Here is a 56947-nt window from a genome sequence, read left to right as displayed (position 1 = left end):
CGGCATGGCCGACGGCCCGTTCGCCGCCGCGGCCAACACGCCAGTGCCGCACGAGGCGTTCGACCTGCTGGTCGGTGCGGGCCGCCGGGCGCCTCGCTCATCGCTGGGCACGTTCCCACTGCGTTTTCCGGACGAGGTCGAACCCGACGACGCGGGCCGGCACATCGAGGGCGGCCATCAGCCGGCCGGGCACCGACCGGGCCGTGCACGAACGTCCCCCGTTTCCTGGCCCAGCCGCCAATGTGTCCGGCCGCTCCCTGCGAACTGGAGCGGCCGGACGGGGACTACTCGGCGGTGGAGTTCGCGATCCGCCTGGGCCTGGCCTGGAGGGCTGAGCCCGAGGCAGATCGCATACGGTATTCCGCGCGCTGTCTACAGCGGCGGGTAGGCGTTCTGCATCAGCTGCTGGAACTGCGCGGAGAACCAGTGGCCGGACAGCGGCGCGTTCGCCAGGGCGCCCGACATGTTGTTCCCGTTGCGGGGGTTGCCCGTGTACGTCGGGTCGCACATCCGGTCGAAGCCCTTGCCCTCGTCGTTCGCGATGGCGGAGCTGGACCCGTCGGACTCGCCCGGCGGCTTCATCCAGACGTAGGCGTCGATACCGGTCGCCGGAGCGGCCTGCGGTCGTTCGCCGAGGCCGGCGCCGGACTGGTTGCACCAGTTGCCGATGTGGATCCGGCGGTCGTAGCGGCCGCCGTCGACATAGGTGTCCACGCTGGTCGTGGCGCCCGGGCCGGTGGGCCGGGCGGTGCCGCCCCAGCCGTTGCGGGAGGTGTCGATCAGCATGCCGATGGTCGACCGGAAACCGGCGGAGATCAGCTGTGTGCGGAAGGCCTGTGCGTACGACAGTTCGTCCACGTACCGGTTCCAGTCCACCCACTTCGACTGGCGTACGGAGGTGCCGCCCACGCTGTCGTTGATGGTGAAGTTGTTCTCCTTCAGGGCGCTGTAGTTGGCCGTGTTGGTGATGAAGCCGTGTACATCGTCTACAGTCGCCCCTTCCGCGGTGGCGGCCTGGTAGAAGAGCTGGGCGGAGGGGGCGAAGTTGTCGTCCCAGCCGAGCCAGCCGTGGTGACCGGCGTCGATGTAGTTGTAGACGTTGGGGATCGCGCCGAGCTTGTCCAGCGCGTAGCCGACGCCCTTCACGTAGTTGCCGTTGGCCTTCATGGTGTCGCAGGCCGCGGTGGCGGTGGGCCGGCTGCCGGTGTTGGTGACCAGGTTGGGCAGCGAGTCGATCTCGATCGTGGTGACGATCCGCAGCGAGGCGTACTTGCTGTCGGCGAGGATCGCCGCGATCGGGTCGATGAACTGCGTCTTGTACTTGTCGATCTCCGTCGGGCCGAGCTCGCCGTTGGAGGCGAGGGCCGCGCAGTCGCGCCCCGGCAGGTCGTAGACGACCAGCTGGACCACTTCCTCGCCGCTGCCCTTCTGGGCGAGGGCGGCGTCGAGGTGGGCGCGCAGGCCCATGCCGCCGTTCACGCCGTTGATGGCGGCGATGCGGTCGAGCCAGACGCCGGTGGGCTGGTTGGAGATGCGGGAGCCGCCCGTTTCGGCTGCGGCCTTCGCCGACCACTCCGGGTTCACGTACACCTTGGCGCCGGCGTAGGGGTTGTCGACCTTGGTGGAGGGGGTGCCTGGGTCGGTGGGTCCGCCGGTGCCGCTGTCGACGTTGCAGGTGACGCCGTCCAGCGTGAACGTGGCCGGGATCGCGTTGCTGCCGCTGTAGGAGCCCTGGAACCCGAAGCTGACCGAACCGCCGGTCGGCAGCGTCCCGTTGTAGGTCTCGTTGTTCGCGGTGACGGCCGTACCGGACTGGGTGATCTTCGCGTTCCAGCCGCTGGTGACCTTCTGGTTTCCGGCGTACGCCCACTTCACCGACCAACTCGACTTGGCGGCCGAGTTGTTGGTCACGGAGACGTTGGCGGTGAAGCCGGTGTCCCACTGGTTCTGCACCGTGTAGGCGACGGTGCACGGGATGGCGGCGATGCCCGGGTCCCCGGGAACCACCGCGAGTGCCGTCCCGGAGGCGCCGGCGACCAGCGCCAGCGCGGCGAGTATCGCTGTTCTGCTACGGCTCATGTTGCGGGTTTCCTTGTCCGTTGCGGGTGTTGTCCGTTCCCTTGGTGCGTCTGACCGGTGGTCCCTTGGTGCGTTTTCTGCGGTGGCGCCTATCCGTCGAGGGCGCGCAGGTGGTCGCGCAGCCCGGTGCCGTACGCGGTGGGGGTGCCGTCGTAGTCCGAGATCAGGGATGGGCCGGAGGAGCAGTCCCACGTGTTCCAGGTCCAGCCCAGGTACGACAGACCTCGTTCGTCGAACCACTGCATGACCTGGTCGACGAACGAGTGCGAGCAGGTGTTCTCCCCGATCTCGCCCGCCACGAGCGGCACCTGGGCGGCGACCGGGGCGAGGGTGGAGTTCCAGCAGCTCGTGTTCGCACAGGAGTTGAAGTTGTAGACGTGCCAGGCGGCGGCGAGATTGCCGGTGGGGTCGGTGGGCTTGTACGTCAGCCACTGGGCGAGGTCGTTGGAGTACGCGATACCGCCGGCGAGGATGACATTGCGGGCACCGGTCGACCGTATGGAGTCGACGAGATCCTGCATACCGGCGACCTCGTACCCGATGCCGGGGCAGGTGCCGCCGTCCCGCCAGCACTGCCAGGCCTGGGTGGTCGTGGAGGTCGCGCGGTCCGGGTAGGGCTCGTTGAACAGGTCGAACACCACGGCGGCGTCGTTCTTGAAGGTGTTGGCGACGGACGTCCAGAAGGATGGTGTGTACTGCATGTCGGGCATCGGCTTCTGGCAACTGGCGTGCACGTCGGAGCAGCCGGCCGAGTTGCCCGCGTACTGGCCGTAGGTCCAGTGCAGTTCGACGACCGGTGTCATGCCGTGCGCCTCGACGCGGGCCACCAGGTCCTTCACGGCGTTGACGTAGTTGGCGCCGCCGTACGCGGCCTGGATGTTGGAAAGCCCCAGCCAGCACTCCTCGTTGAGCGGGATTCGGACGGTGTTCGCACTCCAGTCGGCGATGGCGGCGACGGCCGCGTCGTCGACCGGGCCGTCCCAGATGCCGCGTCCCTGCACGCACATGAACTCGCCGCCGGAACGGTTCACGCCGAGCAGTCGGCGGGTGGCTCCGTCGGCGTCCACGAGCCTGTTCCCGGAGACGTGCAGCGCGGGCGGCGTGTCACCGGGGCCCGGAGGGGTGGTGGGCGTGGGTGTCGGGGTCGGTGTGGGTTCCGTGTCGACGTTGCAGGTCGTGCCGTTGAGCCTGAACGTCGTCGGTACGGCGTTCGTCCCGGACTTCGAGGCGATGAAGCCCGCGCTGACACTCGCGCCGGTGCCGAGGGTGCCGTTCCAGGTCTCGTTCGCCGCGGTGACGGTCGTGGCGGACTGGGACCACTTGGCGTTCCAGCCCTGGGTGACCTTCTGGCCGTTCGCGAAGTCGAAGATCAGGCTCCAACTGCTCATGGCAGAGGCGTTGTTGGTGACTTTCACAGCGCCCTGGAAGCCGGCGTCCCACTGGCTGGTGACCGAGTACTCCACCGTGCACGCGGGCGTGGCTCCGTGCGCCGTCATGACCGGCAGGACCGCGCCTGTCCCGAGGGCGGCCGTGCCGGCAACGGCTAAAACCACTGAACGAAGGGGGCGTCGCATGAGCGACTCCTTGCAGATCAGCGCGTCGTGACGGACGCGTCGACTGATGGAATCGCTCCCACTGGTGTCCAGAAGGTAGCGCCAAGTGCTGGCAAAGAACAGGGGCGTCGCTGACTTTCCCTCAACATCCGGCGTCGAATCTTTTCGACTCTTCAAGCACCTTGACCGCCCCCACCCCCGTCCTCACTATGGGAGCGCTCCCACTGGTTCAAGGCTTGTTGCTCCTCCCCCCACTTCGCTGTTTCGAGCCGCAAGGAGGAACCAGCACCATGGATCCCCTACGCAGACGCGGGCGCCGTAAGGCGCGGCGCCTGTGGACCGCCGTCGCGGCGGCCCTCGCGCTTCCGCTCGCCATGCTGAGCACGACCACGACTTCCGCCCAGGCGGCGGCACTTCAGTGCAGTGTCGACTACAAGACCAACGACTGGGGCTCCGGCTTCACCGCGGACCTGACCCTGACCAACCGAGGTACGGACCCCATCACGGGCTGGACCCTGACGTACGCGTACGCGGGCAACCAGAAGCTGACGAACGGCTGGAACGGGACCTGGGCGCAGTCCGGTCAGCAGATCACGGTGAACAACGCCACCTACAACGGGACGATCGCGGCGGGCGCGGCGGTGAGCACGGGCGCGCAGTTCACCTACAGCGGCAGCAACGCGGCTCCCACGGGTTTCGCCGTCAACGGCACCACCTGTGTCGGCGCGCACCAGCCGCCGGTCGCCGTGCTGACCAGCCCGGCCGCGGGCGCCGTCTACACGCAGGGAGACGCGGTGCCACTCGCGGCGACCGCGGCTGCCGCCGACGGCGCTACCGTCACCAGGGTCGAGTTCTACGACGACACGACCCTGCTCGGCACCGACACCAGCTCGCCGTACTCGCTGTCGGCCTCCGGCCTCGTCGCGGGCAGCCATTCGCTGGTCGCGAAGGCCTACGACAGCCTGGGCGCGTCGGCGTCGTCGGCACCGGTCGGCATCACGGTCGCGTCGGGGCCTGCGGTGGTCGCCTCCACCAATCAACTCGCGGTGCAGCAGGGCAAGTCGGGCAGCTACGAGCTGAAGCTGTCGACGCAGCCCTCGGCCAATGTGACCGTCACGACCGCCCGCACGGCCGGCAACACGGGCCTGACGGTGACCGGCGGCGCGTCCCTGACCTTCACGTCGTCGAACTGGAGCACCGCGCAGAAGGTGACGATCACCGCCAACGCCTCCGGCACGGGCGCGGCCACCTTCGAGTCGACGGCCACCGGGCATGCGAAGGCATCGGTCACGGTCACCGAGATCGCCGGCGCCAAGGTGTACGACGCCCGGTTCCTGGACCTCTACGGGAAGATCACCAACCCGGCGAACGGTTACTTCTCCCCCGAGGGCATCCCGTACCACTCGATCGAGACGCTGATCGTCGAGGCGCCGGACCAGGGCCACGAGACGACGTCGGAGGCCTACAGCTACCTTCTCTGGCTACAGGCCATGTACGGCAAGGTCACGGGCGACTGGACCAAGTTCAACGGCGCGTGGGACATCATGGAGAAGTACATGATCCCGACGCATGCCGACCAGCCGACGAACTCGTACTACAACGCGTCGAAGCCGGCGACCTACGCGCCGGAGCTGGACACTCCGAACGAGTATCCGGCGCGGCTGGACACGGGTGTGTCCGTGGGATCGGATCCGATCGCCGGTGAACTGAAGACCGCATACGGTACGGACGATGTCTACGGTATGCACTGGCTGCAGGACGTCGACAACACCTACGGCTACGGCAACGAGCCCGGCAAGTGCGAGGCGGGCCCGACCGCGACCGGACCGTCGTACATCAACACCTTCCAGCGCGGTGCGCAGGAGTCGGTGTGGGAGACGGTGCCGCAGCCGACCTGCGACGCCTTCAAGTACGGCGGCACCAACGGTTACCTGGACCTGTTCACCGGCGACTCCTCCTACGCCAAGCAGTGGAAGTACACCAATGCCCCGGACGCCGACGCGCGCGCCGTGCAGGCGGCGTACTGGGCGGACATCTGGGCGAAGGCGCAGGGCAAGGGCAGTGACGTTTCCGCAACCGTCGGCAAGGCCGCGAAGATGGGCGACTATCTGCGGTATGCGATGTACGACAAGTACTTCAAGAAGATCGGCAACTGTGTGGGGCCGACCGCCTGCGCGGCCGGTACCGGCAAGGACGCCTCGCACTATCTGCTGTCCTGGTACTACGCCTGGGGCGGTGCCACCGACACCAGCGCCGGCTGGGCCTGGCGCATCGGCTCCAGCCACGCCCACGGCGGCTACCAGAACCCTCTGGCCGCCTACGCGCTGAGCAGTTACGCCGATCTGAAGCCCAAGTCGGCGACCGGGCAGGCGGACTGGGCCAAGTCCCTCGGCCGGCAGGTGGAGTTCTACCGCTGGCTGCAGTCCAGCGAGGGCGCCATCGCGGGCGGGGCGACCAACAGCTGGGCGGGCCGCTACGCGACTCCCCCGGCCGGCACGTCCACCTTCTACGGCATGTACTACGACCAGCAGCCCGTCTACCACGACCCGCCGTCCAACCAGTGGTTCGGGTTCCAGGCCTGGTCGATGGAGCGGGTCGCCGAGTACTACCAGCAGACGGGGAACGCGCAGGCCAAGACGGTCCTCGACAAGTGGGTGGACTGGGCGCTGTCGAAGACCACGATCAACCCCGACGGCACCTATCTGATCCCCTCCACGCTCCAGTGGTCGGGCCAGCCCGACACCTGGAACGCGTCAAGTCCGGGCGCCAACAACGGACTTCACGTGACCGTCGCCGACTACACCAACGACGTCGGGGTGGCAGCCGCGTACGCCAGGACGTTGACGTACTACGCCGCCAAGTCCGGTGACACGGAGGCGAAGACGACCGCCAAGGCGCTCCTGGACGGCATGTGGACCAACTACCAGGACGCCCTCGGTATCGCGGTCCCCGAGACCCGCGCCGACTACAACCGCTTCGACGACGGCGTGTACGTCCCGAGTGGCTGGAGCGGGAAGATGCCGAACGGCGACACGATCAACTCCTCCTCGACCTTTGCCTCGTTGCGTTCCTTCTACAAGAGCGACCCGGCCTGGTCGAAGATCGAGAGCTATCTCGCGGGCGGTGCCGCGCCCGTGTTCACGTACCACCGCTTCTGGGCCCAGGCGGACATCGCCCTGGCCATGGGCTCGTACGCGGAGCTTCTCGAATAAGTCCCCGCTAAGGCTTCGCGTACCGCGCCGGGCGGCCCCTTCCCGCATGGGGGCCGCCCGGTAGTCGCACGTCTCGCACTCCCCCCACCCGCACACATGGCTCCGCGAGGAAGGACCCCACCGTGCGAAGAACCCGCATCCTCACGGTCGTACTGGCGCTGGCCGCCGGTCTGGTCGCGGGCAGCCCGCCCGCGCTGGCCGCGGACGGCAGCGCCCCGAAGGCAACCCTGGCCGCCGAGTCGTACACCTGGAAGAACGCCCGGATCGACGGCGGCGGCTTCGTGCCGGGCATCGTCTTCAACCGCAAGGAGAAGAACCTCGCCTACGCGCGCACGGACATCGGCGGGGCGTACCGCTGGCAGGAGTCGAGCAGGACGTGGACTCCGCTGCTGGACTCGGTCGGCTGGGCCGACTGGGGGCACACGGGCGTGGTGAGCCTGGCCTCCGACTCCGTCGACCCGAACAAGGTGTACACGGCGGTCGGCACGTACACCAACAGCTGGGATCCCGGGAACGGGGCCGTCCTCAGGTCCGGTGACCGGGGCGCGAGCTGGCAGAAGACGGATCTGCCGTTCAAACTGGGCGGCAACATGCCCGGCCGGGGCATGGGCGAGCGGCTCGCGGTCGACCCGAACCGCAACAGCGTGCTGTATCTGGGCGCGCCGAGCGGGAAGGGTCTGTGGCGGTCGACGGACTCGGGGGTCACCTGGTCGCAGGTGACGAACTTCCCGAATGTCGGCAACTACGTACAGGATCCCAGCGACACCAGCGGGTATGCGAGCGACAACCAGGGGATCGTCTGGGTCACCTTCGACGAGTCGACCGGCACGTCCGGCACGGCGACGAGGACGATCTACGTCGGGGTCGCGGACAAGGACAACGCCGTGTACCGGTCGACGGACGCGGGCGCGACCTGGTCGCGGCTGGCGGGACAGCCAACGGGATATCTGGCGCACAAGGGTGTACTGGATACGGTCAACGGCTATCTGTACATCGCATACAGCGACAAGGGTGGTCCGTACGACGGCGGCAAGGGCCGGCTGTGGCGGTACGCGACAGCGAACGGCACCTGGACGGACATCAGCCCGGTGGCGGAGGCCGACACCTACTACGGCTTCAGCGGGCTGACGGTCGACCGACAGAAGCCGGGCACCGTCATGGCCACGGCATACAGTTCCTGGTGGCCCGACACCCAGATCTTCCGTTCGACGGACAGCGGCGGCACCTGGACGAAGGCATGGGACTACACGTCGTATCCCAACCGTTCGAACCGGTTCACCATGGATGTGTCGTCGTCCCCGTGGCTGACCTGGGGTGCCAATCCGTCGCCACCCGAGCAGACGCCCAAACTCGGCTGGATGACCGAGGCGTTGGAGATCGACCCGTTCAACTCCAGCCGGATGATGTACGGAACGGGCGCGACGATCTACGGCACGGAGAACCTGGCCAACTGGGACAGCGGCGGCCAGTTCACCGTCAGGCCGATGGTGCAGGGGCTGGAGGAGACGGCGGTCAACGACCTCGCCTCGCCCCCGACCGGCGCACCGCTGCTCAGCGCGCTCGGTGACATCGGCGGCTTCCGGCACACGGACCTGACGAAGGTTCCGCCGATGATGTTCGCCTCGCCGAACTTCACGACGACCACGAGCCTGGACTACGCCGAGACCAACCCGAACACGGTGGTGCGGGTCGGCAATCTGGACTCGGGCCCGCATGTCGCGTTCTCGACGGACAACGGCGCCAACTGGTTCGCGGGGACGGACCCTTCGGGGGTGAGCGGTGGCGGGACGGTCGCCGCGGCGGCGGACGGCAGCCGGTTCGTGTGGAGCCCGGCGGGGACGGGCGTGCAGTACACGACCGGGTTCGGCACGTCGTGGCAGGCGTCGAGCGGAATACCGTCCGGGGCCGCAGTGGAGTCGGACCGGGTCGACCCGAAGACCTTCTACGGCTTCAAGTCCGGCAAATTCTACGTGAGTTCGGACGGCGGGGCGACCTTCACGGCGAGTGCCGCCGGCGGTCTGCCTGCCGGGGACAGCGTGCGCTTCAAGGCACTGCCCGGCACGAAGGGCGATGTGTGGCTGGCCGGCGGGGCGAGCGATGGGGCGTACGGGCTGTGGCACTCCACCGACTCCGGCGCGACCTTCACCAAGTTGTCGACGGTCGAGCAGGCCGACACGATCGGCTTCGGGAAGGCGGCGACGGGGGCCTCGTACCAGACGCTGTACACCAGCGCGAAGATCGCCGGGGTGCGTGGCATCTTCCGCTCCACCGACAAGGGCGCGACCTGGACGCGTGTCAACGACGACGCCCATCAGTGGGGTTGGACGGGCGCGGCGATCACGGGTGATCCGCGGGTCTACGGGCGGGTGTACGTGTCGACGAACGGCCGGGGTGTGATCTACGGCGACACCTCCGACCCGAGCGGCGGCGGCACGGATCCAACGGACCCCACGGATCCCACCGACCCCACTCCGACCGGGGCCTGCGCGGTGACGTACACCATCACCAACCAGTGGTCGGGGGGCTTCCAGGCGGACGTGAGACTCGCCAACACGGGAACGAGCGGGTGGGCCGGCTGGAGCCTCGGCTGGGCCTTCCCCAACGGTCAGGCGATCTCCCAGTTGTGGAACGCCGAGTACACCCAGTCGGGTTCGGCGGTCACGGCGAGGAACGTCGGCTGGAACGCCAACGTCGCGGCGGGTTCGTCCGTGAGCTTCGGCTTCACGGGAAGCTGGTCGGGGTCGAACACGAAACCGACGGCGTTCAGGCTGGGTGAGCAGAGCTGCACGGTGAGCTGACGACCGTGGGTGCGCGCCCCGGGGACCGGGACGCGCACCCACGCCGGCTCAGGGTGTGTAGACCGTCGGCCGTGGTGCCGTCTGCATACCGTTGCCGATGAAGAAGCTCGGGTGCGGCGGTTGATTGTATGCAGTATTTTGCCAGGCGAGTCCGGTCCGGTACATCGTGTCGTGGAGCAGGGTCGTGATCTTCGTGGTCGTCTCGTACGGCGTCGAGTAGATCCTGAGCGCCGTGTTGTCGCTGGTGGGCCAGACGACCTCCTCGCGCCAGTCTCCGAGGATGTCGCCGGACAGGGACGGGGTCGCCTTGGTGCTGTTGTTGGAGTGGACGTTCGAGCCGGTCAGCAGGCGGGTGTCGGAAGACGTGCCGTACTTGTCGATGTGGGTGCCGTCCAGGAGTTCGCGGACGGTGTCGCCGTCCCACCAGGACAGGAAGTTGACGGAGGACGGTTCGCGGCCCTTGGTCGCCCCGGCCTCGTCGCGGATGGCGGAGTCGGAGGCGGACCAGACCTCGGCGCCGTCGTTGCCCGCCCAGATGTCGCCGGCGACCCCGCGGCCGTTGTCGCAGCAGGCGGCCAGGGACCAGTTGACCGTGCCGTTGGCCGGGTTGATGTACAGCTCCGCCGGTTGTGAGGTGGACTCGGAGACCTTGAAGTACTCCAGGCCCGCGTGTGAGGGGTCGAGGTCGCCGAGGTGCTGGGCGTCGCCGTGGCCGGTCTTCGTCGTCCACAGGCCGGAGCCGTTGTCGTCGACCGCCATCGCACCGTAGACGATCTCGTCCTTGCCGTCGCCGTCGACGTCCCCGACGGAGAGGCTGTGCGAGCCCTGGCCGTCGTAGCCCTTGCCGCTGTTGGTGGAGGAGTTGGTGTCGAAGGTCCAGCGGCGGGTGAAGGTGCCGCCGCGCCAGTCCCAGGCCGCGATCACGGTGCGCGTGTAGTAGCCGCGCGCCATGATCAGGGAGGGGCGGGCGCCGTCGAGGTAGGCGGTTGCGGCGAGGAAGCGGTCGACACGGTTGCCGTAGGAGTCGCCCCAGGAGGAGACGGTGCCGCGGGCCGGGACGTAGTCGACGCTCTGCATCGCCCGGCCGGTCTGGCCGTTGAACATGGTCAGGTACTCGGGGCCGGACAGGACGTAGCCGCTGGAGTTGCGGTAGTCGGCGGAGGAGTTGCCGATCACCGTGCCCGCTCCGTCGACCGTGCTGTCGGCCGTCTTCGCGGCGACCTCGGCCTTGCCGTCGCCGTCGTAGTCGTACACCTGGAACTGGGTGTAGTGCGCGCCCGAGCGGATGTTGCGGCCGAGGTCGATGCGCCACAGACGGGTGCCGTCCAGCCGTATACCGTCGACGATCGTGTTTCCGGTGTAGCCGGACTGGGAGTTGTCCTTGGCGTTGGTCGGCTGCCACTTGAGGACGAGGTCCAGGGCGCCGTCGCCGTCGAGGTCGCCGACGGAGGCGTCGTTGGCCTCGTAGGTGTAGGCGACGCCGTCGGGGGTGGTGCCGCCGGCGGGTGGGCTGAGGGGAACGTCCTTGTATCCGGTGCGCAGTTGGACTGCGTGGACGGAGTCGGCCTGTTCGACGCCGTTGACGATCGCGCGGACGGTGTAGTCGGCCTGGGAGGGGGCGCCGGAGTGGAAGTAGTTGGTGGAGCCGGTGACCGGAGTGGAGTTGACCTTGGTGCCGGCCCGGTAGACGTTGAAGGAGACGTCGTTCGGGTCGGTGCCGAGCCAGCGCCAGCTGACCAGGTTGCCGCTGTCGGTGTGGACGCTGACCACGCCCCGGTCGAGGGCCTCGGCCTGGCGGGCCGTGGCGGCCTGGGCCGTGCCGGTGCCGAGCGCGGTCAGGCCGGCGGCGACGAGAGCGGTCGCCGCGGTGAGCGCCGAGAGGAGGGCTCGGCGTCGGCGGTGCTTGTGCGGGTGCTGCACGGGACGAACCTCCAGAGAGGACGGACGGGTTCCGCACCGTCAGTCGCCGCCGAGATCCGCCGAGTTGCCGTATCTTTCGGCCAGTTCGGCCGCCGTTCGGGCGATCCGGCGGCGTAGTTCGACGGGCTCCAGTACCTCGATGTCCGTGCCGAGGCGCAGGAACTCGCCGTGGGCGTGGTCGAGGGACTCGATGGGGACTGTCGCCTGTATCCAGCCGTCGGTATCCGGTGGACCGTCGACCGTCACCGGCCGGCCGAGCGTCACACCGGGCGCCAGCCGCACCACCGCCACCGCCCGGTACAGCCGTTCGTGGAAGCCGCGCTGGTGGGCGGTCCAGTAGGCGGCCAGGTCGAAATCGTCGGGGCGGGTGAACTCCTCTTCGGAAGCGGTGAGTCCGAGGATCTGGTCGACGCGGTAGGTGCGCGGGCCGGGGCCGGCTACGGCATACCAGCGGCCCGCCTTCAGGACCAGGCCGTACGGCTCCAGCCGGCGTCGGACGTCGGTGGGCTCACGCCAGCGACGGTATGCGATATGCAGGACGCGGTTGTTCCATACGGCGTCGGCGACCGCGTGCAGACACGGCACCTCGTCGGCGTCCGCGTACCAGCCGGGGGCGTCCAGGTGGAAGCGGCCGCTGATCCGGTCGGCGTGGGCCCGTAGTTCCGTCGGCAGCGCGGCACGCACCTTGAGCTGGGCGGCGGCCAGGACCGGCCCCAGGCCGAGGGCGGCGGCGGGTCCGGGCACTCCGGCGAGGAAGAGGGCCTCCGCCTCGCCCGCGGTGAGTCCGGTCAGCCGGGTGCGGTAGCCGTCGAGCAGCCGGTAGCCGCCGGCATGGCCCGCGTCGCCGTAGAGCGGGACGCCCGCCGCGCCGAGCGCCTCGACGTCCCGGTAGACGGTGCGCACCGAGACCTCCAGTTCCTCCGCGAGCTGGGCGGCCGTCATCCGGCCCCGGGTCTGGAGCAGGAGGAGGATCGAGACGAGTCGGCTGGACTTCACTGACACAGGATGGCAGTGGAGCGGGCCTAGCGTCCCTTCCATGGCCTTCACGGAGAAACTGCTGACCGTGCCGCCGCCGATCGAGGTGGCCGGGCGGCAGGTCAAGCGCTACCACGTCACCGCTGACCCCGGGGGCATCGCGCCCGAGGTGCAGCGGGCGGCGTACGCGGTCCTGCCGGAACTGCTGCCGGAGCCGGACGGGACCCCGCCGGCGACGTTCGTCGTCCTGCACCGGGGCGGGGACACCGGTGCGTATCTCAACGCGTACAGCTGGGTGTGGGACAACGTGCTGCACTTCCGGTGCGCGGCGGCGGGCCAGCCGGTACTGGGCTGCCCGGACCGCGACCCCACCCGCTTCATCGTCCCGGAACTGCCGTGGATCGGCTGTGTCTGGGAGCTGCCGCCGATCCTGCACGAACGGGACGCCTGGGTACGCCACTTGCTCGCGCCCCAAGTCCCCGATCTGGACGCCTACCTGACCGACAGCCTGCACGAGGGAACCACCGGAGACCGCATATGAGCAGTCCGCACGACTTCGACTTCTTCCACGGCGAGTGGCACGTCCGCAACCGCCGCCGCACCGACTTCCTGGACCCGGACAGCAGTTGGGAGGAGTTCCCCGCCACGAGCGTCTGTCGACCGCTGTTCGACGGCGCCGCCAATATCGACGAGATCGACATGCCGCACCTGGGCTACAAGGGGCTGACACTGCGGCTGTTCGACCCGGCGAGCGGCCGGTGGTCGCTGAACTGGTCCGCCAGCGGCACGGGTCGGCTGTTCCCGCCGGTCGTCGGCCGATTCGTGGGCGGGCGCGGCGAGTTCCACGGCGTCGACACGCACGACGGCAAGGACGTGCGGGTCCGTTTCGTGTGGTCCGGGGTCTCCCCGGAGGCGGCCCGCTGGGAGCAGGCGTTCTCGGTGGACGTCGGGCGGAGCTGGGTGACCAACTGGATCATGGAGTTCGGTCGAACGCCGGTTCAAGCGGTGGCTTCCGGAACGCCCGCAGGGTGAACTGCGGTTCCGGGCGCGGTCGTTCCTGGTCGGGCAGGGCCGCGAGGCGGGCGGCGAAACCGTCGGCCAGGGGGTGACCGGGCGGCAGGGTGACGAACCAGCCGCGGCGCAGGTCGGCGATCGCCCGGCGCGGGCTGCGGCCCTGCCCCCGGCCCGGGAAGCGGGTCTGCCCGGCCGGGACCAGGCCGCAGCCGACGGCGTACGACTCGACGAGCGCCGCGGCGTCGGACGCGGGGCGGGGCGGGCGGGAGGCGAGGACGCCGTCGATGTCGCTGCCCACGTTGTGCGAGGCGCCCTTGTCGACCGTGGTGACGTACACCCCGCCCGGCCGCAGCACCCGCGTGCACTCGGCGACGATCCGCCGCGCGTGCCGGGCGTCGTCGACGAGGTGCAGCAGCCACACGCTGCTCACCGCGTCGAACTCCGCGTCGCGGAAGGGGAGTCGGCGGCCGTCGCCGCGCACGATCGCGCCGGGCAGCCGGGCGGCGGCCTGCCGGACCATCGCGGGTGCCATATCGACGCCGGTCACGCGCAGGCCGTCTCGTCCGGCCGCGAGCCGGCGGGTGACGATACCGGTGCCGCAGGCCACGTCCAGCAGACTGCGCGCCGTCGGCGACAGCAGGCCCAGGATCGCTTCCGCGGCGGCGGCCGCACGTGGTTCGCCGCCGCGCGAGGCGTCGTAGCGTTCGGCTTCCTCGTCGTAGTCAAGCACCCGCGCTCCCCCCCTCCGTCCTCCGTCCGCCGGCGGGTCAGAGCGCCCCGTGTCCGGAGGCCGCGGCCTGCACCCGGCGGGCCAGTTCGACGTCCAGGTCGGTGACGGCGCCGCCCACGCTGTGGGTGTTCACGGCGAGGGAGACCGTGTTGTAACCGAGGGTGAGATCGGAGTGGTGGCCGAGCTCCTCCTGGATCCGTGCGACATGGACGACCAGGGCGGTCGCGGCGAAGTGGGAGGCGAGCCGGTAGGAGCGGGTGAGGCGGTCGCCGTCCAGCGACCAGCCGGGCAGCTCGGTCAGCCGGTCCTCGATCTCCTTCTGCGACAGCGGTTCGACGGCCATGGCCTGACTCCCTTCCTGCTTCCTGGGCGTCCCGTACCTGTCCAGCGTGCCACAGGACAGCGGCGGCGGCCCTGGTCAGAACGTTTTCCGGCACCAAAGAAGGTTTTCCGGCGGCCAGGCCGACAACCGCCGGGCCGCCGCGCCGCTCGGCTACGGTCGTACGCATGACGAGCAGGACCAGCACGACCGGTAGGACAGGTACGACCGGTACGACAGCCGCAGGGAACGGTACGAGCGTCCCCTCCCCCGACCCGGGCGTCGGCCCCCTGCTGCGGGACTGGCGGGAGCGGCGGCGGGTCAGTCAGCTGGAGCTGGCCCTGCGCGCCGGCTCCTCCGCCCGGCACATCAGCTTCGTCGAGACGGGCCGCGCCCGGCCCAGCGAGGAGATGGTGCTGCGGCTCGCCGAACACCTCGACGTGCCCGTTCGGGAGCGCAACGCCCTTCTCCTGGTCGCCGGTTACGCCCCGCACTACCCGGAGACCCCGCTGGACGACCCGGCGCTCGACGCGCTGCGGGCCGGTCTGGAGCGGCTGATCCAGGGCTACGAGCCGTATCCGGCGCTCGTGGTGAACGCGACGTACGACGTCGTGGCGGCCAACCGCGGGATCGCCATGCTGCTGGAGGGTGTCCCGGAGTCCCTCCTGGCCCCGCCGCTCAACGCGATGCGGCTGACCCTGCACCCGCGGGGTCTGGCGCCGCGCATCCGCAACCTGCCCGAGTGGCGCGGGCATCTCTTCGCCCAGATGGAGCGCGAGATCGCCCTGCACCGGTCGGCGCCGCTGCGCGCGCTGTACGACGAGGTCGCCGCGTACCCGGTGCCGGAGGACAGGCACGGCGGCGAACCGGCGGGCCCCGTACCGCACTTCGCGCTGCCGATGCGGATCGAGCACGACGGACGGATCCTGTCGTTCATCTCGTCGATCGCCACGTTCAACACCCCGATGGACGTGACCGTGGCCGAGTTGGCGGTCGAGACGTTCCACCCGGCCGACCCCGAGACAGCCAAGTACCTTCACTCGCATACGAGCTGACAGCCGGTCATCTCCGATCGGCAAGGGCAGGTTCCGGGCCGGAGTGCGCCGGCCCGGAACCCGGTGCCACCACGATCCCGCCAACGGGGCGCCGGGTCGATTACCCAGGACGTAACGGACCAGCGCCCTTTATGCCGGAACTCGATCTTCCGGCGTGGCAAGAACCTCACCGTCGTACCGGTGAGACTACGGCTGGAACATGACACACTGACCGGCGTGCTTCGACACGTAGGGGAGACGTGGCGTGAGTGAGCGACGGCCCGCGCCTACTGTGGGCCAGGTGGTACTCGGCAGACGGCTCCAGGAGCTGCGCGAGGCGGCGGGTCTCGGCCGCGAGGAGGCGGCCCGCGCGCTGCGCGTCGCTCCCGCGACCGTACGGCGCATGGAAATGGCCGAGGTCGCGCTGAAGATCCCGTACGTCCAGGTGCTCCTGGAGGCGTACGGCGTGTCGGACGTGGAGGCCGAGACGTTCGTCGCGCTCGCCGAGGACGCGAACCTGCCCGGCTGGTGGCAGCGCTTCCACGACGTGCTGCCCGAGTGGTTCAGCCTGTATGTGAGCCTGGAGGGCGCGGCCCGGCTGATCCGCAGTTACGAACCGCACTTCGTGCCGGGGCTGCTGCAGACGGAGGGCTACGCCCGGGCCGTCCTGGAGGCCGGGACGGTGGGGCGGACGACCCCCGAGGCGCTGGAGCGGCATGTGTCGCTGCGGCTGGCCCGACAGCAACTGCTCGACGGGCCGAACCCGCCGCACCTGTGGGCGGTGATGGACGAGACGGTGCTGCTGCGCCCGGTGACCGACGACGTCTCCGTGCTGCGCGAACAGCTCGACCGGCTGCTGGAGTTGTCCGAGCGCGACCGGATCACCCTGCAGGTCGCCCGGTTCGCCGACGGCCCGCATCCAGGCACGTCCGCGCCGTTCTCGCTGTTCCGGTTCGCGGAGCCCGAACTGCCCGACATGGTCGTCACCGAGTACCTGACCGGTGCGCTGTACCTCGACTCGCGCAACGAGGTCTCCGCGCATCTGGAGGTCCTCGACCACATGACGACGCACGCCGCTTCCGCGGAAGCCACCAAGAAGATCCTGCGGGACGCCCGCGAAAGCCTCTGAGCACACGGCTCCGCCTCGCCCACCGCCCGCCTCACCCACCGTCCAGGAGACCCGTATGACCGGTTCCGACGCCGAGACCTCGCTGCGCATCGACACCACCCGGCCGCATCCGGCCCGGGTGTACGACTGGTGGCTGGGCGGCAAGGACAACTACCCCGTCGACGAGGAGCTGGCCCGCAGGATCCTCTCCGTGGACGACACGGTGCTGCGCGGGGCGCGCGCCAACCGCCGCTTCATGATCCGCGCGGTGCGCGCCGCCGCCGAGGCCGGGATACGGCAGTTCCTGGACATCGGTACGGGCATCCCCACCGAGCCCAACCTGCACCAGATCGCGCAGGGCGAGGCACCGGAGTCGAAGGTGGTGTACGCGGACAACGACCCGCTCGTGCTGCGGCACGCGCAGGCGCTGCTGCACGGGACGCCCGAGGGATCCACGGAGTACGTGCACGCCGACGTCCGTGACCTGGAGGCGCTGCTCGGGCGGGCGGAGGACTCCCTCGACCTCGCGCGGCCGGTCGCGCTCTCCCTGGTGGCGCTGACCCACTACCTGGACGACGGTGCCTACGAGCTGGTCCGGGAGTACGTGTCGAGGCTCGCCCCCGGCAGCTGGCTGATCCTCTCCCAGGTCACCCCCGACCTCAGCCCGGAGGCCATCGAGAAGGCCGCGAACGCCTTCCGGAACAGCGGTACGCCGTTCTTCCCGCGCGCCCTGTCCGACTTCGGCCGCTTCTTCGAGGGGCTGGAGCTGCTCGGCCCGGGTCTGATCCCCGTGTCGGGCTGGCGGCCGGACCCCGAGGACGTGGCGCTCCAGGCGGAGGGCATCGTGCCGGTGTACGCGGGGGTCGCCCGCAAGGCCTGAGCCGTAGGCCGTATACCGCAACCCGTATCGCGCATGCGATATCCGGTATCCGGTATCCGGTATCCGGTATCCGGTATGCGACATACGATATCCGGCATACGGCATACGGCATACGGCATACGGCAACCGGTCTGCCGCATATCGCATACCGCAACCGCATACCGGCTACGACACGCTAAGCACCCCGCGCCCCGCCCCCCTCCTCGCCCCGATCATCGTCGACGATCTCCGCGTCCACGACCGTCTCGTCGTCCCCCGGCGAGGCATGCTCATCGGCGGAGCCGGCAGAGCCCCCGGAGTAGGCGGCGTCGGCGCCGTCGCCGGTCGGGGGCTGCTGGGCCTGGGCGTACATCGCCTGGCCCATCTGCTGGCTGACGGCGGCGAGCCGGTCGATGCCGGCGCGCAGGGCGGCGGTGTCGGCCTGCTGTTCCAGAAGGGACTTCAGCTCGTCGGCCGCCGCCGACACCTCCGCCCGGGTGTCGGCGGGTACGCGTTCCTCGTTCTCGCGGACGAACTTCTCGGTCTGGTAGACGAGTTGTTCGGCCTGGTTGCGGGTCTCGGCGGCCTCGCGGCGGGTGCGGTCCTCCTCGGCGTACTGCTCGGCGTCGCGCATCATGCGGTCGATGTCGTCCTTGGGCAGCGCGGAGCCGCCGGTGACGGTCATCTTCTGTTCGCGGCCGGTGGCGAGGTCCTTGGCGAAGACGTGCATGATCCCGTTGGCGTCGATGTCGAAGGCGACCTCGATCTGCGGGACCCCGCGCGGGGCGGGCGGCAGACCGGTCAGGTCGAAGACACCGAGCTTCTTGTTGTACGCGGCGATCTCGCGTTCGCCCTGGTAGACCTGGATGCCGACCGAGGGCTGGTTGTCGGTGGCGGTGGTGAAGATCTCCGAACGGCGGGTGGGGATCGTGGTGTTGCGTTCGATGAGCTTGGTCATGATGCCACCCTTGGTCTCGATGCCGAGGGACAGCGGGGTGACGTCGAGGAGCAGGACGTCCTTGACGTCGCCGCGGATGACACCGGCCTGGAGGGCGGCGCCGACGCCCACCACCTCGTCGGGGTTGACGCCCTTGTGCGGGTCCTTGCCGGTCAACTCCCGTACCAGGTCGGTGACCGCGGGCATCCGGGTCGAGCCGCCGACGAGGATGACGTGGTCGACCGCGGACAGCTTGATGCCGGCGTCCTTGACGGCCTGGTGGAAGGGCTGCTTGCAGCGGTCGAGCAAGTCGGCGGTGAGTTCCTGGAACTGAGCGCGCGTCAGTTTCTCCTCCAGGTGGAGGGGGCCCTCGGCGGAGGCGGTGATGTAGGGCAGGTTGATGGTGGTCTCGGAGGACGAGGACAGTTCGATCTTCGCCTTCTCGGCGCCCTCGCGCAGGCGTTGCAGCGCCATCTTGTCCTTGCCGAGTTCGACGCCGTACTGGCCCTTGAACTTCTTGACCAGGTGCTCGACGACCCGCTGGTCCCAGTCGTCGCCGCCGAGGGCGGTGTCGCCGTTGGTGGCCTTGACCTCGATGACGCCGTCGCCGATCTCCAGGAGGGACACGTCGAAGGTGCCGCCGCCGAGGTCGAAGACGAGGACGGTCTGCTCCTCGCCGCGGTCGAGTCCGTAGGCGAGGGCGGCGGCGGTGGGCTCGTTGATGATCCGCAGCACTTTCAGGCCGGCGATCTCCCCGGCCTCCTTGGTGGCCTGCCGCTGGGTGTCGTCGAAGTAGGCGGGCACGGTGATCACCGCGTCGGTGACGTCCTCGCCGAGATAGGCCTCGGCGTCCCGCTTCAGCTTCTGCAGGACCCGGGCGGACAGCTCCTGGGCGCGGTAGCGGGTGCCGTCCACGGAGCCCTGGTCGGGGAAGCGCCAGTCCGGCGCGCCCATGTGCCGTTTGACCGAGCGGGCGGTGCGGTCGACGTTGGTGACGGCCTGCCGCTTGGCGACCTCGCCGACGAGCACGTCGCCGTTCTTGGCGAAGGCCACCACCGAGGGGGTGGTCCTGGCCCCTTCCGCGTTGGCGATGACCGTGGGTTCGCCGCCTTCCAGTACGGCCACCACCGAGTTCGTGGTTCCGAGATCGATCCCGACCGGACGTCCCATCGCAGTCCCCTTCCGCAGGGAGCCTTCCGCGCCGCGGCCCAAAGGCCATCAGACCACCGGACCACCGTGGCCACCGGGCCACCGTGACCACCGGGTCACCGGGCCACCGGACTTTCAGGCCACCGGACCCCCAGGTATCCAGCACAAATCTTGAGCGGGTTTCTGTCAATGGGGCGCAGGAGGCGGGGCCGGTTCGGCGCGCAGCTGCACCGCCCGCCGGGGCCGGTCGGTGATCAGTACGTCGACGCGTGCGTCGGCGAGGAATCTGCGCAGTCCTGCGTCGTCGTTGACCGTCCAGATCATGGTGAACAGCCGGTGCCGGGCCGCCCGGCGCAGTACGCCGGCCCGGGCGAGCAGCTGGTGCACGGCCACTCCGTGCGCCCCGCAGGCGTGCAGCCGCCGCAGGGGGAACAGCTCGCCGGCCCGTGTCCCGGCCAGCCGTGCCGTGCCCACCTCCCGGCGGTCGCGGCCCAGCGACAGGGCGGTGCGTACACCGGGGAAGGCGCGGGTGATCGCGGCGACGGAACGGTCTTCCAGGCTGGTGGCGACGAGGCCGTCCCGGCCTAGCAGGGCTACAGCCCGGTCGATCACCTCGTGCTCGTAACCGGCTTCCTTCAGGTCCAGGTGTCCGACGAGTTTCCCGGCGACCAGTGCCATCACCTCCTCGACGAGGGGGACGGCGTATCCGGCGCGGCGGCACAGTTCGGCGTGGGTGATCCGGTGCAGCAAGGGTCCGGTGGGCCCGCCGGCGCGGGGGTCGTGGTGGACGACGAGGGCGCCGTCGGCGGTGCGCCGGATGTCGAACTCGGCGTACTCCGCGCCGGAGGCGAGCGCGTCCTGGTACGCCTGGAGAGTCGCGGCGCCGCACCGCTCGGAGCCGCCGCGGTGCGCGGAGACGGCGGGGCCGGCGAGCGGGGGACGGATCATCGCCCCATCATGGGTGATGATCCGCCCGGATCCCCTCGGTGGCGGGTCGGCCGGAGTCAGGCGAGCTTGGCCGACAGGGTGATCGTGGTGCCCGTGAGGGCGGCGCTGACCGGGCAGTTCTTCTTGGCGTCCTCGGCGGCGGCGAGGAACGCGTCGTTGTCGAGTCCGGGGACGGTGCCCTCGACGGTGAGGTGGATGCCGGTGATGCCCTCACCCGGCTGGAAGGTGACGTCGGCGGAGGTGACGAGCTTGGTGGGCGGGGTGCCCGCGCCGGCCAGGCCGTGCGACAGGGCCATGGAGAAGCAGCTGGAGTGGGCGGCGGCGATCAGCTCCTCGGGGCTGGTCTTGCCGTTCGCCTGCTCGGCGCGCGACGCCCACGACACCGGCTGCTCGCCGATACCGGAGGAGTCGAAGGTGACTACTCCGTTGCCCTGGAGCAGGTTGCCTTCCCAGACGGTGTGTGCGGAGCGCGTGGTGGCCACGGTTGTTCCTTTCGCATGGGTTTCCCGTTGGACGGGTTTCCGTGGGTCCCATCCGATCACACTCTCGCTCACCGCACCCGGAACACCGGTCCCCGAGCCGTGAACGGCAGCCTGGCGCCCTGCGGGATCAGGTAGGCGTGTTCACGGCGTATCCGCAGGACGTCGCACCAGCCGTCGGTGATGACCAGCACCGGTGCGCCGGGCGGGAAGTCGTCGGCGCGCTGGAGCAGGTCGATGCCGGGCTGCAGGACGGTGCCGCCGCGGCCGTGCACCCGGACCCGGCCGGCGATCTCGGTGACCGGCAGATAGCCCGCGTCGTGCGGTGCGGCGTCGCAGAAGACGACCCGGGCCGCCGGTACGTCACGGGCCTCGGCGTAGGAGGCGATGGCGCCGAGGGCCTTGCCGAGGAGGGTGCGGTCCATGGAGCCGGAGGTGTCCAGGACGACGCCGAAGGTGCAGCGGGACACCTCCTCGGGCGGGAAGTACCGGCCGGCGCGCGGGATGTCGGGGGTGGAGGCCTGGCGGCGCGCGGGGCGGGCGTAGGACCGTACCGGCTCGGGGCGGGGTACGAACTCGTCGAACCAGCGGGCCAGTTGGGCGTCCCACGGCAGGGGTGGATGGTTCAGGGCGCGGATCTCCTCGACCAGCCCGCCGGGCAGGTAGCCGCGGTCCTGGCGCTGGTGGAGGTCGAAGCCCTGGGCGAGGCCGCGGCGGTAGAAGCCGTCGAGGTCGACGCAGTCGCGGGGCGGGCCGAGCGGGGCGCCGAGGACGTCGCCGAGGCCGCGTCCGCGCGGGGTGGCGAGGCGGCGCAGTCTGCGCAGGTCGCCGGCGATGCGGTCGTAGACCTCCTCCGCGGAGAGGCCGGCGAGCCGGGGGTCGTACAGCAGCCCGTCGGGCATGGTGCCGACCTGCATCTCGCGCAGCCAGCCGTTGATGACGTAGTCGCAGGCGACGTTGAAGAGGTAGTGGTCGCGGGTGCCGCAGCGGTCGCCGTGGCGCAGGGCGGCGTGCAGCATCTCGTGGGCGAGGACGAACCGCCATTCCTCGTCGTCGAGGTGGTGCAGCGGGTTGACGTAGATCTCGCCGGCCTCGGCGTTGACGGCGGCGATCTGGATGCCGTGGGCGCGGGCGAGTTCGGCGTCGGGGACGAGCTTGATGCCGGCCGCGATGCCGCCGAGCAGCGGGTAGGAGGAGACGAACCAGCTCAGCGCGCGTTCCCAGGGGCGTTGGGGGTCGGTCTCGTCGTCGAGGGAGGCGCGTCGGCCGCCGGCCATGTCCATCGCGGCGGACACGGTGCGGGTGAGGGCGGTGGCGAAGGCGAGCTGCCGGTCGGGGGGCCTGCCCTGGCGCCAGGTCTCCCAGGTCAGGAGCAGCTGGTCGGGTTCCGGGCCGGCGGTGCCGCAGCGGTCGTAGGCGGCGGGCAGGCCGGTGCGGCGCCAGCGGGCGGCGAGCTGCTCCTCGTCGCCGTCCGGGTAGGTGAGGGGCAGGTCCTCGGGCGCGGTACCGACCGGGAAGGTGAGCAGGAAGCGGTTCACGACCGCGCAGCGGGCGGCGATGTCGTACCGGTCGGGCTGGACGCGTTCGCCCTTCTCGGCGGGGACGTGGCCGAAGCCGAGGTGGAGGGCGGCGTGGGCGATGGACCAGGCCCACACGGCGGGGTCGGCGATGCGGGCCGGGTGGGCGTGCAGGGTGCCGTCGGAGTCGACGCGGACGAGGCCGTCGCGGGGCGCGAGTACGCAGGCCTCCGCGCGGCAGATGCCGAAGCCGACGGCGGCGAGGGCGGGGTTGGCGCGCATCAGCCGCAGTCCCTCGTCGAACGCCTCGGCCGCGAGGTCCCGCTTCTTCTTGCCGCGTCCGCCCCGGCTCATCGCCGCGCCTCCACCAGCCGGGGCATGTCACGGGCGGCCTCGACCAGGAACCAGGAGGGCAGCACCGGGTTGCCGTCGGCGTCGGTGGCGATGACGGTCTGGGCGACCTCGACGGAGATCTCGGCGAGCTGCACGAGCAGCGACTTGGCGCGGTAGGCGGTCTGCCGGCCGTTCGCCGACATGTGGTCCTTGACGGCGGGGAGTTCCTTGACGAGCCGGCCGCGGAACGACTCGGCGAGGTAGTAGAGCAGGTCGCGGTCCTCGACGCGGTGCGGCCAGGGGGCCTCGCCCTTGAGGACGGCGTCGATGCCGTACCGGCTGCGCACGATCTTGACGTAGCCGCAGAAGGCGGTGGCGTGCGCGGGCGTGAGCGTGCCGTGCGCGAGGACCTTGAGGGTGTCCTCGTCGAGGCCCTGTCCGAAGGAGTGCAGGGCGTCGGACAGCATGTGCCAGGAACGGGGGGTCGAGAACGGTTCCTCGGTTTTCGGCGGCTTGGACCACAGGTGGTCGGGGCGGGAGGTGAGGTGGTCGAGGATCCACGGGTGGATGCCGTTTCCGGCCGCCCAGGCCAGCCAGTCCCTGGAGGACGCCTCCAGGTGGACGTGGGTGAGGCGGTTGACGAGCGCGGAGGCGATCGGCCGGGCGAGGGCGTTGTCGGTGGCCCGGTTCCCGGCGCCGATGACGATCGAGCCCTTGGGCAGCTCGTAGGTGCCGATGCGGCGGTCCAGGATCAGCGAGTAGAACGCCTTCTGCACATCCGGGGTGGCCGCGTTGAGTTCGTCCAGGAACAGGCAGTACGGCTCGTCGCGGGCGATGGCCTCCGGCGGGCAGAACACGGATCGCCCGTCGCGGATCTGCGGTACGCCGATCAGGTCCTCGGGTGCGAGCTGGGTGCCGAGCAGGCTGACGCACTCCAGGCCGAGCGATTCGGCGAACTCCCTGACCAGGGAGGACTTTCCGATGCCGGGGGCGCCCCAGAGGAACACCGGCCGGACGGTGGCCAGGCCGAGGAGGAGTTCGGGTATGCGGGCGGGAGTGACCGTGACGGCGGCCTGCAAAAGAGGGGCTCCTTGGACTGTTCGGGAGAGCGACACGCCCAGTGTGTGCGTACGGTCCCGTGGGCGCAGCCGATTTTCAGGCGGCCCGCTCCTGCGGCTCCCGCTCCACGGGTATCTGGGGGCCGTCGGACTCGCGCAGCCAGCGGCGCAGGACGTCGTGGAGGTGTTCGGCGCCGGACAGCACCTCGCCGTCCCCGACCGGTGCGGACAGGGCGAGCGGGGAGAGCAGGAAGGGCCGGGACTGGGCGCCGCCGAGTCCGCCGTGCGAGCCGATCTGCTCCTCGAAGGACAGGACCTCGCCGTCGGCCGGGTCGTGGAAGGAGTTGACCATGATGTCGGCGGTGTGCGGGAAGGTGTGGGTGCGGCGCACCGCGTCGGCCGCGCCGGGGCCGAAGGAGGCCAGGGGGCCCGGGTCCTCGTCGAGCCGGTCCAGGGGGATCTCGGCGCCCTGCGCGCCGAGCACGACCCCGCCGTGCTCCTCGCTGCGGACCAGCAGGAAGCCGACGCCGGGGTGGTTGGCGAGGGTGGTCAGCAGGGCGGGGTGGCGGGCGTCGATCTCCTCCTTGGCCATCCGGTGTCCCACGTCGGGGAAGGAGATCAGGCCGAGGTTGCCGGAGGCGAGCACGAGCGGCTCGGAGCGGCGGCCGGACGGGCGGTGCTTCTCGCCGCCCTCCTCCACCGGCCTGCGCAGGGCCGCACGGACGGCGGCACGGGCCTCGGCGCCGCTGTGGGTGCGCTCCGCGCGGCGCGGGACGGGCAGGCCGCAGCCGGCCCGGACCAGGTCGCCGAGGGTGAGGCCGTAGCGGGCGTGGAAGGTCTCGCCGGGGCTCTGTCCGTGGTCGGACAGGACGACGATCCGGTAGGGGCGGGGGGCGTGCTCGGCGACCTTCTCGATCAGCGCGAGGGCCCGGTCGAGGCGGCCGAGGACCTGCTCGGTGTCCCGGCCGAGCGGTCCGGAGTGGTGCGCGACCTCGTCGTAGGCGACCAGGTCGGCGTAGACGGCGGTGCGGCCGGCGAGCATGTCCCCCGACACGGCGGCCACGACGACGTCCCGCTCGACGACGGTCGCGAAGGCGCGGACGAGCGGGTAGAGGCCGCCGCGTCCGACGCGCGGGCGTTCCTCGCGCAGCCGGGCGCGGGTGGACTGGGCGATCTCGCGGACCACCTCGGCGACGAAGGACAGCGCGGTGCGGACGGCGTTGGCCGGGTCGGAGAAGTAGGCGAAGTATCCGGCGCGGGAGCGGGTCTCCCGGCTGCGCCGGCGGGTCGCTATGGACAGCACGAGGGCCTGTTCGTCGGCGCCTCCGCTGAAGAGGTTGCCGCGGCTGGCGCCGTCGGCGGAGAGCAGCCCGCCCTCGCCGGTGCGGGCGACGGCGCGGCGCTGGAGTTCGGCGGCGCTGGTGGGACGGTTGCAGACCATGACCTCGCGGCTGTCCTTCTCGTACCAGCGGAAGGCGGGGACGTCGTGGTTGCTGCCGTGCAGGATGCCGAGCTGGCTGGCACCGGTCTGGCTGGACCAGTCGGTGCGCCAGGGGGTGAGGCGGTGGGTGGGGATTGCGGGGGACTCCCGGTCGGGGCCGTCGCCGAGCCATCCGGCCACCGTCGGCATCAGGCCCTTCCCCACGGCCCGGGCCAGTACGTCGTGGCCGACGCCGTCGAGCTGGAGGAAGACGGTGCCGGGGGTGGTGGGGCAGGCGGGACCGCCTCTGCGGCGGCGGTCGGCGAGCCGGTAGAGCCTGCGGCGGTAGGCGTCGTCGTCGCGGACGGCCAGGGCGCCGCCGGTCGCGGAGGCGACGGCGGACATCACGGCGGCGACGATGACGGCGGTCTCGGGCGCCGCCTCGGTCTGGCCGGACGGGGTCAGCCGCAGGGCGAGCAGCAGGAGGGAGCCGTTGAGGAAGAACACCAGCAGGCCGAGGACGAGGGCCGGCACGAGCAGCAGGAGCCGGACCAGCGGCGGCCAGACGAGGGCGGAGAGCAGGCCGAAGACGCCGGCGCCGACCGCGGCGGTCATGGCGATGGTGGTGGCGCTGTCGCCGTCGGCGGACTGCAGCCGGAAGTCCGGCAGGATCCCCGCGAGCACGAGCATCGTCAGGGTCGACACGACCCATACGGCGATGCTCCGCCCCAGCTGGCTGGCGGCCCGCCGCCACCGCACCCCTCGCACGCCCCGTCCACCTCGTCTTCCGGCCCCGATGCCGGTGGGGGGCCGTCATCCACCCTGTCACACCCCACTGACAACGGGCTTCGACAAGGGCCACCGCCCGGCCACCGCCCGGCTACCGCCCGTCGTACCCGGCCGTCGGCATCGACAGGCGCCGGTGGACCCGGGCCTTCATCTGGGCGTCGTAGTCGGGCTCGGCGTAGCCCACGGTCTCCACCCGCACACCGCGCCGGGCGCACTCCTCGGTGAACTCCTCGACGTCCGACAGCGCGCTCTCCAGCACCCGGCGGCTGGGCGCGACGAACAGGTCGACGCCGGATTCGACGCCGTCCCACAGCACGCAGTGGTCGGCCCGCAGTCCGCGTACGAGCAGTTCGCGGCTGACGACGTAGCCCCGCTGGGCGGCCCAGCGCGCGCACATCGCGTGCTGGCTGCGGGAGTCCACCAGGAAGGGATCGGCGTCCAGTTCCTCCAGCGGTGTCAGACTCGCGATCGCCGTGACCCTCACCGGTCCCATGGCGTCCCCCTCACCTCCGGGTTTCGCCGCCGACCCTACTCCTGCCCGTAGGCTTCGGGGGAGTCGCGCGAAGGAGGCAAAGGGGTGCCGGTGGAGATCACCTGGTGGGGCCACGCGACCTGCACGGTCGAGGATTCGAACGTACGGGTGCTCACCGACCCTCTGTTCGCCCGCAGGCTCGCTCATCTGCGGCGTCGCCGGGGCGCGATGCCCCCGCCCGGGGCCTGGCGCGCGGACGTGGCGCTCGTTTCGCATCTGCACGCCGACCATCTCCATGTGCCCTCCCTGGCGCGGCTTGCGCCGGGCACGCGCCTGCTGGTGCCCCGGGGCGCGCCGCGCGCCGTCCCGGGGCTGCGCCGGCTGTCCCACCTGCGGGTGAGCGAGGTGGCGCCCGGTGACGTGGTTCCCGTCGGCGACCTGCGGATACGGGTCGTGCCCGCGCGGCACGACGGGCGGCGGCTGCCGGTCGGCCCGCACCACTCCCCCGCGCTCGGGTACGTCGTCGAGGGCGAGGCGAGGACGTATTTCGCCGGGGACACGGGCCTGTTCGAGGGGATGGCCGAGGAGGTCGGGCCGGTCGACGTGGCCCTGTTGCCGGTGGGCGGTTGGGGGCCGTATCTGGGGGAGGGGCACCTGGACGCGGGGCGCGCGGCGCAGGCGCTGGCCGAGCTGGCGCCGGGGAGCGCGGTACCGGTGCACTACGGCACGTACTGGCCGATCGGGATGGATGCCGTGCGCCCCCATGAGTTTCATGCGCCTGGTGCGGAGTTCGTGCGCCTGGCCGCGCAGCGTGCGCCGGGCGTGACCGTGCACCGGCTGGACCACGGACAGAGCGTGCGTCTGGAGGTCGCGTGGTGAGGTGGTGGCTCGCCGCGGCGGTGACCGCCGTGCCCGCCGAGTCCACACAGCGGGCGATCGGCTATCCGTCACTGTTCCTGCTGGTGCTGATCGGGGCTCTGGTACCGGTGGTACCGACGGGGGCGCTGGTGAGTTCGGCGGCCGTGGTGGCGTTCCATCAGACGGCACCGTTCGCGCTGGCGCTGGTGTTCGCGACGGCGTCCCTGGCGGCGTTCCTCGGGGACGCGGCGCTGTACTGGCTGGGGCGGCGCGGGATGCGCTCCCGCAACGGCTCGCGCTGGCTGGAGGCGATCCGGGCGCGGGCGCCGCAGGAGCGGCTCGAGCAGGCGCAGGGGAAGCTCGCCGACCACGGTACGGCGGTGCTGGTGCTGTCCCGGATGGTGCCGGCCGGCCGGATCCCGGTGATGCTGGCCTGTCTGATGGCGCGGTGGCCGCTGCGGCGCTTCGTCCGCGGGAATCTCCCGGCCTGTCTGGCCTGGGCGGCGACCTACCAGTTGATCGGGATCCTCGGCGGTTCGCTGTTCCCGCAGCCCTGGCAGGGTGTGGTCACGGCGGTCGCGCTGACCGTGGTGATCAGCGCGGCCCCGAGCGTCTGGCGTCGGATCAGTCGACCCCGGGCGGTCTGACCGGGCCGTCCGGTCCGGTGTCGGCGAGCCTCCGGTCCGTTCCAACGTCCGTGAGGCTTCGATCCGGTCCGGCGTCCGTGAGGCTCCGGTCCGGTCCGGCGTCTATGAGCCTTCGATCCGGTCCGGCGTCCGTGAGGCTGCGAGCGGTCCGGTGTCCGGGAGGTTCCGGCCGGTCCAGTATCTGTGAGGCTCCGATCGGCAGGTCCCACAGGTCGGCGCGGTCCAGACCCGCCTGCTCCCAGGCCGCCCGGACCCGGTCGAGGGGTTCCAGGACGGGTTCGGCGGAGAGGACGAAGGTGCCCCAGTGCATCGGGGCCATACGACGGGCGCCCAGGTCGAGGACGGCCCGTACGGCCTCCTCCGGGTCGCAGTGGACGTCGCTGAGCCACCAGCGCGGGTCGTAGGCGCCGATGGGCATCAGGGCGAGGTCGATGCCCGGGTAGCGCTGTCCGATACGGGCGAACCAGTGGCCGTATCCGGTGTCCCCGGCGAAGTACACGCGCTGTCCGTCGGGCGCGGTCAGCACCCAGCCGCCCCACAGGGAGCGGCAGGTGTCGGTGAGGCTGCGCTTGGACCAGTGGTGGGCGGGGACGAAGTCGAGGCGTACACCGGACAGTTCGGCCGCCTCCCACCAGTCCAGCTCGGTGACCCGGGTGAACCGGCGCCGGTGGAACCAGCGGCCGAGCCCTGCGGGTACGAACACGGGGGTGTCGCGCGGGAGTCGGCGCAGTGTGGGCGCGTCCAGGTGGTCGTAGTGGTTGTGGCTGATGACGACGGCGTCGACCGGCGGCAGGTCCTCCCAGGGCACGCCGACGGGGGTGATGCGGGCCGGGGTGCCGAGGATGCGGCGGGACCAGACCGGGTCGGTCAGGACGGTCAGGCCGCCGATACGGAGCACCCAACTGGCGTGTCCCGCCCAGGTGACGGCGACGGTGCGGGCGTCCACGCGGGGCAGCGGCGCGGGGGCGAAGGGCAGCCGGGGGATGTCGGCGAGGCCTTCCCTGCCGGGCCGGACGGAGCCTTCCCGGGCGAAGCGGGCGACGGCCTTGAGGCCGGGCAGCGGGGCGGTGAGCCGGTCGTGGAAGGTGCGCGGCCACACCCGCCGCTCCCCCGACGGGCGGGGTTCGGCGAGGGGCGGGAAAGGGGGCGGGACGAGGGTCTCGGTGTCTTGCGGGGGCACGGGTTCGGCGGTGGTGGTGGGCGACTCGGACTGCTGCGTCATCGAGGAGGCTCCCGTCGCTGAGCGTCGTCACGGAGATCGTCGAAGACCGACCTCAGAAGCGTCAACGTGCGTTGCACGTGTGGCAGTTCCAACGGTGTGGGTGACGTGAGGCATTCCGTCCGCAGGGTGACCGTTCCGCCGAGCAGCAGGCCGGTGGAGAGGCGGACGCGCAGCGCCGCGAGGTCGTCGCCGAAGCGGTGGCCGCCGGGCGCGGGCATGCCGAGCCGGGCGGTGAGGAAGTCCTCCAGGTCCTGGGAGTCGCCGACGCCGTGCGCGGACAGCGCGCCGCGCAGCGGATCGAGGTCGGCGTACAGGTGACGGCCCGCGCGCGGTGGCAGCGCCAGGGCGCCCGCGCCGACGACGGCGGCGTGGACCGCCGCCGCCACGCGTGCGTGCAGGCGTACGGCGTCCCCCACGCGCGTGGTGACCGCTTCGGGCTCGGTCAGGGCGTGCGTCGCGGCTGCGGCGACCGGTGCGGCCACGCGCGCGTCGAGGGCGGTGAGGACGTCGAGTACGCGCGCGTGCAGGTCGTCCCCGGCGGCGGAGGCGGGCAGCCGGGCGACGGCGGCCGGCCAGCCGACGGGCAGCAGGGCACCGGCCAGGTCGGTGACGACGGTGACCCGCTCCGGGAACATCTCGGCCGGGCTGACCAGCACGGTGTCCTGCGGGGCGTGCAGGGTGTCGCGCCAGGTCTCGTCGCTGACCAGGTGCAGGCCCTCCGCGGCGGCGGCCTCCACGGCCTCGTGCAGCACCTCGGGCGGGGCGACGGTGCCGGTGGGGTCGTCGGCGACGGACAGCACCAGCAGCCGCGGGTCGCCGCCCTCCTCACGCACCCGTCGCACGGTCTCCAGCAGGGCGTACGGGTCGGGGACGCCCCCGCACTCGGCGGGCGTCGCCACGTGGAACAGGGGCCGGCCGAGCAGCCTCGCGTACGGCGCCCACCAGGTCGCGCAGGGCCGGGGCACCAGGACGTCGCCGCCGAGCGCGGCGGTCAGCGCGATCAGCAGGGCGGGCGCGCCGGGTCCGGCCACCGGCCGGCCGGGGTGCACGGGAATGCCGCGCCGCTCCCAGTAGCCGGCGGCCGCGTCCAGGAGGGCGGGGCCACCGCCTACGGGCTCGGCGTCCGCGCGGCCCGCCGACTCGGCGAGGACCGCGGCGAGTTCGGGCAGCACCGGCAGTCCGTCCGGCGGGAGCGGCGGGCCGTAGCGGACCGGCCCGTGACCGCCCTGGCCTGCCGGTTCCGTGCGCCACATGGGTCCTCCGCGCAGTCCGTCCTTGGTGCCCTGTGCCGGGGCCGGCCACCGGGGCCGCGTGCTGGTGTGGTGCGTGTGGTGCGTGCTGTCTGGTGCGTGATGCGGTGTACCCACGGGGATTCGGTCCTGACACGGTCCGTCCGTGTCGGGCCCGCCCGTCGCGGCGGGGGCCGGGCCGGTTCGTCGGCGGGTCAGGCGGCCGGCGCGGACCTGCGGCGCCACAGCCGGTGCCCGGCGGCGCCGAGCGCACCGGCGATCAGGAGTCCGCCGGCGACGAGCGCGGGCACGGAGTCGCTGAAGGAGCCTCCGCTGCCGGCCCGCACGCCGTGTTCGACGGGCGCCGGGGTGGGGACGGGGGCGTGGCTGGGGGTGCAGGGGCTGCCGTGGTCCTGCCAGGGCTCGGCGCAGGGCCGGGCGGTGTCTTCGCAGGCCGCGCCCTGGGCGGGGGCACACGGCTGGGTGCTGCTCCCGCTCCCGCCGCCGCTGCTGCCGCCCGGGGTGATGTCGAAGGCCGCGCTCCAGGCTCTGCCCCGCGCGCCGGGCGCCGCCGGGCAGGTGCCGTCGACGGTCCAGCCGCCGTCCGGGCCGACCGCGCCCGCTTCCCTGTCCAGGTCGGCGTCGGGGGCGATCCGGGCGGTGCCCCGGTAGGCGACGGCGTCGCCGTCCCCGTCGTCGTCGCCGGGGATGCGGTCGAGCCGTACGGTGCCGTCGGCGAAGGCCTGCGAGACGGCGTCGAGAGATGCGGGGGCGGTGGCGCCGACCGGGTCGCAGGCGACGGAGACGGTGACGCTGTCGCCGGGGCCGACACTGCCCGGGCCGACCGCCGCCGTCGGGTCCGCCGAGGCGACCGGGGCGGCGGCCACCAGGGCGGCGGCGAACAGGAGAGGGGCGGCGGTGCGGCGCATGGAACAGCTCCTTCGGCCGACGGCGGCGGGGCACGGTGTTCATGCCTCCCCGCCATCACAGCCCGAGGACGCCCGCCCCGCGCGCGGCCGGACACCATTCGCGGGACGAAGACGGCCATGTGGGTGACGGGCATGCGGGGCACGAGGGACCAGGGCTCAGCGGCCCGCGGCGCGGCGGACGGGGATGCGGCGGGCCGAGCACGGCAGACGGGACGCGGCGCGGTCCGAGCACGGCAGACGGGGACGCGGCAGACCAGGCCCGGCAAGCAGGGACGCAGCAGACCAGGCCCGGCAGGCCGGAGTGGCAGGCCGGGACGTGGGATGCCCGCCCCGCGCCCCGCACCGCCGACCGCGCCCCGCACGGCCGCCGAGCCCGGGACGGCAGCCGCGCCCAGGACAGGCGTCCCCCTGCGCAGCCACGCGCCTCACGCGTCGCAGGGGTAATCGCAGGGTGGTGAGACGCGGGCGCCGGCCCGGCGCAGCGGTGCGTCCCGGGTGCCGCATACGCGACCGGTGCCTCGCGCACCCCGGGCGCGCACGCCCGCGCACAGGCCGTCGGGCGGGACCGGCCCCACACCCGCGCACACCCCGCCGGGGGGCGCCGCACGCCCGCGCCCCGCGCCCGGGACCCCCGGCCGCCGTCAGGTGCCGCCGGGGCCGCCGCCCCTGGAACCCGGGCCCCATTTGCCCGCCGGTGTGTCCGCCGGGGGCCGGGGGCCGGGGCGGGTGACGTCGGTCGCGGGTTCGCGCTCCCTGGCGCCCTCACGGGTGCGGCCCGCGGAGACGAAGCGGCGCGGGTTGCGGCGCAGGTACTCGCCCTCGAGCCCGGCCATACGGTCGTTGTGGGCGCGCAGGGCGTCGTTCGAGCCGTACAGCAGGGTGTCGTGGCGCGTGCGGTGAATCGTCTCCAGCTCTCTCATGAGCTGCTGGTCGTCCAGCCGGTCCGGGTCGACTCCGGTCATCGTGGTGCCCCGCTCGTCGTTCCGCCTACTGCGTTCCCTCCACTGTACGAACAATCGGGCCCCCGAGCCCCCGGGCGTGGCCCCAGGGACCCGCGGGGCGCTCTACCTGGCCCGCTCCACGCGCCGTTCGTCCCACACCGGCTCCGGCGTCTCACGGACCCGGCCGTCGCTGCCGAAGACCAGGTAGCGGTCGAAGGAGCGGGAGAACCATCGGTCGTGGGTGACGGCGAGGACCGTGCCGTCGAAGGCCTCCAGCCCCTCCTGGAGGGCCTCCGCGGACTCGAGGTCGAGGTTGTCGGTCGGCTCGTCGAGGAGCAGCGCGGTCGCGCCCTCCAGTTCGAGGAGCAGGATCTGGAACCGGGCCTGCTGGCCGCCTGAGAGCCGGTCGAAGGTCTGCTCGGCCTGCTGGGTGAGCTCGTAGCGGCGCAGCCGGGACATGGCCGCGCCCCGGTCCTGGGAGTGCTCCTGCCACAGGATGTCCAGCAGTGTGCGGCCCCGCAGTTCGGGGTGGGCGTGGGTCTGTGCGAAGTGCCCCGGCACGACCCGCGCGCCAAGCTTGAACTCCCCCGTGTGGGCGACGTCGTCGCCGGCGAGCAACCGCAGGAAGTGCGACTTGCCGGAGCCGTTGGAGCCGAGGACTGCGACGCGTTCGCCGTAGAAGACCTCCATGTCGAAGGGTTTCATCAGGCCGGTCAGTTCAAGTCCCTTGCAGGTGACGGCCCTTACTCCGGTACGGCCGCCCTTGAGCCGCATCCTGATGTCCTGCTCGCGCGGCGGCTCCGGTGGCGGTCCTGCCTCCTCGAACTTGCGCAGCCTGGTCTGGGCGGCCTGGTAGCGGGAGGACAACTCGTGGCTGATGGAGGCTGCCTGACGGAGGTTCAGCACCAGCTTCTTCAACTGGGCGTGCTTCTCGTCCCAGCGGCGGCGCAACTCCTCGAAGCGGGCGAAGCGTTCACGGCGGGCGTCGTGGTAGGTGGCGAAGCCGCCGCCGTGCACCCAGGCGTCGGCGCCGGTCGGCGAGGGTTCGACGGAGACGATCTTCTCGGCGGCGCGGGAGAGGAGTTCACGGTCGTGGGAGACGAAGAGGACCGTCTTGCGGGTCTCCTTCAGCCGCTCCTCGAGCCATCGCTTGCCGGGTACGTCGAGGTAGTTGTCGGGCTCGTCGAGGAGAAGTACCTCGTCGGTGCCGCGCAGCAGTGCCTCCAGCACGAGCCGCTTCTGCTCGCCCCCGGAGAGGGTGCGTACGAGCCGGAACTGCGCCTTGTCGTACGGCACTCCGAGCGCCGCCGTCGAGCACATGTCCCACAGGGTCTCGGCCTCGTAGCCGCGGGCCTCCGCCCAGTCGGAGAGGGACTGCGCGTACTGGAGCTGCGCGGCCTCGTCGTCGACCGTCATGATCGCGTGCTCGGCCTTGTCCACGGCCCGCGCGGCCTCCTGGATACGGGGAGAGGACACGGACACCAGCAGATCGCGTACGGTCGTCTCGTCCCGTACGGATCCCACGAACTGGCGCATCACGCCAAGGCCGCCGCTGACGGTGACGGTGCCGCCGTGCGGCTTCAGCTCGCCGGAGATCAGCCGCAGCAGGGTGGTCTTGCCGGCACCGTTGGGCCCGACGAGGGCCACCACGGCTCCTTCACCCACCCGGAAGGAAACGTCGCCGAGCAACGCCCTCCCGTCGGGGAGGTAGTACTCGAGGTGCGCGGCTTCCAGATGTCCCATGAGGACGCATTCTGCGGCCCGCGCCCGGAAACCGGCAAACCCATTCCGACGGGACGGGCGGCGACCGCCGCTGCGGAGGACGGCGCGACGGGGCCCCTGAGCGCGCGGGCACCAGCCCGCTCACCTGGGCATACGCGGGTGCCCGCGGTTCAGCCCGCTTCGCCCAGCGCCCGGCCCGCCGGGCCGGACTCTTCCGCCGGGACCACCGTCGCGCCCGCCCAGGACAGGGCCTTCCAGCCGTCCGTCGGGGAGCCCTCCAGGATCACCGTGCCGGTGTTGGCGAGGCGGTGGCCCGCGGCGAAGGGGACGTCGACGTTGTGGGCGCGGGCAGCCGCCCAGGTGCGGATCGCGGCGCCGTGGCTGACCAGGGCGGCCGTCGCCGCGCCGGTCCCGGCGGCCTCGGCGACCACCGCGTCGTAGCGGGCGAGGAACTCGGTGCCGTTCTCGCCGCCCGGCATGCGCAGGTCCACGTCGCCCGCCGCCCAGGCGAACGCCGTACGCATGTACTGCAGCCCGGCCCCCGCGGTGTCCCCGGGGAGGAGCTCCAGGTCGCCCGCGGAGATCTCCCGGATGCCGTCCCGCACCCGCGCTTCGAGGCCGCGGGCGGCGGCCAGCGGGGCGGCGGTGAGCTGGGTGCGGACGAGGGTGGAGACGTAGAGGACCTCGATGTCCTCGTCGGCGAATGCCTGCGGCAGGGCGGCGGCCTGCCGCTCGCCGAGCTCGGTCAGACCGGGTCCGGGTACGGCGGTGTCCAGGAGGCCGGCCACGTTGTTGGGCGTCTCACCGTGACGGACGAGCAGCAGACGCATGCGGTGACCCTCCAGGTCGCAAGCACCGAACGCCGCCCCCGCGCGGAACGGCCAGTTCAGGGTAACCCGGCGCGACGCCACCGCGCGGGGCTGAATCTGACGCACCATCAGTCCACATGGTGAAATATATGGTCTCAAGATGTGGCCGCCTGGCGTACCGTGACGGACATCGCTTCGAGAGATTTCCGGGTACTTCGAGAAGGGGTAGAGCCATGGCGAAGGCGCAGGAGACGGCCGTCTACACGCACGGGCACCACGAGTCGGTGCTGCGTTCCCACACCTGGCGGACCGCCGCCAACTCGGCCGCGTATCTCCTCGGCTCCCTGAAGCCCCACATGAGGGTCCTGGACGTCGGCTGCGGCCCGGGCACCATCACCGCCGACCTCGCCGCACTGGTCCCCGACGGGCACGTCACCGGCGTCGACCACGCCCCGGAGATCCTGGACCGGGCCCGGTCCACCGCCGCCGGACGGGGTCTGACGAACGTCGACTTCGCGGTCGCGGACGTCCACGCGCTGGATTTCCCGGACGACACCTTCTGCGTGGTCCACGCCCACCAGGTGCTCCAGCACGTGGGCGACCCGGTGTCGGCGCTGCGCGAGATGCGCCGGGTCACCAAACCCGGCGGCTACGTGGCGGTGCGCGACTCGGACTACGCGGCGATGATCTGGTACCCGGAGTCGTCCGGGCTGGACGACTGGCAGGAGCTGTACCGCCGGGTGGCCCGCGCCAACGGCGGCGAGCCGGACGCCGGGCGGCGGCTGAAGTCGTGGGCGCTTGCCGCCGGGTTCGCCGACATCACGGCGACCTCCGCCACCTGGACGTTCAGCACCGCCGAGGAGCGCGCGTGGTGGAGCGGCCTGTGGGCCGACCGCACCCTGGCCTCGGCGTACGCGGAACGCGCCACGCGGGGCGGCCACGCCACCGAGGAGCAGCTGCGGGCCGTGTCGGCCGCGTGGCGGGAGTGGGGCGAGCGGGAGGACGGCTGGTTCGCCGTCCTGCACGGAGAGATCCTGTGCCGAAAGGATGCTTGATCCACGAATTGCGCGCGAATGATTCGTGGATTACGGGCAACCCGAAGTGGCAGGAGGTTTCACACTATGGTTCCCATCCTGCTTGTTCTTCTGCTGGCACTACTGCTTTTCGGCGCCGGGTTCGCGGTGAAGATGCTCTGGTGGATCGCACTCGCGGTGCTCGTCGTCTGGCTGCTCGGGTTCCTCGTCCGCGGCACCTCGGCGGCGGGCGGCAGGGGCCGTTGGTACCGGTGGTGACGCCACCGTAAACCGGTCGACGGACGGTCGGGGCCGCTCCCCCGGCCGTCCGTTCACCCGTCTCGGTCGGCTCGGCCTCAGACGAAAGAAGCGTCTTCGGCGAAAGAATCTCAGTCGTCGACGAAGGAATAGGCCGCCCACGGCCCGGTGAGTTCCACGCGTATTCCGGATTCCTCGTCCTTCGCCCGCTCCACGATTTCCACGAATTGCTCGGATTCCGCACGCGGTACGAGATAGGCCGTGTGCAGCAGGTTCCGCCCGACGGTTTCCGACGGGGCGAGCTCCTGCCCCTCCCGCCCCGGGTGGAACCGCCCGGGGTCGCGGCGTGAGCACTCCGCGCGCGCGGCGAGGGTGGTGTGCAGCCGGTCGGCGAATCGTTCGGCCCGCTCCCCGGCACCCTCGTGCACGGCCCGTACCTCCACTCCCCATTCGACCCGCCCGGCCAGCCGGTCCAGGGTGTGCCGGAAGTCGTCCTCCCGCTCCTCCATCATCACGCGTACGCCGCTGTCGTCCCGGAACACGGTGGCGAGCCCCAGCGGCAGGGGGGTGGTGACGGCGGTGAGCGCGTCGACGACCTGCTGGTGTGCACGCGCGGTGGCCGTCCGCCATTCCAGGTCCGCCAGCCGACGGGGCAGCGGCTCCGAGGCGAAGTCCCGCTCCGGCACATGGCTCACGACGGCGATCAGGCCGTGGTGGGTCAGCAGCCGGGGCGGATCTCCCGCCACGCCCTTCAGGTCTGCCTGCAGCGGCGCGCCGAGCGGCCGGCACACGGCGTACACATAACGCAGTCCGGTCATCGCGACTCCTCCACGGACGAGCACACACCTGCACGCGTACGCGTACCCATCACCGGGCTCCTCACCATCGTGCTCCGGGCCGCCCATCCGCGCGACCGCGTGGCCCGGGACGGGATCAGCCGGAGGCCCGCATCTCGGCGGTGATCGCCCACCGCTCGTGGTCGCGCCACGCCCCGTCGATGAAGAGCATCTTCGGGGAGAAGCCCTCCCGCCGGAATCCGCAGGACCGGGCGAGCGCGATCGACGCGGCGTTCCCGGGCTGCACGTTGATCTCCAGGCGGTGCAGTCGCATCGGCCCGAACGCGTACCCCACCACGAGGCCCAGCGCCTCCCGCATCAGCCCGCGCCCGGCCGCGTGGGCGAAGGCGCCGTAGCCCAGCGCACCGCACTGGAAGGCGCCCTCGACGATGTTGTTGATGTTGACGAACCCGACGAGGGCGCCGTCCTCCTTCGCGCACACCAGGAACCCGGCCCGGCCCGGATCCTTGATCAGCCGGTTCGCGTACTCGCCGTACGCGGTGACGGTGGTCGGCGGGAACAGCCACGGGTGGTGGAGGTCCCGGCTCTCCCGGGCGCGCGCCGTGAACTCGGCGCCGTCGTCCTGGGTGAAGTGCCGTATGCCCACCCGGGGGCCCTCGGCGAGATGGCGGGATGCGGTGTGCGGCATCCCGCCAGCCTACAAACCCTCAGCGCCTGCGCCCCATGAAGTACGCCCCGCACAGGGCGCCGATCAGCGCCGTGGCGAGCAGTGCCGCCCACAGGGGCATCGTGACCTCGGGAACCAGCAGCCTGATCTTGGTCTCCTGGGTGTTCTGGAAGATGAAGACAAGGGTGACGGCGGCGAGCACCAGCATCGTGATCCGGGCGGGCGTCATCTCCATGCGTCTGCGCCCGGCGGACCTGCCCCCGTGCCTCCCGGAGGTCTTCGCCGTCTTCGAGGTCTTCGGGCTCATACGACCAGGGTGCGCCCCGGCCCGCCCGTACGCACGGTGAGCGCACTCCCGGAGGTCAGCGCAGGGCGGGCGCGTCGAGGGTCAGGGTGCCCGTCTCCGCGTCGAGCTCGGCGCCCACCCCGAAGGGCACGGTGACCGCACCCTCACAGTGCCCGAACCCGAGCTCCTCGACGACCGGCACCCCGAGCGCGCCCAGCCGGTCGGCGAGGACCGGCCGCAGCTCCTCGTAGGGACCACATTTGTCCCAGGAGCCGAGCCCGACCCCGGCGACCCCGTCCAGCCAGCCGGTGCGCAGCAGCTGGGTGAGGGCGCGGTCGACTGCATACGGTCGTTCGCCTACGTCCTCGATCAGCAGCAGTCCGCCGCGCGCGCCGGAGCGGGTGTGCGGGGTGCCGTAACCGGTGGTGAGGAGGGTCAGACAGCCACCGAGGGTGACCCCGCGGGCCCGGCCGGGGGCGAGGGCGGTGCCGGCGGAGGTGAGGGTGCGGACGGTCTCCGGGGCGAAGAGAGTGGCCCTGAGGTGCTGCTGGGCGCGGGCGCTCTTGACGAAGTCGACCCCGGCGGCGACGGGGCCGTACAGCGTGACCAGGCCCAGGCGGACGGCGAACGCCTCGTGCAGCGTGGTGTGGTCGCTGAAGCCGACGAACACCTTCGGTCCGGCCGCCCGCATAGCCTCCCAGTCGAGCAGGTCGACCACGCGCTGGGCGCCGTAGCCGCCGCGTGCGCACAGCACGGCGTCGACGGACGGGTCGCACCAGGCCCGCTGGAGGTCGGCGGCCCGGTCGGCGTCGCCGCCGGCGAGATGGCCGAGGGGGGTGTGACGGTCCAGGACATGGGGTGCGGGCACCGGGTCGAGGTCCCAGCCGCGCAGCAGGTCGAGTCCGGCCTGCAGCCGTTCCTCGGCGACGGGCCCGCTGGGGGCGACGACGGCCACCCGCGCGCCGGGGGCGAGCCGCGACGGCCGCACGAGTTCCTTCACGGAATCGGTCACGACGTTCTTCACCGTACGAGTTCCAGGGTGGGGATGCCGGGCGGGTGGAGCCCGAACACCTGAGCGTACAGGGACAGTTCGGCCTCCAGCGCGCGCACGGTCGTCGCCGCCCGCCGGAACCCGTGCCCCTCCCCCTCGAAGGTCAGGTAGGCGTGCGGCACCCCGCGCCCAGCCAGCCGGTCCAGGAGGCGCTCGCACTGGGCGGGTGGGCAGATCACGTCGTCCAGGCCCTGCAGGAGCAGAAACGGTACGGCGATCCGGTCGGCCTGCTCCACGGGCGAGCGCTGCGCATAGCGGGCGGGCACCTCGGCGAGCGGGCCGACCAGGCCGTCCAGATAACAGGACTCCAGGTCGTGGGTCCCGCCGGTGGCCCAGCCCACCAGGTCCAGGACGGGATACCGGATGGTCGCACAGGCGTAGACATCGGTGCCGGTGAGCGAGGCGGCGGCGGTCCAGCCGCCCGCGCTGCCGCCCCGGATCGCCAGCCGGTCGCGGTCGGCGGTGCCCTCGCGGGCCAGGGCGCGGGCGACCGCCGCGCAGTCCTCGACGTCGACCACGCCCCACTGCTCGCGCAGCCGCTCCCGGTACTCCCGCCCGTACCCGGTCGAGCCCCCGTAGTTGACCTCGGCGACCCCGATGCCCCGGGACGTGAAGTAGGCGATCTCCAGGTCCAGCACGAGGGGCGCCCGGTCGGTGGGCCCGCCGTGCGCCCACACGACGTACGGCGGCAGTTCATGGCCGGGGGCCGCGCACCCCGGGTTGTGCGGCGGATAGACATGGGCGTGGATGTCCCGGCCCTCGGGCCCGGTGAACGTGCGGATCTGCGGTTCCGGGTAGTACGCCGGGTCCACCGCGTCGTCGTGCGCGGCGCCGATCACCCGGGCGCGGCCGGTCCGGGTGTCCAGCTCCACCACCTCGTAGGCACTGCGCGGGCTCGCGGCGACACAGACGACCCGGTCCCCCCGCGCGGCGAGGGTGGACGCGAACTCCGTCCACGGCCCGGCCGCGTCGACGAGCTCACCGGTCTCCGGATCCAGGATCCCGAGCGCGGTCGACCCACGACCGTGCACGACGGCGACCAGGCCGTTGTCCAGCGACGCGAACCAGCGCTGCCCGAGCTTCCACAGGGCGCCGGCGAACTCCTCGTCGCGGGGGCAGAGGGGTTCGTGGCCGCGGTAGAGATTCCACCAGCCGGTGCGGTCGCTTGTATACAGTAGCCCGTCGACTGTGGACGGTGACGGGGAGACTGTCGACGACAGCCGGTCGGCTGCGGATCGCATACCGTCGCCCGTCGACGGTCGCCCGTCACCGGTGGATCGCATACCGCCGTCCGCACCCGCCCGCCACCAGTCCACCTGTGCGACCGACTCCCCCGCCCCGCCGGCCACCACCCGGGCACCGCTCAGTTCCCCCTCCGGCGTGACGTCCGCGAGGAGTACCTCCGTGCCGTCCCACGGCATCCGGGGATGGTCCCAGGCAAGCCAGGCGGCGCGGCGGCCGTCGGGGGACAGCCGCGCCCCCGTCACGAACCGGTGCCGCCCGTCGGTGAGTTCGCGTACGGCGTCCCGGTCCTCGGCCGCCGAGCCGTCGAGCGGTACGGCGGCCAGGACGCGGCGTACGTCGGTGGGAGCGGCACCGGTGAACTCCTCCAGTACGCACCACACTTCGCCCAAGCCGAGGAGCAACTGCGGCTCCACCCAGCGCAGTCCGCCGCCGATCGACGAGAGCGGGGTCAAGGGAACGGGGTCGGCGCCGGGCTCGTACGCGTACAGCCGCTGGTCGGCGAAGTCGACGAACACCACCAGCGGGCCGCTCTCGCGCATCGCACCCGCCCAGGGCTGTCCGCCGTACTCGACGACCCGGCTGCGCACGTTCCAGGGCGCGGGCAGGACGGTCTCCTCGGTGCCGTCGGGGTGGAGGCGGACCAGGGTGCGCCGGCCGGCCTCGGTGGGCCGGGGCGCGGTCCACCACACCTCGTCGCCGACGAACCCGACGTACTCGGGCCGCCCGTCGTACGCGGCGGCGAGGGCGGCGTCGATGGGCGAGGGCCAGGAACCGTAGGGCCGGATCTGCACGTTCTCCCCCGCTCGTCTAGGCCGTGCGCAGGAACCGGTCGAGGACGCGCACGCCGAAGTGCAGCGCGTCGACCGGGACCCGCTCGTCGACCCCGTGGAAGAGGGCCTGGTAGTCGAAGCCCTGGGGCAGCCGCAGCGGTGCGAAGCCGTAGCCGGTGATGCCGAGCCGGGAGAACTGCTTGGCGTCGGTGCCGCCGGACATGCAGTACGGCACGACGTGCCCCTCGGGCGCGAACTCCTCCACCGCCCCTCGCATATGGGCGAAGGTGGGCGAGTCCACCGGTGCCTGGAGGGCGACTTCGCGGTGGAGGAACTCCCAGTCCACGTCGGGGCCGGTGAGTTCGTCGAGGGTGGTGCGGAACTCGTCCTCGCCGCCCGGGAGATAGCGTCCGTCGACGTGGGCGACGGCCTCGCCCGGGATCACGTTGACCTTGTAACCGGCGTCCAGCATGGTCGGGTTGGCGCTGTTGCGGACGGTCGCCTCGACGAGGGCGGCGGCCGGGCCGAGCTTCTTCAGCAGCTCGTCGACGTCGTCGGCGTCGTCGAGGCCGGTCTCGATGCCGTGGAGCGCGGCGAGTTCGGTGAGGGCGGCGCGCACGGTCGGGGTGAGCCGCAGGGGCCACTCGTGCTCGCCGATGCGGGTGATCGCGTCGGCGAGCCGTGTGACGGCGTTCTCACGGTTGACCTTGGAGCCGTGCCCGGCGCGCCCCCGTGCGGTCAACTTCAGCCAGGCGGTGCCGCGTTCGCCCGCCGCGATGGGATAGATCTCGCGTCCGGCGCCGTCGTGGAAGGTGAACGCGCCGGACTCGCCGATCGCCTCCGTGCAGCCCTCGAAGAGTCCCGGGTGCCGGTCGGCGAGGAAGCCGGAGCCGTCCACGGCGCTGGCCTCCTCGTCGGCGGTGAAGGCGATGACGAGGTCGCGGCGGGGCCGCACGCCCAGGCGTCGCCAGGCGCGAACGACGGCGAGGATCATCGCGTCCATGTTCTTCATGTCGACCGCGCCGCGCCCCCACACGACGCCGTCGCGCACCTCGCCGGAGAAGGGGTGGACCCGCCAGTCGGCGGGCTCGGCGGGCACGACGTCGAGGTGGCCGTGGACGAGCAGGGCGTCCGCGGCCGGGTCGGTGCCCTCGATACGGGCGACGACGTTGGTCCGGCCCGGAGTGCGTTCCAGGAGGGCGGGTTCGAGGCCCGCGCCGGCCAGCAGCTCGGCCGCGTACTCGGCGGCGGGCCGCTCGCGGCAGTCGCCGCCGCCCCGGTTGGTGGTGTCGATGCGGATGAGGTCGGAGGTGAACCGGACGACCTCGTCCCTGGCCTGCGCGTCAGCCATCCTGCCCCCACCCGTGCCCGATCCCCTGCCCCTGCCCCTGCTCGTGGTGCTCAGCCATACTGCTCCTCGATCGCGGCCGAGACGATCGTGGTGACCGCCTTGAAGGCGCGGATGCCCTCGTACATGGTGCCGGTCGTGTACGCGACCCTGCGTTCACCGGTCTGCGCCACGCCGGGCACGACGGTGGCGGCCATCGCGAGGTGTTCGGCGTCGAACTCCACCGCGATGGTGAACGGCCCGCCCCGCACGGGTTCCTGACGGACCGCCAGCCGTGCGGCCTCCTTCGCGGCGGCCCGGATCTCGGCGGCGGTGCGGGCCGGGGTACGGCACACGGCGGCGTACCGCGAGACATGGTCCTTGACGGCGACCTTGGGTGCCTCGGGCGCGTAGCCGAGCGCGTCCTCGCAGGCGACGTCGTCGCCGGTGACGAGGACGACCGGGACGCCGTACTCGGCGACGACGTGTGCGTTGAGCAGGCCCTCGCTGGCGCGTACGTCGTTCAGCCAGACGCCGGTGATCGAGTTGGCGAGGTAGGTGTGGGCGAGGACGCCCTCCATGCCGGCGCCGGCGTGGTAGCCGACGAAGGCGATGCCGTCGACGTCGCCGTGCTGCACGCCTTCCACCATGGAAAGGGACTTGTGCCTGCCGGTGAGCATCTGGGCGCGCTCGTCGAGCCGTTCGAGGAGCAGGTTGCGCATGGTCCAGTGGGCCTCGTTGATCAGCACCTCGTCGGCGCCGCCGTCGTGGAAGCCGAGGACGGCCGCGTTGACGTCCGAGGTGAACATCGACCGGCAGCGTTCCCACTGCGGGGTCCCCGGCAGTACGTCGGCCGGCCAGGTCACGCCGGTGGCGCCTTCCATGTCGGCGCTGATCAGGATCTTCATGCCCCGTCCTCTCCAGGACGTCCGAGCCTAGCGGGCCCTTGCACGGATCCGCGGTGAACCACTCCGCCCGTACGACGATCCGAGCTCACGAATACCCCCCGGGGTATCTCTGCTACGGTGAAGCGAAAGCCAGATACCCCCGGGGGTAATTTTCCGTGAGGAGAGTGCCGTGTTCTTTGTCGACATCCTGGATACCGAGGGGCTGGGCAACCGCAGCCATCTGGCGGGCGGGGCCCGCACGGGGGTGGTCGTGGACCCGCCGAGGGACATCGACCGGGTGATCGCCGCGGCGGCCCGGCGCGGGGTGCGGATCGTGGCCGTCGCCGAGACCCACGTCCACAACGACTACGTGACCGGCGGCCTGGAGCTGGCCCGGCTGACCGGGGCGCGCTATCTGGTGCCGGCCGGGGCGGAGGTGGCGTACGCGCGTGTGCCGGTCGCCGACGGGGATGTGGAGCCGGTCGACGAGGACCTGGTGCTGCGGGCGGTGGCCACCCCCGGACACACCCCGCATCACACCGCGTACGTCCTGGAGGAGTCCGGCCGGCCGGTGGCGGCGTTCACCGGCGGGTCGCTGCTGATCGGCGGCGTGGGCCGCCCGGACCTGGTCGAGCCGCGGCTCACCGAGCGGCTGGCCCGCGCGCAGCACGCCTCCGCGCACCGGCTCGCGGCCGGGCTGGGCGACGAGGTGTCCGTGCTGCCGACCCACGGTTTCGGGAGTTTCTGCTCCGCCGGGCGGACCGGGGGCGCCGACAGCACGATCGGCGCGGAGAAGGCGTCCAATCCGGTGCTGACGCAGGACGTGGACACGTTCGTGAAGGAGCTGTCGGCCGGCCTGGACGACGTACCGGCGTACTACGCGCACATGGGGCCGGCCAACGCGCGCGGCCCGGCCCCGGTGGATCTGACCCCGCCGCGGCGGGCCGACGCGGCCGAGGTCGCGCGGCGGCTCGCGGCCGGTGAGTGGGTGGTGGATCTGCGCGGCCGGGTGGCGTTCGCCGCCGGGCATGTGGCCGGGGCGTTCAACTTCGAGGTCGACGGACAGCTCGCGACCCATCTCGCCTGGTTGATCCCGTGGGGGAGGCCGGTGACGCTGCTGGCCGCGAGCGCCGAGGACGTCGCCCGCGCCCAGCGGGAGCTGATCCGGGTCGGCATCGACCGTCCGGCCGCGGCGGCCGTCGGCTCCCCGGCCGACTGGCTCCAGGACGGTACGGCCCCGGCGGTCTTCCCCCGGTCCACCTTCGCCGGCCTCGCCGCGGCCCGTGAGAGCCGCGAGGACGTCGTCGTACTCGATGTGCGCCGGGACCGCGAGCGGGCGGGCGGCTGGGTCGAGGGCGGTGTCCACATCCCGCTCCACCAGCTGCACCGGCGGCTGGGCGAGGTGCCGCCCGGCACGGTGTGGGTGCACTGCGCGGGCGGGATGCGCGCGGCGATCGCCGCGTCCCTGCTCGACGCGGCGGGCCGCAGGGTGGTGGCCGTCGACGACGGCTTCGCCGCGGCTGCGGAGGCCGGACTGTCCCTCGTCACCCGCGACTGACCGTGTACGAAACGCCGTACGAGACGCCAGGACAGCCTGCGATGCCCGACTCCCGCATCACCCCCGCCCGTGCCCACCGGCTGCTCCGGCACGGTACGGCCGTGCTGGTCGACGTCCGTGAGACGGACGAGTTCGCGGCCGGTCACGCGCCGGGTGCCGTACACCTGCCGCTCTCCGGGCTGGCGGACGGCTCGGCGAGCCTCCCGGCCGGACGGGACCCGGTGCTGATCTGCCGTTCCGGCAACCGTTCGCGGCGGGCCGCCGAGCTGCTGGCCGCGCGGGGCGTGTACGCGCCCGACGTGATCGGCGGTATGCGCGACTGGGCGGCCCTGGGGCTGCCCGTCGAGGACGCGCGCGGGGCCGCCGGGACCGTCCTGTGAGCGCGTTCGCGCTGGCTCTGCTCGCCGGGGCCCTGGTCGGTCTCGCCCTGGGGGCGCTGGGGGCGGGCGGCAGCATCCTGACCGTCCCGGCGCTGATCTACCTGCTCGGCTTCGACCCGGCCTCGGCGACCACCGCGAGTCTGGTCATAGTGATCGTCACGTCGCTCACCGCGCTGGTGGCCCACGCGCGGGCGGGCGCGGTGCGCTGGCGGGCGGGGCTGCTGTTCGCGGCGGCCGGTGTGCTGCCCGCCGCGACGGCCGGCGCCCTGTCCACCCGGGTCCCGCAGACCGTGCTGACGCTGATGTTCGCGGCGCTGGCCGCCGTCGCGGCCGTGCGGATGCTGCGCCACCGCGCCCCACGCGCGCGTACGGCGGTGTCGGCGGCCCGCGCCGCCGGAGCAGGGGCGGGTCTCGGCGCGGTGACCGGCTTTCTCGGGGTCGGCGGCGGGTTTCTCGCCGTACCGGCGCTGGTGGGCGTGCTGGCGGTGCCGATGGGGGCGGCGGTGGGGACGAGCCTGCTGGTGATCGTCGCCAACGCGCTGGTCGCCCTCGGGGCCCGTGCGTACACGGCGACGGGCCTGGACTGGGCACTGATCATGCCGTTCCTCGCGACCGCCGTGCTGGGGGCGTGGGACGGGCGACGGCTGGCCGCACGGGTCTCCGCCGCGACCCTTCAGCGGATCTTCGGCGCGGTGCTGCTGGCCGTCGCGGCGGGCATGGGCCTGACGGCCGTCCTGTGACCCGGCACCGGTGGACCGGGCACCGGTGGGCCCCCCGGTGCGGGTCAGGCCAGTGACAGAAAGAGCTTCTCCAGGCGTGCCCGCATCTGCGCGGAGTCCCGGATCTCCGGGTCCTCGCTGGTCATGCACTGCTCCAGCCCGGTCGCGATGATCGAGAAGCCGGCCCGGTCCAGGGCGCGGGAGACCGCGGCGAGCTGGGTGATCACGTCCTCGCAGTCCCGGCCCTCCTCGATCATCCGGATCACGCCCGCGAGCTGCCCCTGGGCCCGGCGCAGCCGGTTGAGCGCCGACTTCAGCTCCTCGGCCGACATGTCGAGTTGCACACTTCCTCCTCTTACCTGCCTCGTTGCATACCCCCGCGGGTATCCTACCCGTGCGGGACAACGCCCGACAGAAGGGTTCTGTTCCGTGACCGCTCCCCTGACCACCCCCGTCGCCCTCACCCCCGCCGAGGCGGCCGTCCGGCTCGGCGAGTTCACCGTCGTCGACGTGCGCGCTCCCGGCGAGTACGCCGCCGGCCGGCTGCCCGGCGCGCACAACGTCCCGCTGGACCGGCTCGGCGAGGCGGCGCCCGCGCTGCGCGCTGCGGCCGTACACGGTCCGCTGCTGATCGTATGCGCCTCCGGGGCGCGGTCCGCCAAGGGCTGCGAGCGGCTCGCGGCGCTCGGTGTCGAGGCGGCCACACTGACCGGGGGAACGAGCGCCTGGGCGGCGGCCGGACACCCCGTCGAGCGGTCGGCCGGCGCCCGCACCCCCTGGCCGATGGACCGTCAGGTCCGCCTCCTCGCAGGCTCGTTGGTCGTCGCCGGATTCGCCGCAGGGCTCGCCTGGCCTCCCGCGCACGGGCTGTCCGGGCTGATCGGCGCGGGCCTGCTGTTCTCCGGCCTCACCAACACCTGCGGCATGGCGGCCCTGTTGGCCCGTCTGCCGCACAACCGCCCGCCGGGAGACGCCGTTTCCTTCGAGGAGACGCTGGTGCGACTGGCGGTCTGACGGCAGCTCAGTCGGCCCGGCCCGCCACCAGCCACTTCGACGGGAGTTCTATCCGGATCCCCTCGGGGGTGAACTCGGTCGTGGTGAGCGGAAGTTCACCCGACGCGAGGACGGTGAGGCCGGCGGCGCGCAGATACTCCGGTACGGCCTCGTCGGCGACCTCGCCGGGGGCGATCCCGTGGCGGAGGACCGGGGCGAGCTTCGGGGGCGGGCCGGCCGGGTTCTGGGCGAGGCCGCCGAGGACGGGGCGGGCGGCTTCGGAGAGTTCGACGAGGAAGGCCCGCCCCCGCTCCCCCACCAGTGCGGCGATTCCGTCGACCAGCGGCTGCCGGTCGGCGGGCTCGCACTGGTGCAGGACGCCCCGCATATAGACGTTGGCGTCGCCGAGTTCGGCGTGCAGGGTCTCGGCGGCGCCCTTCTCGGCCGCGTCCAGCGCCCGGTACCCGGCCTGTCCGGCGGGGTCGGCGCGCCGGGCGTGGTCGACGGCCGCGGCGGCCAGGTCGACGCCGAGGACATGCCGGAAGCGGTCGGCGAGGAACCGGGTCTGGGTGCCGTTGCCGCAGCCGAGGTCCACCAACGGCAGCCCTGCGTCCGCCAGTCGGGGCTCGAAGAGGGCGAGGTGGCGGGCCGCGGTGACCTTCGGGTCCGCGTCCCAGAAAACGCCGCCGGGTTCGTCGGGGGCCTCACGCCAGAAGCCCTCCCAGGACTCCCGGTACCGCATCGTCACGCTCATGCACGCTCCCCAGGGTGCTCAGCCGATCCGCCGTAAGTGACGGGCGAGTACGGTCTACCGCTCCCGGGTTTCCGCTACAAGCTTGCTGACAAGCGCGGTGTGCGCCGCTTTCACGCCCCGTTCGAGCCGGGCATGCGCTCCCTCAGCGTCTGAACAGGGTCAGCGCCTGGGCAGGGTCAGCGCCTGGGCAGGGTCAGCTCGAACCACACCGACTTCCCCGCGCCCGTGCGGCTGGCCCCCCACTCGCGGGCCAGGGTGCTCACCACGCGCAGTCCGCGTCCGGCCTCGTCGGTGGGGCCGGCGCTCAGCAGGGTCGGCAGTTCGTGGTCGTCGTCCTCCACCTCGCACAGCAGGGTGTCGCCCAGGACCAGCCGCAGGGCGACGGGCCGCCGCCGGGAGTGCCGTACGGCGTTGGTGACCAGCTCACTGACCATCAGTTCGGCGTTGCAGGCCAGTTTCGCCAGGCCCCAGTCGTGGAGTTGCTCGCGGACGACCGCGCGGGCGCGGGCCACCTCGGCCGGGGCGAGGGGGAAGCGCCACTCGGCGACGTCGTCCGGTTCGATGCCGTTGAGGCGGGCCATCAGCAGGGCCACGTCGTCCTTGCGGCCACCGCGTGTGTTGAGGGCGCGGATGATGGTGTCGCAGGCATCGTCCATGGAGGCCGCCGGATGCGCGGCGGACTCGCACAGGGTGGCGAGGCCCACGCCGATGTCCTCGCCGCGCACCTCCACCAGGCCGTCGGTGCACATCACGAGCCGGTCGCCGGGCTTCACGGGCACGCGTACCGACTCGAAGGGCACCCCGCCGACACCGATCGGGGCGCCGGTGGGCAGGTCGAGGAGCTCGCTGCGGCCGTCCACGGCCCGCACCAGCACCGGCGGGATGTGGCCCGCGTTGGCGATGTGGAGTTCGCTCTCGATCGGGTCGTAGACGGCGTACAGGCAGGTGGCGAGGTAGGTGTCGCCGAGGCGTTGCGCCAGGTCGTCGAGGTTGCGCAGGAGTTGGGCGGGCGGCAGGTCGAGGGCGGCCATGGTCTGTACGGCCGTGCGCAACTGGCCCATCATCGCTGCGGAGTTGAGGCCGTGGCCCATGACGTCGCCGACGACGAGGGCGGTGCGGGCGCCGGGGAGTTTCACGGAGTCGAACCAGTCGCCGCCGATCCTGCCGAGCAGGGTGCCGGGGAGGTAGCGGGTGGCGATGTCGCAGCCCGCCATGCGCGGCGGGATGTGCGGCAGCATGCTGTCCTGGAGGGTCTCGGCGACGCTCTCCTGATAGGTGTACATGCGCGCGTTGTCGAGCACGAGGCCCGCACGGGCGGCGAGTTCGGCGCCGGTGACGCGGTCCATGTCGTTGAACTCGGTGCGCTCGGGGTGGCGCAGCAGGACCATGAAGCCGAGGACGACGTTGCGGGCCTTGAGCGGGACGACGAGCATGGACCGCCCGCCGATCAGGGGCCGGATGTCGCGCTTCTCGAACTGCGAGGCGATGGCGTGGCCCATCTGTTCGCTGATGCGCGGCACCAGGACGGGCTCGCCGGTGGTCATGCACTGGAAGAACGGGGTGTGCGCCGGGAAGGGCATGGCCTCGCCGACGGGGACGACGTCGTCCCAGCGGCCGGGTTCGTCCGTGTGTTCGATGGCCACCCGGTGCCACATGGTGGTGGTGTCCGGGACGCCGTCGGGGAACCCCTCGCCGGCGACGACCTGTTCACGCAGATAGGTGCCGGCGACGTCGGTGAAGCGGGGGACGACGGCCTTGCTGACCTCGACGATGGTGCGGGAGAGGTCAAGGGAGGTGCCGATCCTGCCGCTGACCTCGTTGAGGAACTCGAGGTGTTCGCGGACGGCGGCGTACTCCAGATCCTCCCGCTCGTCCTCGTCCGCGGTGTCCTGGGGTGCCGGCCGGCCCTCGGCGGCGGCGCGGGCGGCCCGTTCGCGGCGGGCTCTTCGTTCGACGCGCCGGGCCACTCCCCAGTCGGGGGTCACGGGCACCCGGTCGTTCTGGCTGAACTCCAGGACGGGATAGCCGAGTTCGAGTATCTGGGAGACGATGCGGGCGCTTTCGCCGACGCTCATGCTGGGCAGGATGTCGGGCAGCCTGCGGGCGAGTTCCTCGGCGCCGGGGAAGTCGGTGTGCAGGGCGAAGCCGGGGGCGATGCGCTCGACGGCGAGGGGGTCCGGGGAGTCGTCCTCCTGGTGCAGCCCCGCCGCGTCGGCGGCGAGCACGAGCAGCCGCTCACGGCCGGGCCCGACCAGCGGGTAGGCCCACCACAGGACGTCCGCACGCTCGCGGCCGGGCACGGTGAGGCGGGCACGTCCGGCGGCCGGGTAGCTCAGACCGTGGTCGAGGGAGGACTCCAGGCCGGGGCCCGGGCCGTCGTGTCCGTCGTATTCAGTGCCGCCGTACCCGCTGTCGCGAAGGTCCTCGTCGGGTTCGGGAAGGGCGCCTGCGACGGGGAGCAGGTCGAGGGCGGGCTGCCCGATGGCCTCCTCCTTGGCGACGCCGAAGAGACGGCGTGCGCCGGTGCTCCAGTGGGAGACGAGTCCTTCGCGGTCGACCGCGACCACGGCCAGCGGGATGCGCCCGGCGTCGGCGACTCCGTCCGCCGTACCGCTGTCGGCTCCGCGGCTGGGAGGTGCGTCCCTCTCGGTGCCACGGTCCATGGCCCAGGCCCTCTCTCCCCAGAGCTGTACAAGATCTGTCCCGCCGCGACAACCGTAAGGCGCACGCCTGTCGGGATGTGCGGCAATACTGGAATTGGTTTCACCGGGACGCGCCGGGGTACGCCCCGCGCTCCGGCGCGCGGCCGTTCGCCGCCGGTCGCCGTCAGCCGTGGTCAGGCGTGGTCAGGCGTCATGTCCGAGCCGCGGGCCGTGCGCGGCGACGATCATCTGCCCCAGCCACGCGAGGAGCGGCACGAGGAGCGGCGCGGGACGAAGGTGGTTCGGCCCACCTGCCGCTCCCCTCGTCGCACCCGCCGCGCAGGTCCCGCGTCATGCGGCAACTCCGGGCAGGCGCGACGAGTCACGGCGCCGTACCGGTCGGGTGCGAGAGCCGCACGATCCGGTGACGGTCGGTCAACACGCGTGAGGCACGCGGCGGTTGGACTTCCGCGCGGCCTACTTCTCGACCTCGGCGGCGAGGTTGGCGAGGATCGCGTCGTAGATCCGGCCGAGGCCCTTGGGGGCGAAGGTCTTCTCGAAGAAGCCGCCGATGCCGCCGGCGCCCTGCCAGGTGGTGGTGACGACCACGCGGGACTTGCCCTCGCCGGCCGGGGTGACGTGCCAGACGGTGACCATCGAGGAGTTGCGGTCCTTCTCGACCAGCTCGCCGTCGGTCGGCTCGGCGACCTCCAGGAGGCAGTCGCGCACACGCTTGCTGGTGGCCTGGAGCCTCCAGTGGACGAGGGTGCCCTCGCCGTCGCCGCCCTCGCGCACCTCGTACTCGCTGTACTGCTCGGGCAGCAGCCTGCCGCGGGTGCCGCTGTAGTCGGCGAGCGTGTCGAACACCTTGTCGGGGTCCGCCGCGACGACTCGTTCGGTGGTGGCCTCGACCTGCGCCATGGGGTTCCTCCAGGTGCGTGTTTCTCGGGGGTTTCTCTGGGGTCTTCGGGGGTTCTGCAGGTGTTCTTCGGGGTTGCGCGCGTGCGGGCCAAGCCAACCACCCCACGCCCGGCCGCCCAAATCGGGGGCTCGAAAGCGGTCGCCGGGTGGTCGCCGGGTGGTCGCGGGCTGATCGAAAGAGAGACACGGCCGCCCGATCGCACGATCATGGGAACACATGTTCTATTCTGGGGCCAGCGCTACCGAGGAGGCCTCATGCGCTGGGAGAACCTCGCCCTGGAGTCCCGCCACGACCGGCCCGCCGACACCGCGCTGTTCGGCGCGGACGCGGTCACGACCCGTACCTTCGACACGCCCGAGTTCGCCGGGATCACGTTCCACGAGATCCGGGCCCGCTCGGTCCTCAACCGGGTACCGGGCGCCTCCCGGATGCCGTTCGAGTGGACGGTGAACCCCTACCGGGGCTGCACGCACGCGTGCGTGTACTGCTTCGCCCGCAAGACGCACGGCTATCTGGACCTCGACACGGGCATCGGTTTCGACACCCAGATCGTGGTGAAGGTGAACGCGCCCGAGGTACTGCGCCGCCAGCTGGCCTCGCCGCGCTGGCAGGGCGACCACGTGGCGATGGGCACGAACGTCGACTGCTACCAGCGCGCGGAGGGCCGCTACCGGCTGATGCCGGGCATCCTGTCCGCCCTGCGCGACCACGCGAACCCGTTCTCGATCCTGACGAAGGGCACCCTGATCCTGCGCGACCTCGACCTGCTGAAGCAGGCCGCCGAGGTGACCGACGTCGGGATATCGGTGTCGGTGGGGTTCACCGACACCCGGCTGTGGCGCACCGTGGAGCCGGGCACACCGGCCCCCGAGCGGCGGCTGGACGTCGTACGGACCTTCACCGAGCACGGCATCGGGGTCGGGGTGCTGATGGCGCCGGTGATCCCGTTCCTCTCCGACGAGCCGGACCGGCTGCGGGCCACCGTGCGGGCCATCGCGGCGGCGGGAGCCACCTCGGTCACCCCGCTCGTGCTGCATCTGCGCCCCGGCGCCCGCGAGTGGTTCATGGCCTGGCTCGCACAGCACCACCCGTATCTGGTACGGCGCTACGAGCGGCTGTACGCGGACGGCTCCTACGCCCCGAAGTGGCACCAGCGCCGGGTCACCCGCCAGGTGCACGAACTGGCGCAGGAGTACGGGATCGGCCCCACGCGCGCGGGGATGCCGCGCCGGATCCGGCCTCCCGAGCAGGAGGAGGAACCCGCGCCGCCCGGGCCGACCCAACTCTCCCTGATCTGAGCGCCTTCGCACGCGTTCGACGCCCAAACGGGTCAACTATCACCAGAACAGGCATTTACTGACGATCTTTCCGGGACGATGCGGCGAGGACCGTGAGCCACGCGGTCCGCCCACCTCCGTCCTGGGAGGACTTCCCATGAACACACGCGCGGCCCTGCTGTGCGCAGCCGTCGCAGTCGTGGCCGGGACGGTCACGGCCGTACCGGCGGGCGCGAGCCCGCCGCCCGCCGCGGCCCCCGCGGCGAAGCTCACCTGGAAGAAGTGCGCCACCACCGACCAGCCGGCACTGCAGTGCGCGTCGTTGAAGGTGCCGCTCGACCACGACGACCCGGGCGGGCGGCAGATCACCCTGGCGCTGTCCCGTGTCCCGCACACCGCCACGACGTACCAGGGGCCACTGCTGGTCAACCCCGGTGGCCCCGGCGGCTCGGGGCTGTCCCTCGCCGGGTTCGTCGCCTCGGCGCTGCCGAAGGCGGTGGCGGCCCAGTACGACGTCATCGGCTTCGACCCGCGCGGGGTGGGCAGGAGCACACCCGCGCTGGACTGCAGGCCTGGCCACTTCAAGTCCGTCCGGCCCGACTCCGTGCCGGACACCGAGGCGGTCGAGCGGGCCAACCTCGACCGCGCGCGGTCCTTCGCCGCCTCGTGCGCGCGCAAGTACGCGCGCGTGCTGCCGTACATCGACACCGTCAGCTCGGTGCGCGACATGGACGCGATCCGCGCGGCGACCGGCGCGCCGAAGCTGAACTACTTCGGCTACTCGTACGGCACCTACCTCGGCGCGGTCTACGCGAAGCTGTACCCGCAGCGGGTGCGGCGCCTGGTGCTCGACTCGATCGTCGACCCGACGGGCGTCTGGTACGACGACAACCTCACCCAGGACCTCGCCTTCAACGACCGCCACCGCGCCCTCATGGCGTGGATCGCCCGGCACGACGGCACGTACCGGCTCGGCACCGATCCGGAGCGGATCGAGGCCCGGTGGTACGCGATGCGCGCGGCCCTGGCCAAGAAGCCCGCGGGCGGCAAGGTGGGCGCCTCGGAGCTGGAGGACACCTTCATGCCCGGGGCCTACTACAACGGTTACTGGCCCTACCTGGCCGCGGCGTTCGCCGCGTACGTCAACGACCACAAGACCGCCCCGCTGGTGGCGGCGTACGGGAACTTCGCCGCCGTCGACGCCGCCGGGGACAACAGCTACAGCGTCTACACCTCGGTGCAGTGCCGGGACGCGTCCTGGCCGCGCGACTGGGACGACTGGCGTTCGGACAACTGGGCGATGTACGCGAAGGCGCCGTTCATGACCTGGAACAACGCCTGGTACAACGCGTCGTGCGCGTTCTGGCCGACCCGGTCGAAGAACCGGGTGAACATCATCAACGGCCAACTGCCGCCGGTGCTGCTGTTCCAGGCGACGAACGACGCGGCCACCCCGTACGAGGGCGGGGCCATGGTCCACGCACTGCTGCACGGCTCCAGCCTCGTCGTCGAACAGGGCGGCGGGAACCACGGCATCACCCTCAGCGGCAGCACCTGCCTGGACAAGCACCTGGCGAAGTACCTCACCGACGGCACGGTCCCGCGCGGCACCGGCTCGGTCGACGCCGTGTGCGATGCCCTGCCGGACCCGAAGCCACTGGGCGGGAAGGCCGCCTCGGCGACGGCCCACGGCTCGACACTCCACGGTCTGCTGGGCTTCCGCGGCTGAGCGGCGGTCGACGGCCGTGATCACCGGGTCGCCCGCCGGCCGAGCGGTGATCACCGGCCCGTCGGGGGCGTTGTCAGACCCATGGTCCACCATGGACGCATGACCGATCTGACCAGGATCCCCGCCCCCGACGGCGTCGCCGCCGCAGCCCAGTACACCCACGTCGTGATGGGCACCGGCCGTTTCGTGGCGGTCTCCGGCCAGCTCCCCCTGGACGAGCGCCGCGAGCTCGTCGGCCCGGGCGACCCGGGGGCCCAGGCGCACCAGGTCTTCGAGAACCTGCGGCGCTGTCTGGCGGCGGCCGGAGCGACGTTCGACGACGTCGTCAAACTGACCTATTTCGTCACGGACATGGCCCACATGCCGGCGATCCGTCAGGCGCGCGCCGTCCACATACCCGACGACCGCCTCCCGGCCTCCTCGGCCGTCCAGGTCTCGGCGCTGGTCCGGCCGGAGTTCCTGATGGAGATCGAGGCGTTCGCGGTGGTGGACTGACGGAGAAGGGCTCCGCGAGGTCGTCGTCGACCGCACGGAGCCGTCACGCCACTCCTGGGGGACCGGCCGCTGAGGGGCCGTCGGTTCGAAAAGGCCGAACGCGATGCCGCCGTGCTCGCCGGCGCGGCTTCGTTTAGTGTTCGGGCCGCGGGGCGGTATACGTGCTGAACCGCAGGTACACCCCGATGTCCGCGGGCATCTCCGGCGAGATCGTCCGGTAGCTGCACAACTCCTGCAGAGCCCCGGCCCTCTCCGGCTGTCCCTCCGTCAGCTGCCGCAGGATCTCGGCGTGCGGACGGGGGTCGATTCCCTCCAGCTCCATGAGCCGGGCGATACGTTCGGCCGCCTCCTCGTCGGAACCGGTGTTGTCCGGCAGCCGCAGATAGACGTTGGCCTCCTGCGGGCCGGGGGCGCCCTCCCGGAACGCCAGACAGGTCATCGGCTCGTTGCTCACGGCGCCGTTGTCCCGCCCGTAGATGACGGCACGCGCCCGCGCGGCCCGGGCCGGCTCGTAGCGGTGTGCCAGTTCCGCCACGGTGTCCAACTCACCCATCTGCATGGGAAGGTGCCGGAAGTAGACCTTCACCCGGGAGGTGTCCCCACCGTCCAGGTCGAGGGCCATGAGCTCCAACTCGTGCCCGCGCTCGGCGAGTTCCTCGCCGCGGCGGCCCACCGGCTCCCATGCCTCCGCCAGGCCGAGGCGGCGCATGGCTTCCGCCTGGACGTCGTACGCGCGGTCCAGGCCCTGCACCTGCGGGTTGAGGTAGACCTTGTAGTGGGGCCGCTTCCCCGGTCTCCAGGCCAAGGAGTGCCAGATGGTGGCCCGGTAGCGATCGGGGGCGGACGTGATGAACAGGTCTTCGATATCCAGGTAACGCGCGACGTCCGTCCCGGGGCGCCCGGCGAGTCGACGCGTCAGCTCCCGGCCGGCCTCCTGGCAGCCGAGCGGCGTGCCGTCGGTGCCGAGCGACTCGAACAGGATGCGGACCTCCGGCCGGCCGGCCTTCCAGCTGACGGAGAGTTCGGCGGGAAAGCCGTCGGCCGAGACGAACGAGGGCGGTTCGCACCGCGTTCCGACGGGCCGCGCGCCCCACGGGTGGAGCACTTCCCGCAGGTCCTCCAGTACGGTCTCCGTCTCCCACTGGTCCGTTGCCAGACCCCGACAGACCGCCGTCCACTTCTCTTCCAGGAACTGTCCGAACGTTTTCGCCGTCTCTTCACGGGCGCTCAGGTCGGATATCTCATCAGGGAGTTGCGCACTGGTCACTCTCCATCACCCTTCATAGCCGGACCAATCCGGCCTCGTCCGCGGTCACTTGGGCAGTGCGACGGGCGCGCCGAGCCTCGCGGCTCGGCGGAAGGCGATCTTCCCTTCGACGAGATATTCGAATCTCGAACTAATTGTCGACAGACGTTCATCTTCGGAATTGCGCATGAACAATGCGCTTATATCCGTTTTGTCATCAAGATCGACGGTCTATCTTTTGCGTTCCCTTTCCGACGCCGACTCAGCGCTGCCGAGGAATCCGGGCCAGCGCGTGGACCGCCGCCTCGGCGAGCCCCGGATGGGCCAGGGCGTCGCTCAGGACGGGACGGGCCCGGCTGTCGCCCAGTTCCCCCAGGCCCTCCACACAGGCGAGGGCGACCCGGCGGTAGGGGTCGTGGGGGGTGAGGCGACGGCGGAGGGTGGTGATCAGGGCGGGTACGGACTCCGGGGCGCGGAGTTCCGCCAGGAGCCGTACGGGGTGCAGGGCGTAGGCGACCCGCAGTTCGTTGGTGGCGAGGGCCGCCGCCGCGCGGGCCGTGCGGGGGTCGCCGAGCCGGGCCAGGGCGTGGGCGGCGGACGCGCAGCGCGGGGGGTCGCGGTGGTTGAGCAGCAGGACGAGCGCCTCGAAGGCCCGCCGGTCCCCGGCCCGCCCCAGCCGGAAGGCGGCCAGCTCCCGGGCCCACAGCGGCTGCCCTGACGCGATGAGCACCTCGGCCAGTTCATCGGGGTCCCGGGTGCCCACCAGCCGCTCGTACGCCTGCGTGCCGCCCGACTCCCGCCGTAAGCGCTCCGTGAGCGCCCGCAACTCCTCGTCCATGAAACCGAGACTAGGGGCTGGGTGCCGTCGCGT

General features: G+C 71.9%; 48 protein-coding genes and 2 pseudogenes. 18 read left to right on the top strand and 32 right to left on the bottom strand.

Going from position 1 to position 56947, the window contains the following annotated elements:
- Positions 1 to 372: 372 nt before the first annotated feature.
- On the bottom strand, positions 373 to 2079 hold the full coding sequence (locus ACFPIH_RS33110; protein WP_381180759.1) for a glycoside hydrolase family 6 protein: 1707 nt from the start codon (positions 2077 to 2079) through the stop codon (positions 373 to 375).
- An 89-nt stretch (positions 2080 to 2168) separates the two neighbouring features.
- Positions 2169 to 3653: a cellulase family glycosylhydrolase gene (locus ACFPIH_RS33105; protein WP_381180761.1), complete on the bottom strand. Its 1485-nt coding sequence runs from the start codon at positions 3651 to 3653 to the stop codon at positions 2169 to 2171.
- Between the two features lie 269 nt (positions 3654 to 3922).
- Here ACFPIH_RS33105 and ACFPIH_RS33100 point away from each other — a divergent pair, with 269 nt between their 5' ends.
- Together ACFPIH_RS33100 and ACFPIH_RS33095 are read left to right on the top strand one after the other, a co-directional pair.
- Positions 3923 to 6844, top strand: a complete 2922-nt coding sequence (locus ACFPIH_RS33100; protein ID WP_381180762.1) for a glycoside hydrolase family 48 protein — start codon at positions 3923 to 3925, stop codon at positions 6842 to 6844.
- A gap of 122 nt (positions 6845 to 6966) precedes the next feature.
- Positions 6967 to 9642 (top strand): cellulose binding domain-containing protein, encoded by a 2676-nt coding sequence (locus tag ACFPIH_RS33095; protein WP_381180764.1) that lies wholly within the window; start codon positions 6967 to 6969, stop codon positions 9640 to 9642.
- A gap of 48 nt (positions 9643 to 9690) precedes the next feature.
- Here ACFPIH_RS33095 and ACFPIH_RS33090 read toward each other — a convergent pair whose 3' ends face one another.
- Entirely contained in the window at positions 9691 to 11562 is a 1872-nt protein-coding gene (locus ACFPIH_RS33090; RefSeq protein WP_381180766.1) for a rhamnogalacturonan lyase, read from the bottom strand.
- Positions 11563 to 11601: 39 nt separating this feature from the next.
- On the bottom strand, positions 11602 to 12558 hold the full coding sequence (locus tag ACFPIH_RS33085) for a helix-turn-helix transcriptional regulator (protein WP_381180768.1): 957 nt from the start codon (positions 12556 to 12558) through the stop codon (positions 11602 to 11604).
- Positions 12559 to 12598: 40 nt separating this feature from the next.
- Between ACFPIH_RS33085 and ACFPIH_RS33080 the strand changes: the two genes are divergently transcribed.
- Positions 12599 to 13078: a hypothetical protein gene (locus ACFPIH_RS33080; protein WP_381180769.1), complete on the top strand. Its 480-nt coding sequence runs from the start codon at positions 12599 to 12601 to the stop codon at positions 13076 to 13078.
- Complete coding sequence (locus ACFPIH_RS33075) at positions 13075 to 13569, top strand: hypothetical protein (protein ID WP_381180771.1); 495 nt, start codon at positions 13075 to 13077, stop codon at positions 13567 to 13569. The genes ACFPIH_RS33080 and ACFPIH_RS33075 overlap by 4 nt, the downstream gene beginning before the upstream one ends.
- Here the strand turns inward: ACFPIH_RS33075 and ACFPIH_RS33070 are convergent.
- Complete coding sequence (locus tag ACFPIH_RS33070) at positions 13511 to 14281, bottom strand: class I SAM-dependent methyltransferase (protein ID WP_381180773.1); 771 nt, start codon at positions 14279 to 14281, stop codon at positions 13511 to 13513. The genes ACFPIH_RS33075 and ACFPIH_RS33070 overlap by 59 nt on opposite strands.
- A 37-nt stretch (positions 14282 to 14318) precedes the next feature.
- On the bottom strand, positions 14319 to 14624 hold the full coding sequence (locus ACFPIH_RS33065; RefSeq protein ID WP_381180775.1) for a 4a-hydroxytetrahydrobiopterin dehydratase: 306 nt from the start codon (positions 14622 to 14624) through the stop codon (positions 14319 to 14321).
- 164 nt (positions 14625 to 14788) lie between these two features.
- On the opposite strand from ACFPIH_RS33065, the gene ACFPIH_RS33060 reads away from it, so the two are divergent.
- The 3 genes from ACFPIH_RS33060 (at position 14789) to ACFPIH_RS33050 (ending at position 17622) form a co-directional block, all read left to right on the top strand.
- Positions 14789 to 15655 carry a helix-turn-helix domain-containing protein gene (locus tag ACFPIH_RS33060; RefSeq protein WP_381180777.1) on the top strand — a complete coding sequence of 289 codons (867 nt, stop codon included), beginning with the start codon at positions 14789 to 14791 and terminating at the stop codon, positions 15653 to 15655.
- A gap of 244 nt (positions 15656 to 15899) precedes the next feature.
- The gene (locus ACFPIH_RS33055; protein ID WP_381180779.1) at positions 15900 to 16763 is read left to right on the top strand and encodes a helix-turn-helix domain-containing protein; all 864 of its coding nucleotides are present in this window, start codon (positions 15900 to 15902) and stop codon (positions 16761 to 16763) included.
- A 55-nt stretch (positions 16764 to 16818) separates the two neighbouring features.
- Positions 16819 to 17622 (top strand): SAM-dependent methyltransferase, encoded by an 804-nt coding sequence (locus tag ACFPIH_RS33050; RefSeq protein WP_381180781.1) that lies wholly within the window; start codon positions 16819 to 16821, stop codon positions 17620 to 17622.
- Between the two features lie 175 nt (positions 17623 to 17797).
- Here the strand turns inward: ACFPIH_RS33050 and dnaK are convergent, their stop codons facing one another.
- The 7 genes from dnaK to ACFPIH_RS33015 form a co-directional block, all read right to left on the bottom strand.
- Positions 17798 to 19708, bottom strand: a complete 1911-nt coding sequence (gene dnaK / locus ACFPIH_RS33045; protein ID WP_381180783.1) for a molecular chaperone DnaK — start codon at positions 19706 to 19708, stop codon at positions 17798 to 17800.
- Between the two features lie 165 nt (positions 19709 to 19873).
- The gene (locus tag ACFPIH_RS33040; RefSeq protein WP_381180785.1) at positions 19874 to 20635 is read right to left on the bottom strand and encodes a glycerophosphodiester phosphodiesterase family protein; all 762 of its coding nucleotides are present in this window, start codon (positions 20633 to 20635) and stop codon (positions 19874 to 19876) included.
- A gap of 56 nt (positions 20636 to 20691) precedes the next feature.
- Complete coding sequence (locus ACFPIH_RS33035; RefSeq protein ID WP_381180787.1) at positions 20692 to 21117, bottom strand: OsmC family protein; 426 nt, start codon at positions 21115 to 21117, stop codon at positions 20692 to 20694.
- Between the two features lie 68 nt (positions 21118 to 21185).
- A complete protein-coding gene (locus ACFPIH_RS33030) occupies positions 21186 to 22985 on the bottom strand; it encodes a vWA domain-containing protein (protein WP_381180788.1) in 1800 nt (599 codons plus the stop codon).
- Positions 22982 to 24043 (bottom strand): ATP-binding protein, encoded by a 1062-nt coding sequence (locus ACFPIH_RS33025; RefSeq protein WP_381180790.1) that lies wholly within the window; start codon positions 24041 to 24043, stop codon positions 22982 to 22984. The genes ACFPIH_RS33030 and ACFPIH_RS33025 overlap by 4 nt, the downstream gene beginning before the upstream one ends.
- 76 nt (positions 24044 to 24119) lie before the next feature.
- Positions 24120 to 26210 (bottom strand): phage holin family protein, encoded by a 2091-nt coding sequence (locus tag ACFPIH_RS33020; protein ID WP_381180792.1) that lies wholly within the window; start codon positions 26208 to 26210, stop codon positions 24120 to 24122.
- Between the two features lie 112 nt (positions 26211 to 26322).
- Entirely contained in the window at positions 26323 to 26724 is a 402-nt protein-coding gene (locus ACFPIH_RS33015) for a hypothetical protein (protein ID WP_381180794.1), read from the bottom strand.
- A gap of 84 nt (positions 26725 to 26808) precedes the next feature.
- Between ACFPIH_RS33015 and ACFPIH_RS33010 the strand changes: the two genes are divergently transcribed.
- Positions 26809 to 27582, top strand: a complete 774-nt coding sequence (locus ACFPIH_RS33010; RefSeq protein ID WP_381180796.1) for an MBL fold metallo-hydrolase — start codon at positions 26809 to 26811, stop codon at positions 27580 to 27582.
- On the top strand, positions 27579 to 28208 hold the full coding sequence (locus ACFPIH_RS33005; protein WP_381180923.1) for a DedA family protein: 630 nt from the start codon (positions 27579 to 27581) through the stop codon (positions 28206 to 28208). The genes ACFPIH_RS33010 and ACFPIH_RS33005 overlap by 4 nt, the downstream gene beginning before the upstream one ends.
- A 172-nt stretch (positions 28209 to 28380) precedes the next feature.
- On the opposite strand, the pseudogene ACFPIH_RS33000 reads toward ACFPIH_RS33005, so the two are convergent.
- The 6 genes and pseudogenes from ACFPIH_RS33000 to ACFPIH_RS32975 form a co-directional block, all read right to left on the bottom strand.
- Positions 28381 to 29430: pseudogene (locus ACFPIH_RS33000) on the bottom strand (MBL fold metallo-hydrolase); the annotation flags it as partial.
- Positions 29427 to 30683 (bottom strand): aminotransferase class I/II-fold pyridoxal phosphate-dependent enzyme, encoded by a 1257-nt coding sequence (locus ACFPIH_RS32995; protein ID WP_381180798.1) that lies wholly within the window; start codon positions 30681 to 30683, stop codon positions 29427 to 29429. The gene ACFPIH_RS32995 and the pseudogene ACFPIH_RS33000, both read right to left, overlap by 4 nt.
- A 191-nt stretch (positions 30684 to 30874) precedes the next feature.
- On the bottom strand, positions 30875 to 31588 hold the full coding sequence (locus ACFPIH_RS32990) for a hypothetical protein (RefSeq protein WP_381180800.1): 714 nt from the start codon (positions 31586 to 31588) through the stop codon (positions 30875 to 30877).
- A gap of 725 nt (positions 31589 to 32313) precedes the next feature.
- Positions 32314 to 32550: pseudogene (locus tag ACFPIH_RS32985) on the bottom strand (DUF6158 family protein); the annotation flags it as partial.
- Positions 32551 to 32652: 102 nt separating this feature from the next.
- Complete coding sequence (locus tag ACFPIH_RS32980; RefSeq protein WP_381180802.1) at positions 32653 to 34272, bottom strand: ABC-F family ATP-binding cassette domain-containing protein; 1620 nt, start codon at positions 34270 to 34272, stop codon at positions 32653 to 32655.
- A 149-nt stretch (positions 34273 to 34421) separates the two neighbouring features.
- Positions 34422 to 35081: a histidine phosphatase family protein gene (locus ACFPIH_RS32975; protein ID WP_381180925.1), complete on the bottom strand. Its 660-nt coding sequence runs from the start codon at positions 35079 to 35081 to the stop codon at positions 34422 to 34424.
- A 212-nt stretch (positions 35082 to 35293) separates the two neighbouring features.
- On the opposite strand from ACFPIH_RS32975, the gene ACFPIH_RS32970 reads away from it, so the two are divergent.
- Entirely contained in the window at positions 35294 to 36115 is an 822-nt protein-coding gene (locus ACFPIH_RS32970; RefSeq protein ID WP_381180804.1) for a class I SAM-dependent methyltransferase, read from the top strand.
- Positions 36116 to 36181: 66 nt separating this feature from the next.
- On the top strand, positions 36182 to 36352 hold the full coding sequence (locus ACFPIH_RS32965; RefSeq protein ID WP_381180806.1) for a hydrophobic protein: 171 nt from the start codon (positions 36182 to 36184) through the stop codon (positions 36350 to 36352).
- Positions 36353 to 36462: 110 nt separating this feature from the next.
- Here the strand turns inward: ACFPIH_RS32965 and ACFPIH_RS32960 are convergent, their stop codons facing one another.
- The 7 genes from ACFPIH_RS32960 to ACFPIH_RS32930 all read right to left on the bottom strand — a co-directional run bounded on the left by ACFPIH_RS32960 (position 36463) and on the right by ACFPIH_RS32930 (position 43382).
- Positions 36463 to 37149 carry a GvpL/GvpF family gas vesicle protein gene (locus tag ACFPIH_RS32960; RefSeq protein WP_381180808.1) on the bottom strand — a complete coding sequence of 229 codons (687 nt, stop codon included), beginning with the start codon at positions 37147 to 37149 and terminating at the stop codon, positions 36463 to 36465.
- Positions 37150 to 37264: 115 nt separating this feature from the next.
- Positions 37265 to 37816, bottom strand: a complete 552-nt coding sequence (locus ACFPIH_RS32955; RefSeq protein WP_381180810.1) for a GNAT family N-acetyltransferase — start codon at positions 37814 to 37816, stop codon at positions 37265 to 37267.
- Between the two features lie 19 nt (positions 37817 to 37835).
- A complete protein-coding gene (locus ACFPIH_RS32950; RefSeq protein ID WP_381180812.1) occupies positions 37836 to 38102 on the bottom strand; it encodes a lipopolysaccharide assembly protein LapA domain-containing protein in 267 nt (88 codons plus the stop codon).
- Between the two features lie 55 nt (positions 38103 to 38157).
- Positions 38158 to 39081, bottom strand: a complete 924-nt coding sequence (locus ACFPIH_RS32945; RefSeq protein WP_381180927.1) for a S66 peptidase family protein — start codon at positions 39079 to 39081, stop codon at positions 38158 to 38160.
- Positions 39082 to 39101: 20 nt separating this feature from the next.
- Positions 39102 to 41168 (bottom strand): S9 family peptidase, encoded by a 2067-nt coding sequence (locus tag ACFPIH_RS32940; protein ID WP_381180813.1) that lies wholly within the window; start codon positions 41166 to 41168, stop codon positions 39102 to 39104.
- Between the two features lie 16 nt (positions 41169 to 41184).
- Positions 41185 to 42498 carry a M20/M25/M40 family metallo-hydrolase gene (locus ACFPIH_RS32935; protein WP_381180815.1) on the bottom strand — a complete coding sequence of 438 codons (1314 nt, stop codon included), beginning with the start codon at positions 42496 to 42498 and terminating at the stop codon, positions 41185 to 41187.
- A gap of 50 nt (positions 42499 to 42548) precedes the next feature.
- Positions 42549 to 43382 (bottom strand): M55 family metallopeptidase, encoded by an 834-nt coding sequence (locus ACFPIH_RS32930; RefSeq protein WP_381180817.1) that lies wholly within the window; start codon positions 43380 to 43382, stop codon positions 42549 to 42551.
- A gap of 169 nt (positions 43383 to 43551) precedes the next feature.
- Here ACFPIH_RS32930 and ACFPIH_RS32925 point away from each other — a divergent pair, with 169 nt between their 5' ends.
- The 3 genes from ACFPIH_RS32925 to ACFPIH_RS32915 are packed head-to-tail and all read left to right on the top strand — an operon-like array spanning position 43552 to position 46039.
- Positions 43552 to 44919 carry an MBL fold metallo-hydrolase gene (locus tag ACFPIH_RS32925; RefSeq protein ID WP_381180818.1) on the top strand — a complete coding sequence of 456 codons (1368 nt, stop codon included), beginning with the start codon at positions 43552 to 43554 and terminating at the stop codon, positions 44917 to 44919.
- A 41-nt stretch (positions 44920 to 44960) separates the two neighbouring features.
- Complete coding sequence (locus ACFPIH_RS32920) at positions 44961 to 45299, top strand: rhodanese-like domain-containing protein (RefSeq protein ID WP_381180820.1); 339 nt, start codon at positions 44961 to 44963, stop codon at positions 45297 to 45299.
- On the top strand, positions 45296 to 46039 hold the full coding sequence (locus ACFPIH_RS32915; protein ID WP_381180822.1) for a sulfite exporter TauE/SafE family protein: 744 nt from the start codon (positions 45296 to 45298) through the stop codon (positions 46037 to 46039). The genes ACFPIH_RS32920 and ACFPIH_RS32915 overlap by 4 nt, the downstream gene beginning before the upstream one ends.
- Positions 46040 to 46083: 44 nt before the next feature.
- On the opposite strand, the gene ACFPIH_RS32910 is transcribed toward ACFPIH_RS32915, so the two are convergent.
- The gene (locus tag ACFPIH_RS32910) at positions 46084 to 46362 is read right to left on the bottom strand and encodes a metal-sensitive transcriptional regulator (RefSeq protein WP_381180824.1); all 279 of its coding nucleotides are present in this window, start codon (positions 46360 to 46362) and stop codon (positions 46084 to 46086) included.
- Positions 46363 to 46459: 97 nt separating this feature from the next.
- On the opposite strand from ACFPIH_RS32910, the gene ACFPIH_RS32905 reads away from it, so the two are divergent.
- Complete coding sequence (locus ACFPIH_RS32905; protein ID WP_381180929.1) at positions 46460 to 47032, top strand: rhodanese-like domain-containing protein; 573 nt, start codon at positions 46460 to 46462, stop codon at positions 47030 to 47032.
- A 7-nt stretch (positions 47033 to 47039) separates the two neighbouring features.
- Here ACFPIH_RS32905 and ACFPIH_RS32900 read toward each other — a convergent pair whose 3' ends face one another.
- From ACFPIH_RS32900 to ACFPIH_RS32890, 3 genes are all read right to left on the bottom strand, one after another.
- On the bottom strand, positions 47040 to 47765 hold the full coding sequence (locus ACFPIH_RS32900) for a class I SAM-dependent methyltransferase (protein WP_381180826.1): 726 nt from the start codon (positions 47763 to 47765) through the stop codon (positions 47040 to 47042).
- A gap of 176 nt (positions 47766 to 47941) precedes the next feature.
- Positions 47942 to 50428, bottom strand: a complete 2487-nt coding sequence (locus tag ACFPIH_RS32895; protein WP_381180828.1) for an ATP-binding SpoIIE family protein phosphatase — start codon at positions 50426 to 50428, stop codon at positions 47942 to 47944.
- 456 nt (positions 50429 to 50884) lie between these two features.
- Positions 50885 to 51328 (bottom strand): SRPBCC family protein, encoded by a 444-nt coding sequence (locus tag ACFPIH_RS32890; RefSeq protein WP_381180830.1) that lies wholly within the window; start codon positions 51326 to 51328, stop codon positions 50885 to 50887.
- A gap of 255 nt (positions 51329 to 51583) precedes the next feature.
- On the opposite strand from ACFPIH_RS32890, the gene ACFPIH_RS32885 reads away from it, so the two are divergent.
- The 3 genes from ACFPIH_RS32885 to ACFPIH_RS32875 all read left to right on the top strand — a co-directional run bounded on the left by ACFPIH_RS32885 (position 51584) and on the right by ACFPIH_RS32875 (position 54830).
- Positions 51584 to 52627 (top strand): Rv2578c family radical SAM protein, encoded by a 1044-nt coding sequence (locus ACFPIH_RS32885; protein WP_381180832.1) that lies wholly within the window; start codon positions 51584 to 51586, stop codon positions 52625 to 52627.
- Positions 52628 to 52763: 136 nt separating this feature from the next.
- The gene (locus ACFPIH_RS32880) at positions 52764 to 54335 is read left to right on the top strand and encodes an alpha/beta hydrolase (RefSeq protein ID WP_381180834.1); all 1572 of its coding nucleotides are present in this window, start codon (positions 52764 to 52766) and stop codon (positions 54333 to 54335) included.
- 99 nt (positions 54336 to 54434) lie between these two features.
- On the top strand, positions 54435 to 54830 hold the full coding sequence (locus ACFPIH_RS32875) for a RidA family protein (RefSeq protein ID WP_381180836.1): 396 nt from the start codon (positions 54435 to 54437) through the stop codon (positions 54828 to 54830).
- Positions 54831 to 54963: 133 nt separating this feature from the next.
- Here the strand turns inward: ACFPIH_RS32875 and ACFPIH_RS32870 are convergent, their stop codons facing one another.
- Together ACFPIH_RS32870 and ACFPIH_RS32865 are read right to left on the bottom strand one after the other, a co-directional pair.
- Positions 54964 to 56097: a tryptophan dimethylallyltransferase family protein gene (locus ACFPIH_RS32870; RefSeq protein WP_381180838.1), complete on the bottom strand. Its 1134-nt coding sequence runs from the start codon at positions 56095 to 56097 to the stop codon at positions 54964 to 54966.
- 241 nt (positions 56098 to 56338) lie between these two features.
- The gene (locus ACFPIH_RS32865; protein ID WP_381180840.1) at positions 56339 to 56914 is read right to left on the bottom strand and encodes an adenylosuccinate lyase; all 576 of its coding nucleotides are present in this window, start codon (positions 56912 to 56914) and stop codon (positions 56339 to 56341) included.
- Positions 56915 to 56947 lie beyond the last annotated feature (33 nt).

The sequence above is a fragment of the Streptomyces vulcanius genome, from assembly GCF_042653945.1.
GTDB classification, from domain to species: Bacteria; Actinomycetota; Actinomycetes; order Streptomycetales; family Streptomycetaceae; genus Streptomyces; species Streptomyces mangrovi.
This window is presented reverse-complemented; position numbering and strand designations above follow the sequence as displayed.

What these genes read in the sequence shown, in the direction of transcription:
- ACFPIH_RS33060 (WP_381180777.1), top strand. Translation starts at nt 14,789, where the DNA reads ATGACGAGCAGGACCAGCACGACCGGTAGGACAGGTACGACCGGTACG.
- ACFPIH_RS32970 (WP_381180804.1), top strand. Translation starts at nt 35,294, where the DNA reads ATGGCGAAGGCGCAGGAGACGGCCGTCTACACGCACGGGCACCACGAG.
- ACFPIH_RS32885 (WP_381180832.1), top strand. Translation starts at nt 51,584, where the DNA reads ATGCGCTGGGAGAACCTCGCCCTGGAGTCCCGCCACGACCGGCCCGCC.
- ACFPIH_RS32950 (WP_381180812.1), bottom strand. Translation starts at nt 38,102, where the DNA reads ATGAGCCCGAAGACCTCGAAGACGGCGAAGACCTCCGGGAGGCACGGG.
- ACFPIH_RS33080 (WP_381180769.1), top strand. Translation starts at nt 12,599, where the DNA reads ATGGCCTTCACGGAGAAACTGCTGACCGTGCCGCCGCCGATCGAGGTG.
- ACFPIH_RS33015 (WP_381180794.1), bottom strand. Translation starts at nt 26,724, where the DNA reads ATGGGACCGGTGAGGGTCACGGCGATCGCGAGTCTGACACCGCTGGAG.
- ACFPIH_RS32960 (WP_381180808.1), bottom strand. Translation starts at nt 37,149, where the DNA reads ATGACCGGACTGCGTTATGTGTACGCCGTGTGCCGGCCGCTCGGCGCG.
- ACFPIH_RS32990 (WP_381180800.1), bottom strand. Translation starts at nt 31,588, where the DNA reads ATGCGCCGCACCGCCGCCCCTCTCCTGTTCGCCGCCGCCCTGGTGGCC.
- ACFPIH_RS32965 (WP_381180806.1), top strand. Translation starts at nt 36,182, where the DNA reads ATGGTTCCCATCCTGCTTGTTCTTCTGCTGGCACTACTGCTTTTCGGC.
- ACFPIH_RS33075 (WP_381180771.1), top strand. Translation starts at nt 13,075, where the DNA reads ATGAGCAGTCCGCACGACTTCGACTTCTTCCACGGCGAGTGGCACGTC.
- ACFPIH_RS32875 (WP_381180836.1), top strand. Translation starts at nt 54,435, where the DNA reads ATGACCGATCTGACCAGGATCCCCGCCCCCGACGGCGTCGCCGCCGCA.
- ACFPIH_RS32920 (WP_381180820.1), top strand. Translation starts at nt 44,961, where the DNA reads ATGCCCGACTCCCGCATCACCCCCGCCCGTGCCCACCGGCTGCTCCGG.
- ACFPIH_RS32865 (WP_381180840.1), bottom strand. Translation starts at nt 56,914, where the DNA reads ATGGACGAGGAGTTGCGGGCGCTCACGGAGCGCTTACGGCGGGAGTCG.
- ACFPIH_RS32955 (WP_381180810.1), bottom strand. Translation starts at nt 37,816, where the DNA reads ATGCCGCACACCGCATCCCGCCATCTCGCCGAGGGCCCCCGGGTGGGC.
- ACFPIH_RS33110 (WP_381180759.1), bottom strand. Translation starts at nt 2,079, where the DNA reads ATGAGCCGTAGCAGAACAGCGATACTCGCCGCGCTGGCGCTGGTCGCC.
- ACFPIH_RS32975 (WP_381180925.1), bottom strand. Translation starts at nt 35,081, where the DNA reads ATGCGTCTGCTGCTCGTCCGTCACGGTGAGACGCCCAACAACGTGGCC.
- ACFPIH_RS32995 (WP_381180798.1), bottom strand. Translation starts at nt 30,683, where the DNA reads ATGTGGCGCACGGAACCGGCAGGCCAGGGCGGTCACGGGCCGGTCCGC.
- ACFPIH_RS32890 (WP_381180830.1), bottom strand. Translation starts at nt 51,328, where the DNA reads ATGGCGCAGGTCGAGGCCACCACCGAACGAGTCGTCGCGGCGGACCCC.
- ACFPIH_RS33065 (WP_381180775.1), bottom strand. Translation starts at nt 14,624, where the DNA reads ATGGCCGTCGAACCGCTGTCGCAGAAGGAGATCGAGGACCGGCTGACC.
- ACFPIH_RS32930 (WP_381180817.1), bottom strand. Translation starts at nt 43,382, where the DNA reads ATGAAGATCCTGATCAGCGCCGACATGGAAGGCGCCACCGGCGTGACC.
- ACFPIH_RS32980 (WP_381180802.1), bottom strand. Translation starts at nt 34,272, where the DNA reads ATGGGACATCTGGAAGCCGCGCACCTCGAGTACTACCTCCCCGACGGG.
- ACFPIH_RS33050 (WP_381180781.1), top strand. Translation starts at nt 16,819, where the DNA reads ATGACCGGTTCCGACGCCGAGACCTCGCTGCGCATCGACACCACCCGG.
- ACFPIH_RS32880 (WP_381180834.1), top strand. Translation starts at nt 52,764, where the DNA reads ATGAACACACGCGCGGCCCTGCTGTGCGCAGCCGTCGCAGTCGTGGCC.
- ACFPIH_RS33100 (WP_381180762.1), top strand. Translation starts at nt 3,923, where the DNA reads ATGGATCCCCTACGCAGACGCGGGCGCCGTAAGGCGCGGCGCCTGTGG.
- ACFPIH_RS32900 (WP_381180826.1), bottom strand. Translation starts at nt 47,765, where the DNA reads ATGAGCGTGACGATGCGGTACCGGGAGTCCTGGGAGGGCTTCTGGCGT.
- ACFPIH_RS33040 (WP_381180785.1), bottom strand. Translation starts at nt 20,635, where the DNA reads ATGATCCGTCCCCCGCTCGCCGGCCCCGCCGTCTCCGCGCACCGCGGC.
- dnaK (WP_381180783.1), bottom strand. Translation starts at nt 19,708, where the DNA reads ATGGGACGTCCGGTCGGGATCGATCTCGGAACCACGAACTCGGTGGTG.
- ACFPIH_RS33105 (WP_381180761.1), bottom strand. Translation starts at nt 3,653, where the DNA reads ATGCGACGCCCCCTTCGTTCAGTGGTTTTAGCCGTTGCCGGCACGGCC.
- ACFPIH_RS33030 (WP_381180788.1), bottom strand. Translation starts at nt 22,985, where the DNA reads ATGAGCCGGGGCGGACGCGGCAAGAAGAAGCGGGACCTCGCGGCCGAG.
- ACFPIH_RS32895 (WP_381180828.1), bottom strand. Translation starts at nt 50,428, where the DNA reads ATGGACCGTGGCACCGAGAGGGACGCACCTCCCAGCCGCGGAGCCGAC.
- ACFPIH_RS32935 (WP_381180815.1), bottom strand. Translation starts at nt 42,498, where the DNA reads ATGGCTGACGCGCAGGCCAGGGACGAGGTCGTCCGGTTCACCTCCGAC.